The organism is Acinetobacter sp. ANC_7513, from assembly GCF_056779915.1.
On record NZ_JBWYIW010000014.1, the window covers coordinates 1 to 57,671 of the forward strand.

58 protein-coding genes (1 of these 58 running past the window's edge) are annotated in these 57,671 nt (G+C 38.2%); 25 read left to right on the forward strand and 33 right to left on the reverse strand.

The window, feature by feature from the left end:
• The first annotated feature begins 594 nt into the window (after positions 1–594).
• Positions 595–1,947, forward strand: coding sequence for an MFS transporter (locus AC1M9B_RS13070; RefSeq protein ID WP_481609256.1), 1,353 nt, complete (start codon positions 595–597; stop codon positions 1,945–1,947).
• Positions 1,948–1,973: 26 nt separating this feature from the next.
• Here the strand turns inward: AC1M9B_RS13070 and AC1M9B_RS13075 are convergent, their stop codons facing one another.
• Entirely contained in the window at positions 1,974–2,459 is a 486-nt protein-coding gene (locus tag AC1M9B_RS13075) for a lytic transglycosylase domain-containing protein (RefSeq protein ID WP_481609257.1), read from the reverse strand.
• A 270-nt stretch (positions 2,460–2,729) separates the two neighbouring features.
• On the opposite strand from AC1M9B_RS13075, the gene ybaK reads away from it, so the two are divergent.
• Positions 2,730–3,200 carry a Cys-tRNA(Pro) deacylase gene (gene ybaK, locus AC1M9B_RS13080; protein WP_481609283.1) on the forward strand — a complete coding sequence of 157 codons (471 nt, stop codon included), beginning with the start codon at positions 2,730–2,732 and terminating at the stop codon, positions 3,198–3,200.
• 10 nt (positions 3,201–3,210) lie between these two features.
• Here ybaK and ppk1 read toward each other — a convergent pair whose 3' ends face one another.
• From ppk1 to AC1M9B_RS13110, 6 genes are all read right to left on the reverse strand, one after another.
• On the reverse strand, positions 3,211–5,277 hold the full coding sequence (gene ppk1 / locus AC1M9B_RS13085) for a polyphosphate kinase 1 (RefSeq protein WP_481609258.1): 2,067 nt from the start codon (positions 5,275–5,277) through the stop codon (positions 3,211–3,213).
• 181 nt (positions 5,278–5,458) lie between these two features.
• Entirely contained in the window at positions 5,459–6,571 is a 1,113-nt protein-coding gene (locus AC1M9B_RS13090; RefSeq protein ID WP_481609259.1) for a porin, read from the reverse strand.
• A 220-nt stretch (positions 6,572–6,791) separates the two neighbouring features.
• Positions 6,792–7,205 carry an HIT family protein gene (locus AC1M9B_RS13095; RefSeq protein ID WP_092768455.1) on the reverse strand — a complete coding sequence of 138 codons (414 nt, stop codon included), beginning with the start codon at positions 7,203–7,205 and terminating at the stop codon, positions 6,792–6,794.
• Between the two features lie 29 nt (positions 7,206–7,234).
• Positions 7,235–7,501 (reverse strand): YARHG domain-containing protein, encoded by a 267-nt coding sequence (locus AC1M9B_RS13100; RefSeq protein WP_481592277.1) that lies wholly within the window; start codon positions 7,499–7,501, stop codon positions 7,235–7,237.
• 83 nt (positions 7,502–7,584) lie between these two features.
• The gene (locus AC1M9B_RS13105; RefSeq protein ID WP_481592278.1) at positions 7,585–8,454 is read right to left on the reverse strand and encodes an NAD(P)-dependent oxidoreductase; all 870 of its coding nucleotides are present in this window, start codon (positions 8,452–8,454) and stop codon (positions 7,585–7,587) included.
• Between the two features lie 5 nt (positions 8,455–8,459).
• Positions 8,460–9,554, reverse strand: a complete 1,095-nt coding sequence (locus AC1M9B_RS13110) for an alpha/beta fold hydrolase (protein ID WP_481609260.1) — start codon at positions 9,552–9,554, stop codon at positions 8,460–8,462.
• Between the two features lie 141 nt (positions 9,555–9,695).
• Between AC1M9B_RS13110 and AC1M9B_RS13115 the strand changes: the two genes are divergently transcribed.
• The 9 genes from AC1M9B_RS13115 to trpB all read left to right on the forward strand — a co-directional run bounded on the left by AC1M9B_RS13115 (position 9,696) and on the right by trpB (position 17,360).
• Positions 9,696–10,883 (forward strand): O-succinylhomoserine sulfhydrylase, encoded by a 1,188-nt coding sequence (locus AC1M9B_RS13115; RefSeq protein ID WP_481587966.1) that lies wholly within the window; start codon positions 9,696–9,698, stop codon positions 10,881–10,883.
• 24 nt (positions 10,884–10,907) lie between these two features.
• On the forward strand, positions 10,908–11,237 hold the full coding sequence (locus AC1M9B_RS13120) for a YbaB/EbfC family nucleoid-associated protein (protein ID WP_035266548.1): 330 nt from the start codon (positions 10,908–10,910) through the stop codon (positions 11,235–11,237).
• Between the two features lie 12 nt (positions 11,238–11,249).
• The gene (gene recR / locus AC1M9B_RS13125) at positions 11,250–11,846 is read left to right on the forward strand and encodes a recombination mediator RecR (RefSeq protein ID WP_092768447.1); all 597 of its coding nucleotides are present in this window, start codon (positions 11,250–11,252) and stop codon (positions 11,844–11,846) included.
• Positions 11,847–12,055: 209 nt separating this feature from the next.
• On the forward strand, positions 12,056–13,198 hold the full coding sequence (locus AC1M9B_RS13130) for a ribonuclease D (RefSeq protein WP_035266550.1): 1,143 nt from the start codon (positions 12,056–12,058) through the stop codon (positions 13,196–13,198).
• Between the two features lie 129 nt (positions 13,199–13,327).
• Entirely contained in the window at positions 13,328–13,633 is a 306-nt protein-coding gene (locus tag AC1M9B_RS13135; RefSeq protein WP_035266558.1) for a YcgL domain-containing protein, read from the forward strand.
• Positions 13,634–13,667: 34 nt separating this feature from the next.
• Complete coding sequence (locus AC1M9B_RS13140) at positions 13,668–14,039, forward strand: hypothetical protein (RefSeq protein WP_481609284.1); 372 nt, start codon at positions 13,668–13,670, stop codon at positions 14,037–14,039.
• A gap of 29 nt (positions 14,040–14,068) precedes the next feature.
• Positions 14,069–14,920, forward strand: coding sequence for an AAA family ATPase (locus tag AC1M9B_RS13145; protein ID WP_092768445.1), 852 nt, complete (start codon positions 14,069–14,071; stop codon positions 14,918–14,920).
• Between the two features lie 8 nt (positions 14,921–14,928).
• A complete protein-coding gene (locus AC1M9B_RS13150; protein WP_481609261.1) occupies positions 14,929–16,116 on the forward strand; it encodes a vWA domain-containing protein in 1,188 nt (395 codons plus the stop codon).
• A 35-nt stretch (positions 16,117–16,151) separates the two neighbouring features.
• The gene (gene trpB / locus AC1M9B_RS13155) at positions 16,152–17,360 is read left to right on the forward strand and encodes a tryptophan synthase subunit beta (RefSeq protein ID WP_481595205.1); all 1,209 of its coding nucleotides are present in this window, start codon (positions 16,152–16,154) and stop codon (positions 17,358–17,360) included.
• Positions 17,361–17,394: 34 nt separating this feature from the next.
• On the opposite strand, the gene AC1M9B_RS13160 is transcribed toward trpB, so the two are convergent.
• From AC1M9B_RS13160 to AC1M9B_RS13175, 4 genes are all read right to left on the reverse strand, one after another.
• The gene (locus tag AC1M9B_RS13160; RefSeq protein WP_481609262.1) at positions 17,395–18,330 is read right to left on the reverse strand and encodes a hypothetical protein; all 936 of its coding nucleotides are present in this window, start codon (positions 18,328–18,330) and stop codon (positions 17,395–17,397) included.
• Positions 18,331–18,506: 176 nt separating this feature from the next.
• A complete protein-coding gene (locus tag AC1M9B_RS13165) occupies positions 18,507–18,938 on the reverse strand; it encodes a CBS domain-containing protein (RefSeq protein ID WP_035266567.1) in 432 nt (143 codons plus the stop codon).
• An 87-nt stretch (positions 18,939–19,025) separates the two neighbouring features.
• Positions 19,026–19,409, reverse strand: a complete 384-nt coding sequence (locus tag AC1M9B_RS13170; RefSeq protein WP_481609263.1) for a DUF2750 domain-containing protein — start codon at positions 19,407–19,409, stop codon at positions 19,026–19,028.
• Positions 19,410–19,548: 139 nt separating this feature from the next.
• Positions 19,549–19,782 (reverse strand): SEL1-like repeat protein, encoded by a 234-nt coding sequence (locus AC1M9B_RS13175; protein WP_035266572.1) that lies wholly within the window; start codon positions 19,780–19,782, stop codon positions 19,549–19,551.
• A gap of 225 nt (positions 19,783–20,007) precedes the next feature.
• Here AC1M9B_RS13175 and AC1M9B_RS13180 point away from each other — a divergent pair, with 225 nt between their 5' ends.
• Positions 20,008–20,367 carry a hypothetical protein gene (locus AC1M9B_RS13180; protein WP_481609264.1) on the forward strand — a complete coding sequence of 120 codons (360 nt, stop codon included), beginning with the start codon at positions 20,008–20,010 and terminating at the stop codon, positions 20,365–20,367.
• A 106-nt stretch (positions 20,368–20,473) separates the two neighbouring features.
• Positions 20,474–20,794 (forward strand): hypothetical protein, encoded by a 321-nt coding sequence (locus AC1M9B_RS13185; protein WP_180028944.1) that lies wholly within the window; start codon positions 20,474–20,476, stop codon positions 20,792–20,794.
• Here the strand turns inward: AC1M9B_RS13185 and AC1M9B_RS13190 are convergent.
• Both AC1M9B_RS13190 and AC1M9B_RS13195 read right to left on the reverse strand, forming a co-directional pair.
• Positions 20,791–22,302: a M16 family metallopeptidase gene (locus AC1M9B_RS13190; RefSeq protein ID WP_481609265.1), complete on the reverse strand. Its 1,512-nt coding sequence runs from the start codon at positions 22,300–22,302 to the stop codon at positions 20,791–20,793. The two genes, AC1M9B_RS13185 and AC1M9B_RS13190, sit on opposite strands and share 4 nt — an antisense overlap.
• 7 nt (positions 22,303–22,309) lie before the next feature.
• Positions 22,310–23,617 (reverse strand): M16 family metallopeptidase, encoded by a 1,308-nt coding sequence (locus tag AC1M9B_RS13195; protein ID WP_481609285.1) that lies wholly within the window; start codon positions 23,615–23,617, stop codon positions 22,310–22,312.
• 252 nt (positions 23,618–23,869) lie between these two features.
• On the opposite strand from AC1M9B_RS13195, the gene ftsY reads away from it, so the two are divergent.
• From ftsY to AC1M9B_RS13210, 3 genes are all read left to right on the forward strand, one after another.
• Entirely contained in the window at positions 23,870–24,949 is a 1,080-nt protein-coding gene (gene ftsY, locus AC1M9B_RS13200) for a signal recognition particle-docking protein FtsY (protein WP_035266635.1), read from the forward strand.
• A gap of 237 nt (positions 24,950–25,186) precedes the next feature.
• Positions 25,187–25,780: a nitroreductase family protein gene (locus AC1M9B_RS13205; RefSeq protein WP_035266583.1), complete on the forward strand. Its 594-nt coding sequence runs from the start codon at positions 25,187–25,189 to the stop codon at positions 25,778–25,780.
• A gap of 113 nt (positions 25,781–25,893) precedes the next feature.
• The gene (locus tag AC1M9B_RS13210; RefSeq protein WP_481609266.1) at positions 25,894–26,535 is read left to right on the forward strand and encodes a DUF2057 family protein; all 642 of its coding nucleotides are present in this window, start codon (positions 25,894–25,896) and stop codon (positions 26,533–26,535) included.
• Between the two features lie 59 nt (positions 26,536–26,594).
• On the opposite strand, the gene AC1M9B_RS13215 is transcribed toward AC1M9B_RS13210, so the two are convergent.
• From AC1M9B_RS13215 to AC1M9B_RS13250, 8 genes are all read right to left on the reverse strand, one after another.
• Positions 26,595–26,891, reverse strand: coding sequence for a cyd operon YbgE family protein (locus AC1M9B_RS13215; RefSeq protein WP_092768427.1), 297 nt, complete (start codon positions 26,889–26,891; stop codon positions 26,595–26,597).
• 1 nt (position 26,892) lies between these two features.
• A complete protein-coding gene (gene cydX / locus AC1M9B_RS13220) occupies positions 26,893–26,994 on the reverse strand; it encodes a cytochrome bd-I oxidase subunit CydX (RefSeq protein WP_035266590.1) in 102 nt (33 codons plus the stop codon).
• 26 nt (positions 26,995–27,020) lie between these two features.
• Positions 27,021–28,166, reverse strand: coding sequence for a cytochrome d ubiquinol oxidase subunit II (gene cydB, locus AC1M9B_RS13225; protein ID WP_092768425.1), 1,146 nt, complete (start codon positions 28,164–28,166; stop codon positions 27,021–27,023).
• A gap of 1 nt (position 28,167) precedes the next feature.
• Positions 28,168–29,748 carry a cytochrome ubiquinol oxidase subunit I gene (locus AC1M9B_RS13230; RefSeq protein WP_035266593.1) on the reverse strand — a complete coding sequence of 527 codons (1,581 nt, stop codon included), beginning with the start codon at positions 29,746–29,748 and terminating at the stop codon, positions 28,168–28,170.
• Positions 29,748–29,939: a cytochrome oxidase putative small subunit CydP gene (cydP, locus tag AC1M9B_RS13235; protein WP_481609267.1), complete on the reverse strand. Its 192-nt coding sequence runs from the start codon at positions 29,937–29,939 to the stop codon at positions 29,748–29,750. The genes AC1M9B_RS13230 and cydP overlap by 1 nt, the downstream gene beginning before the upstream one ends.
• Positions 29,940–30,350: 411 nt before the next feature.
• Positions 30,351–30,965: an OB-fold-containig protein gene (locus AC1M9B_RS13240; RefSeq protein ID WP_035266601.1), complete on the reverse strand. Its 615-nt coding sequence runs from the start codon at positions 30,963–30,965 to the stop codon at positions 30,351–30,353.
• A 17-nt stretch (positions 30,966–30,982) separates the two neighbouring features.
• Positions 30,983–31,291: a Rieske (2Fe-2S) protein gene (locus AC1M9B_RS13245; protein WP_171076765.1), complete on the reverse strand. Its 309-nt coding sequence runs from the start codon at positions 31,289–31,291 to the stop codon at positions 30,983–30,985.
• Positions 31,292–31,307: 16 nt separating this feature from the next.
• Entirely contained in the window at positions 31,308–32,312 is a 1,005-nt protein-coding gene (locus AC1M9B_RS13250) for an adenosine kinase (RefSeq protein ID WP_481609268.1), read from the reverse strand.
• Between the two features lie 258 nt (positions 32,313–32,570).
• Here AC1M9B_RS13250 and AC1M9B_RS13255 point away from each other — a divergent pair, with 258 nt between their 5' ends.
• Together AC1M9B_RS13255 and AC1M9B_RS13260 are read left to right on the forward strand one after the other, a co-directional pair.
• A complete protein-coding gene (locus AC1M9B_RS13255; protein WP_481609269.1) occupies positions 32,571–35,510 on the forward strand; it encodes an insulinase family protein in 2,940 nt (979 codons plus the stop codon).
• Between the two features lie 73 nt (positions 35,511–35,583).
• On the forward strand, positions 35,584–36,675 hold the full coding sequence (locus AC1M9B_RS13260; RefSeq protein ID WP_228143132.1) for a phospholipase A: 1,092 nt from the start codon (positions 35,584–35,586) through the stop codon (positions 36,673–36,675).
• Between the two features lie 39 nt (positions 36,676–36,714).
• On the opposite strand, the gene AC1M9B_RS13265 is transcribed toward AC1M9B_RS13260, so the two are convergent.
• From AC1M9B_RS13265 to AC1M9B_RS13295, 7 genes are all read right to left on the reverse strand, one after another.
• Positions 36,715–37,350: a CoA transferase subunit B gene (locus tag AC1M9B_RS13265; protein WP_092768415.1), complete on the reverse strand. Its 636-nt coding sequence runs from the start codon at positions 37,348–37,350 to the stop codon at positions 36,715–36,717.
• 3 nt (positions 37,351–37,353) lie between these two features.
• Positions 37,354–38,058 (reverse strand): CoA transferase subunit A, encoded by a 705-nt coding sequence (locus AC1M9B_RS13270; protein WP_092768413.1) that lies wholly within the window; start codon positions 38,056–38,058, stop codon positions 37,354–37,356.
• Between the two features lie 78 nt (positions 38,059–38,136).
• Positions 38,137–39,069: a hydroxymethylglutaryl-CoA lyase gene (locus AC1M9B_RS13275; RefSeq protein ID WP_481609286.1), complete on the reverse strand. Its 933-nt coding sequence runs from the start codon at positions 39,067–39,069 to the stop codon at positions 38,137–38,139.
• The gene (locus AC1M9B_RS13280; RefSeq protein ID WP_481609270.1) at positions 39,069–41,063 is read right to left on the reverse strand and encodes an acetyl/propionyl/methylcrotonyl-CoA carboxylase subunit alpha; all 1,995 of its coding nucleotides are present in this window, start codon (positions 41,061–41,063) and stop codon (positions 39,069–39,071) included. The genes AC1M9B_RS13275 and AC1M9B_RS13280 overlap by 1 nt, the downstream gene beginning before the upstream one ends.
• A gap of 13 nt (positions 41,064–41,076) precedes the next feature.
• Positions 41,077–41,877: an enoyl-CoA hydratase/isomerase family protein gene (locus AC1M9B_RS13285; protein ID WP_481609271.1), complete on the reverse strand. Its 801-nt coding sequence runs from the start codon at positions 41,875–41,877 to the stop codon at positions 41,077–41,079.
• Between the two features lie 12 nt (positions 41,878–41,889).
• Entirely contained in the window at positions 41,890–43,491 is a 1,602-nt protein-coding gene (locus AC1M9B_RS13290) for a carboxyl transferase domain-containing protein (protein WP_092768407.1), read from the reverse strand.
• A gap of 26 nt (positions 43,492–43,517) precedes the next feature.
• Positions 43,518–44,690: an isovaleryl-CoA dehydrogenase gene (locus tag AC1M9B_RS13295; RefSeq protein WP_481609272.1), complete on the reverse strand. Its 1,173-nt coding sequence runs from the start codon at positions 44,688–44,690 to the stop codon at positions 43,518–43,520.
• A 145-nt stretch (positions 44,691–44,835) separates the two neighbouring features.
• Between AC1M9B_RS13295 and AC1M9B_RS13300 the strand changes: the two genes are divergently transcribed.
• The 5 genes from AC1M9B_RS13300 (at position 44,836) to AC1M9B_RS13320 (ending at position 50,649) form a co-directional block, all read left to right on the forward strand.
• On the forward strand, positions 44,836–45,462 hold the full coding sequence (locus tag AC1M9B_RS13300; RefSeq protein ID WP_092768402.1) for a TetR/AcrR family transcriptional regulator: 627 nt from the start codon (positions 44,836–44,838) through the stop codon (positions 45,460–45,462).
• Between the two features lie 102 nt (positions 45,463–45,564).
• Positions 45,565–47,256: an AMP-binding protein gene (locus AC1M9B_RS13305; RefSeq protein ID WP_481609273.1), complete on the forward strand. Its 1,692-nt coding sequence runs from the start codon at positions 45,565–45,567 to the stop codon at positions 47,254–47,256.
• Between the two features lie 98 nt (positions 47,257–47,354).
• The gene (locus tag AC1M9B_RS13310; RefSeq protein ID WP_481609274.1) at positions 47,355–48,029 is read left to right on the forward strand and encodes a class I SAM-dependent methyltransferase; all 675 of its coding nucleotides are present in this window, start codon (positions 47,355–47,357) and stop codon (positions 48,027–48,029) included.
• A 122-nt stretch (positions 48,030–48,151) separates the two neighbouring features.
• A complete protein-coding gene (cysK, locus tag AC1M9B_RS13315) occupies positions 48,152–49,150 on the forward strand; it encodes a cysteine synthase A (protein WP_481609275.1) in 999 nt (332 codons plus the stop codon).
• A gap of 182 nt (positions 49,151–49,332) precedes the next feature.
• Complete coding sequence (locus AC1M9B_RS13320; RefSeq protein WP_481609276.1) at positions 49,333–50,649, forward strand: flavin monoamine oxidase family protein; 1,317 nt, start codon at positions 49,333–49,335, stop codon at positions 50,647–50,649.
• Positions 50,650–50,709: 60 nt separating this feature from the next.
• Here AC1M9B_RS13320 and AC1M9B_RS13325 read toward each other — a convergent pair whose 3' ends face one another.
• Together AC1M9B_RS13325 and AC1M9B_RS13330 are read right to left on the reverse strand one after the other, a co-directional pair.
• The gene (locus AC1M9B_RS13325; protein WP_481609277.1) at positions 50,710–52,332 is read right to left on the reverse strand and encodes a long-chain-fatty-acid--CoA ligase; all 1,623 of its coding nucleotides are present in this window, start codon (positions 52,330–52,332) and stop codon (positions 50,710–50,712) included.
• Between the two features lie 113 nt (positions 52,333–52,445).
• Complete coding sequence (locus tag AC1M9B_RS13330) at positions 52,446–53,801, reverse strand: flavin-containing monooxygenase (protein WP_218947418.1); 1,356 nt, start codon at positions 53,799–53,801, stop codon at positions 52,446–52,448.
• 104 nt (positions 53,802–53,905) lie between these two features.
• On the opposite strand from AC1M9B_RS13330, the gene AC1M9B_RS13335 reads away from it, so the two are divergent.
• Positions 53,906–54,523: a TetR/AcrR family transcriptional regulator gene (locus AC1M9B_RS13335; protein WP_035270045.1), complete on the forward strand. Its 618-nt coding sequence runs from the start codon at positions 53,906–53,908 to the stop codon at positions 54,521–54,523.
• Between the two features lie 4 nt (positions 54,524–54,527).
• On the opposite strand, the gene AC1M9B_RS13340 is transcribed toward AC1M9B_RS13335, so the two are convergent.
• The gene (locus tag AC1M9B_RS13340) at positions 54,528–55,400 is read right to left on the reverse strand and encodes an alpha/beta hydrolase (RefSeq protein ID WP_481609278.1); all 873 of its coding nucleotides are present in this window, start codon (positions 55,398–55,400) and stop codon (positions 54,528–54,530) included.
• Positions 55,401–55,552: 152 nt separating this feature from the next.
• On the opposite strand from AC1M9B_RS13340, the gene AC1M9B_RS13345 reads away from it, so the two are divergent.
• On the forward strand, positions 55,553–56,221 hold the full coding sequence (locus tag AC1M9B_RS13345; RefSeq protein WP_481609279.1) for a phosphatase PAP2 family protein: 669 nt from the start codon (positions 55,553–55,555) through the stop codon (positions 56,219–56,221).
• A 4-nt stretch (positions 56,222–56,225) separates the two neighbouring features.
• On the opposite strand, the gene AC1M9B_RS13350 is transcribed toward AC1M9B_RS13345, so the two are convergent.
• Together AC1M9B_RS13350 and AC1M9B_RS13355 are read right to left on the reverse strand one after the other, a co-directional pair.
• A complete protein-coding gene (locus tag AC1M9B_RS13350; protein ID WP_481609280.1) occupies positions 56,226–57,539 on the reverse strand; it encodes an ATP-binding protein in 1,314 nt (437 codons plus the stop codon).
• A gap of 15 nt (positions 57,540–57,554) precedes the next feature.
• Positions 57,555–57,671 carry the end of a response regulator transcription factor gene (locus AC1M9B_RS13355; protein WP_481596597.1) on the reverse strand. It continues 564 nt past the right edge of the window, so only the last 117 of its 681 coding nucleotides appear in the window; its start codon lies off the right edge, out of view; it ends in the stop codon at positions 57,555–57,557.

Sequence of the window (57,671 nt, forward strand, 5' to 3'; positions counted from 1 at the left end):
ATGGTAGTGTGGGGTTACCCATGTGAGAGTAAGTCATCGCCAGCTCATTATTCTAAACACCCCCTTCAATACAAGGGGGTGTTTTTTTATGTGAAAAAATTGAAATAAATAATTAAATCCTTTTAACTTAAATAAGAAGCTCCATTCAGTTAATTTATGCTAAACAATAAATGCCTTAGTGATAAGGCTAATATCATCAAAACAACCCAACTAATTAGTTGAAAAGCTAAATAATAAACAATAGTGAATGGTTCAAAAAATGAATGCTTTACAATGAAATTTTTATTTACAAAGAGCATCAAAGTTGACTATTAAATAAAATGCCAATCCTAATTTGCAGATTGAGTATTAAAAATTAAGATTTCAGTCGAAAGGTTATATAAGAATTCATTCTTAGTAACTAAGAATAAATATAAAACTCTTAAAACTTGAATTTTCATGATTTTTTATGCCAATTGAATTATTAATCAATCTATTAAATGAATAGTCCACTAGAAAGTTGTATAGACAAGAATCCTAATTTATTGCATTTATATAAAATATGAATCTAGGTTCATTATTTTAAAAATACTCACAATTGGAGGTGAGATTAAAATGACAGCGCAGACAATGAATGTGAATGCTGTAATTGATAATGCAAAATTTAAACCCTTTCATTTATCAATCGTATTATGGTGTTTATTTATCGTAATTTTTGACGGTTATGATTTAGCAATTAATGGCGTGACGTTGCCACTTCTTATGCAAGAATGGGGTATGACTTCTGTCCAAGCTGGGTTATTAGCAAGCACAGCGCTAGCGGGAATGATGTTTGGTGCGATGCTTTTTGGTATGTTGGCAGATAAAATTGGTCGAAAAAAAGTTATTTTAATTTGTGTAACCTTGTTCAGTGGTTTTACTTTTTTAGGAGGATTCGCAAGTAATCCAACAGAATTTGGAATTTTAAGATTTATTGCTGGACTTGGTATCGGCGGTGTTTTGCCAAATTTAGTAACTTTAACTTCTGAATATGCACCACAAAAATTGAGAAGTACCTTAGTTACGATTATGTTTAGTGGCTATGCAGTTGGCGGAATTATGGCGGCTTTATTGGGTGTAAAATTTACACCTGAATTTGGTTGGCAGATTATGTTCTTTATTGCAGGAATTCCATTATTAATATTACCGTTTATATGGAAGTATATGCCTGAATCACTAACATTTTTAGTGAAACAAAAAAATTATGAACCTGCCTCAGAAATTATTAATAAGATCAATGCAGATTTAAATGTTAATTCGTCAACTCATTTGGTTCTAAACGAAATTAAACTACCTGATGCATCGGTTAAATCTCTATTTACTGATAGTAGAGCGAAAACGACGTTATTATTTTGGTGCTGCTTTTTTATGTGTCTTTTAATGACATACGCATTAGGAAGTTGGTTACCAAAGTTAATGATGGCTGCAGGTTATTCTTTAGGAAGTAGTTTAACATTTTTACTTTCATTAAATATTGGCGCTGTCATAGGTACTATTGGTGGTGGAATTCTAGCAGACAAATTTCATCTCAAACCTGTTGTGATTTCGATGTTTGTAATCGGAGCTTTTGCTTTATTTGGATTAAGTTTTAACTCACCACCAATTGTTATTTATCTACTGGTGGCATTGGCTGGTGCAGCATCAATTGGTACTAGTATTTTAATATATAGCTATGTAGCGCAATCTTATCCAATTGCGGTACGTTCAACTGGAATTGGTTGGGCTTCAGCTGTAGGGCGTATAGGTGCAATTGTCGGCCCCATTGTCATTGGTATTCTTTTGGGAATGGAATTGCCGCACAAATGGAATTTCATTGCCGTTGCAATACCAGCAGTGATTGGTGCAATAGCCGTATTCTGTATTAAAAGGACAAAAGTGATTGAAACAGTTCCTGAAAAAATAAAAAGCGCATCTTCAATCACACAGTAGAATAAAAGCCTCATAAGAGGCTTTTTTTATAAATGCGATTTTAAAATTTTTTGATGCTCTTTAACCTGTTTGGCATAACGTTTACCTTGTTTTTTCATTTTTCGATTTGTGTTGTATCCAGTAGGTCCAACGTTGTAATAGGCCAGTGCTTTTTTCCAGCTACCAGCAGATTGATTATATTTTGATAGGATAAAAGTCCCACATTGTATATTAATATTTTCTTGAAAAAGGTCACCTGGACAAGATTGTTGCCAATATCTAGGGATAATTTGGGTAAGACCTACAGCACCTGCTGGTGATACTGCATAATTTCGATAACTCGATTCTTGTCGAATAAGTGCGGCCATTAACAGGGGGTCGACATCAAATTGTTGCGCACTTTGCACAATTAGTGGTGAAACCCTATTCGCGGTGTCTGGGTGTACAGAGTATGCCTTTTGAATACCTGTTGAAAGTTTTGCGGCGCGTTTTTGTACTGAACCACCACCTAAAGATGAGCAACCAACAAACACGATACACGATGATAGAACTAAACTATATTTAAGGAAAGTAAAGGATGGGGGAGGTGATTGTAAACGTTGTAAAAAAAGCAAAATAGTAACCGTGCAAATTCAATTTGCAAAAATCATAAGTAAGCTGGTGATTGGGGTCAAGCCCTAGATAAATTGGAGTGTTGTAGTTTTGCAATATATTGATGAGTAAGATAAATAGATCAGAAAAAATTTAAAATTGATTCAAAAATTTTCTTATAATAATGCCATTATTAAATGCCTGAAATCATCATGACGCCAGCTTGTAAATTTTTGAAAAACAAAAAGATAGATTATTCTGTTCATGAATATGAGCATGATCCTAATGCTGAAAGTTTTGGTTTAGAAGCAGCTCAAAAATTGGGTTTATCTGTAAATGAAGTTTTTAAGACACTTCTAGTGACAGATGATGTCAATTATTTTGTGACAATTTTACCAGTGGACCATCAACTTAATTTAAAAAAGGCGGCGAATGCTTTCAGTTGTAAAAAACTTAAAATGGCTGATCCGAAAGTGGCTGAGCGTCTGACCGGTTACTTAGTGGGTGGGATTAGTCCAATTGCTCAAAAAAAGCGACTTAAGACAGTCATTCACCAATCGGCAAGTTCTCTTAAAAAGGTGTACGTGAGTGGTGGCAAACGAGGGCTAGATATCGGATTAGATCCTCAATCATTGGCCCAAGTATTAGATGCTCAATTTAAGGACATTGTGGATCACACTTAATGTTTGATCACTACATTTGACGTAGATTGGTTAGATATTCTTGAGCGATAAAAATTTCTTGATCATCAGTTGGGCATACCTTGTTCCATTGATGTCCTTGATCTAATTCCCAAGCACGTTGATTATCGTTCAGATAATTTAGTAGACCATCTTTAATAATCGTTTTCTTTAGTTTTTTATCTTCAATCGGAAAACAGGTTTCTACTCTTGAAAATAAATTACGTCCCATCCAGTCTGCACTTGAACAATATAATTTCTCATTGCCTTGATCTAGAAAATAGTAGACCCGTGTGTGTTCTAAAAAACGTCCTACAATGGATCTGACGCGGATATTTTCTGATAACTGTGGTACTTGAGGTCTTAATGAACAGATGGAACGAATGATCAGATCGATTTGAACACCTGCATTTGACGCTTGATAAAGTGCCGCGATTAATTGTGGTTCAGTTAAAGCGTTAACTTTGATAATAATATGCGCTTTATGACCAGACTTAGCATGTTGGATTTCATTGGCAATGAGTTTTAAAAGCTGTTCATGCAAGGTAAAAGGTGCATGGAACAGCTTTTTAGGCTTTGCCATTTTTCCCATACCTGTTAATTCTTGAAAGATTTTATGGACATCTTCACAAATGTCATCATCAGTGGTCAGAAGACCGTAATCGGTATACATTTTTGCATTACCAGCATGATAATTGCCAGTTCCCAAATGAACATACCGTTTCAGATGATCTGCTTCTCTACGAACAACCAGAATCATTTTAGCGTGAGTTTTATAGCCCACGATGCCATACACAACAACAGCTCCAGCTTCTTGTAGGAGGTTGGCGACCATGATATTGGATTCTTCATCGAATCTAGCACGTAATTCAATAATCGCAGTTACTTCTTTACCATTTCGTGCTGCTTCTGCTAAGACCTGAACGATCTCTGAATCTGGTCCGCTGCGATAAAGAGTTTGCTTAATTGCCAAGACATTAGGGTCTTTTGCAGCCTCTTTTAACAGGTTGATGACGGGTGAAAATGAGTCAAAAGGATGATGTAAAAGGACATCACGTTGTTTTAATACATCAAATATACTTTTTGATTGTCTCAATATCTTCGGTATCACGGGTTGATAGGGTTTAAACTTCAAATCTGGACAATCAAAATCTGAAAATAATCGAGCTAAATTTACAGGACCTTGAACACGATAGAGTTGTGAAGGTTCTAAAGAAAATTGTTCAAGTAGATATTGGTTAATCGTTTCTGGGCAATTGTGATCAATTTCAAGTCGAACTTCACGTCCAAATCTTCGCGAAGAAAGTTCATCTTTAAGAGCAACTGCCAGATCGTCTACATCGTCAGCTAAATTTAAGTCAGCATTGCGTGTAACACGGAATTGGTAGCATCCTGTCGCCTTCATTCCTGGAAATAAGTCATTGATATGTTGTTGCAGAATAGCCGACAACAGGATGTAATGTTGCTTACCTTCGCATAAGTCATCAGGAATTTTAACCGCCCTTGGCAAAGTTCTCGGTGCAGGTACGATCGCGAGCTCAATCTGACGACCAAAAGCATCTTTACCTTCAAGCGTGACAATAAAATTAAGGCTCTTATTGACTAAACGGGGAAAAGGATGGGCAGGGTCTAAACTGATGGGCGTGATTACTGGTTGAATAAATTTACTGAAGTAATTTTGAATCCATTCAGTATATTTATCTAAAATTCCATGATATTGGATAAATTCGATACCATAAGATTTAAGTTGAGGAATGAGCTCGTTATTAAGTATCTGATATTGTTCTTGAACCGCATGATGCGTTGTTTTAGATATTTGTTCTAAAATAATTTCATTGGGAATAGCATCAGGCGCAGTTGTTATTTGATTTAATTCGATCTGTTTTAAAAGTCCAGCAACGCGTATTTCAAAAAACTCATCTAAATTCCGAGAAAAGATGATTAAAAAATTTAGTCGCTCTAATAAGGGGTGGTGAGGGTCTTTAGCTTGAGCTAAAACTCGTTTATGGAATTCTAATAATGAAAGTTCGCGATTTATGTAAGTGTCTGAATTGTGTTGAAAGTTTTCAAAAGATTGCATAGTACCAATTATTGCTTTGTAAGCCGTCAGGAAAGACCTTGCAGCGATGGTACGTTTGATGTGTGACAGTAATATTACATATTGTTGATGGGAATAAATAAACTTAAATAGATAGATTTGTTTAAGTTTTTAAAGAATAAAGCACACTGATGAGTGTGCTTTAAACATTGGATAAAAGATTTTAGAAGTCGTAACGCATGCCTACTGAGAGACCTAAAGCATCTTCACCTTGAAAAGCAGGTGCTTTGTTAGAGCGTCCTTCTGCCCAAGGATTAATGTTTGTATTTTTATCATTAAGTGCTGTTGCGATATTGCCATAAACACGTACAGCTTTATCTAGACGATGTTCAAGACCAAGTGCAATGAGCGTTGCATTTGCATCTGTCGTGTCTACATCACGATGCATAATTTGCCCACGGATATATGTTTTAGGAGCAAATTTATAATCGGCTGCAACACCAAAAACATGAGTATCTTGTTTAGAAATTACTTTATTAAGGTCAGAAATGGGAGCTTCTCCTGCAATAACTTCATCTGCAACTGCTGATACAGATCCTGGGTTATCATAGGTCGTGTATTGGTAAAATGCACCAAGATTTAACTCTGGTGTGACTTTATAAGCACCTGCTAAACGGAAACCATCACGCTCACCACGACCAGCATCTTCTTGATAATGTTCATATGCAGCTGCGAAATCAATAGCACCTTCCTTAAAAGTTAAAGCAAGATCATAAGCTTTATCTTTGTTATCTTTTGCATCAGGTACTGTACCTTCGTGGAGAGAAAGTGCTGCTAATACATTGAAACCATTTCCAAGTTTTGGAGACTTATATTCAATTGTATTTGCATTACGTTCGTCAAAACGTTGATCAGCGACGCGAGTAACATTACGAATATCACCTAATTGATCGCCAAAGAAATTAACTGGGCCACGGGCAACTTTAAATGGACTATCAAAACGACCGACACGAGCTTGACCGAAATCGCCTTTTAAACCTACAAAAGTATCACGAGTAGCAAAATCAACACCGTTGCTATCAGATGAGCCACTTGCAAAGTTGATTTCTTGTTCAATTTGACCAAAAACGGTCATATCATTTTCTAGTTTTTGTTCAACTTTAAAGCCTAGACGAGATGAGTTAGATGATAGACCTACTTCATTATAATCTTTACCATCATCAAGGTAATCTAATGAAACATGCGCACGACCATAAATTTTAACGTCGGCTGCCATTGCGATTGCTGGTGTAATTAGTGTTGCCCCAACTGCTAATGCACAAAGTGTTTTTTTCATTTCTAGCTCCAGTAAAGACTGATTTATTGTCCTAATAATCATGATCAGTAGTTTTTTTGTAACTACTGTTCTCTATTGGTGCTAAGTATTCATTACAAATAAGTCAGTAATATTAAGAATTTATTTCATTATCATGAAAATGGATAGAAACAAGCTGTAGTAATTAAAAAGAATAAAAACAAAAAAAGGAGCCAAAGCTCCTTAATTTTATAAGCATCTGTTATAAAGCAGCTTTAATCTTCTCAGCTAAAGCCTTGATACGTTCTTGATCACCCATTTGTGCTGCGTGTTTACCCAGTTCATGAATTGAACTTGGAATAAGGTGGAAGTGTACATGAGGCACGGTTTGCCCAGCTGCAGCACCAGATAACTGCATCAACACTATACCTTTTGCATCTAGTGCTGTTTCAATCGCTTTTGCAATTTTTTGAACGATTTGAATCGTGTATGCTGCAGTGTTTGGGTCCAAGTCGAGTAAAGTTACGGCAGGTGATTTAGGGATGACTAAAGTATGACCATCTGCTTGAGGCATAATGTCCATAAATGCAAGAACTTGCTCATCCTCATACACTTTAATTGCAGGAAGTTCACCACGTAGAATTCTTGCAAAAATATTTTGATCATCGTAAGCCATAACTATTCCCAGAATGTAATTAGATTGAATTATTTACAGTTCAATTCTTTCTGACGTTGCTTAATGGAGTCAAGCTTTTGTTGCTCTTTTTCTGAGAACTTAGGTTTAGTTGTATTGCAATTTTCATTGCCGAACTTTGCCTTAGTATCTGGATCTTTAAAACAGAAGCCTTTTGATGCATAGATGATGTTGTAATCATCTTTAAGTTTTTCACACTCTTTTGTAGTGTCGGCAAAAGCATTGACCCCAGCTGAAATAGATACAGCAGTAATTAAACCTAATAAAAACTTATTCATGAGTATCCTCATTTAGAAATGGACATTTGAAATTGTCACATTTCAATTATATGGGCTTTATATGTGAATTCAATGGCGAAAATTTATTCTAAGGTAATTTTGCTCCATGATTCGTACATTTTAACTGCTGTCGAAAAATCACTATTAGGTTCAGCTATTGCATTAGCAGCACCAATTAGACTTTGAGTAAGCGTAATGACAGGTGCGGATAATTTTGCTTGATGGATGAGGTCTACTGCGATACCAGTGTCTTTGCTCAGTAACGGTAAGGCAAAAGTATTTGGAAAACTTCGATTTAATACCCGTTGAGGCAATACATTTTCAGTCACACCGCTTTTACCACTTGAAGCATTGATGCACTCTAATGCTTCATTTAAATCCACACCATGTGCTTTGAGTGCAGTAAAACCTTCAGCAGCGGCACATAAGTGAACAGCCAAGAGCATGTTGTTCACTGCTTTCACAGCAAAACCAGATCCTGAGTCTCCTACATGCTTAATCAGTTTACCCATGGCTTGCATTGCTGGTAATGCAGCTTCAAAAGCAGCTTTTTCACCACCTACCATGAAGGTTAAAGTCGCATTTTCAGCACCGATAGTTTGTCCGCTAACAGGTGCGTCTAGAAAAAATACACCTTTTGATTTTAAAAAAGCTTGTTGTGCTTTAGCTGCATCAGGCACGCCACTGGTGCAGTCTACCCAAATTGATCCAGATTTAATGTCGACTTGATGAATGATCTCATTGACTTGCTGACTCGTTGGTAAGCAACTAAAAATGATATCAGCTTGGGCAGCTTCTTGCAGTGATACGGCTTGAGTTTGATATTCAGTTGCATGTTGTTTGGCTTTCTCGAAATTTCGATTCCATACCAAAACTGATTCAAAGTGTTTTGGTAAATGAGCTGCCATACGGTAACCCATTGCGCCTAATCCAATAAATGCAACTGTCGTCATTTTCTTTACTCTATTTGTGTTGAACGCTCTGCTAACCAGTAAGCAAGTTCAGGCCAAAATTGATCGGCACTTTTTTGACTCGACATTAAACCTAAATGCCCACCAGGAATAAGAGTAAACGTGACATCACGACTATTTGTCAATTCAGTCAATGGTCTAACAGCATCAGCTGTGACCATTTGATCGCTTGAACCCGCGCCAATCATAAGAGAGCAGTCTATATTTTTTAATTCGATTTTCTTATCTTGAAGTTCGATATAACCATTTTTTAACGGATTTCTTAACCAGACATTGAATAACATGTCTTGGTTTACCCCAGCAGGATAATCAATCATATGATTGAGGAAATAACCTAAAGTGGCATGTTCATGCAAAAGTTTTTTATCATCAAGATTCAGTAATAATTGTTTATGGCCTTCATACCAACCTTTTGGATCTAAAATTTTAAATCCAATTGCATTTAAAATACCTGGGGAGTGAATGAGGCGCTTAGGAATACGACCGTTATAGACTTTATGTTTGAGTAGTCGAGTTCTTTCAAGATAGCGATTCATCTTAGCATATAGCTTTCCGATACTGCCTGAAGCAAAGCTATCAATTGGACTACCTAAAACGATTAGATTTTTTACATGGTTCGGCTGTCTGAGCGCTGTATACAACAGAACAAATATTCCCGCCATACTCCAGCCATGTAAAGAAATTTGATCAGATTTAGCGTGTGTACGAATTTGATCGATACAATTTGGAATTGCATCATCAATAAAACCTAAAAAGTTGAGATCGCGATCTTTATAGCTAAAGTGTCCCCAATCCAACAAATACACGTCAAAACCTTGCTCTGTATAATATTTGATAAGAGAACGGTATGGATAAAGATCATAAATATCCATCTTGATCGCTAAAGGCGCGACAAAGACCAATGGCTCAACATATTTTTTATTTTCAGATGCGTAATATCGAATTTTACTCGATTTATGAGTACCTATCACTTCATACGGCGTTGCTTGAGATAAAACCAAAGATTTACCGTAAAAAATGCGTGTCCCTAAATTTTTTAACTTGCTTTGTTTAGAACGCCAGTTAGTTTTTAAATGTTCCATGAAGGTTGAAGATCTCATAAGCATGTGATTTGAACGAAGTCTAAGCGATATTTATATATTTTACCTTGACCTTAAATGCTTTGGGCGCTCAAAATGTTGGCAATTATTCACAAAGGCAGTTTTTAGGACTGATTTAGAGCAATGAGCCAGCAAGACGACATTGAATACCAACTTGATACATTAGCACTTCGTACAGGTCATACGCGCAGTTTTGAAGGTGAGCATGCTGAACCGATGTTTCTAACTTCTTCATTTGTATATGCAAATGCAGCAGAGGCAGCAGCTAAATTCTCTGGGAAAGAGCCCGGTAATATTTATTCTCGCTTTACAAACCCAACAGTCGCAATGTTTGAAAAAAGATTGGCTGCAATGGAAGGTGCTGAACGTGCAGTGGCAACAAGTACGGGTATGGCTGCGATCATGGCGGTGGCGATGTCATTCTTAAAGGCTGGTGATCATGTTGTATGTTCTCGCGCAGTATTTGGTTCAACCGTGGCCTTATTTGAAAAATACATTTCTAAGTTTGGTGTGACTGTCAATTTTGTTGATTTAACAGATTTAGATGCTTGGAAAGCTGCGATCAAACCAGAAACTAAACTACTATTTGTAGAATCTCCGTCAAATCCATTATCGGAAATTGCTGATATTCGTGCATTAGCAGATATCGCGCATGAAAATGATGCCTTACTCGCAATTGATAATAGTTTCTGTACGCCAGTGCTACAACAACCATTAAAACTGGGTGCGGATCTTGTCGTGTATTCAGCAACAAAATATTTAGATGGTCAAGGTCGTGCGTTGGGTGGTGCTGTCGTAGGTAGTCATCAATTACTTGAAGAAGTTTTTGGCTACGTTCGTACAACTGGGCCTTCTATGAGTCCGTTCAATGCTTGGGTTTTCCTAAAAGGTTTGGAAACGCTTCGTCTACGTATGAAGGCTCATTCTGAAAGTGCACAAAAGATTGCTGAGTGGCTTCATCAGCACGATAAAATTGAGAAAGTATTCTTTGCTGGCTTAGCGGATCATGTAGGTCATGATTTGGCTAAAAAGCAACAAAAAGGTTTTGGTGGTATAGTTTCATTCGTGGTAAAAGGTGGGCGAGAAGCTGCTTGGAAAGTAATTGATCACACTCAATTTATTTCTATTACTGGAAATCTTGGGGATGCAAAATCAACGATTACTCATCCTGCAACGACTACTCATGGTAAATTGTCTGATGAAGCGAAGGCTGCAGCTGGCATTGCAGAAGGTTTAATTCGTCTTTCAGTAGGTTTGGAAGACGTTGATGATATTATTGCAGACATTCAACGTGGTCTTGATTTAGTCTAATTTAAATTTGTTCGGAGTATACAAATGAACATTAACATGCTTATGCAACAAGCACAGCGCATGCAAAAGGAAGTAGAGTCCAACATCAAGAAAGCGAAAGAAGAGCTTGCACAGAAAGAAGTGCATGCTGAAGCTGGTGGTGGTTTGGTAAAAGTGACAATGACTTGCCGTAATGTGGTAAAACGCATTGAAATCAATCCAGAATTACTTCAAGACGATCCAGATATGATTGAGGATTTGATTGCAGCTGCTATGAATGATGCTGCACGCCAAGCCGAAGCGATTTCAGAAGAAACAATGAAGTCTGCAAATAGTGGTATGGGATTACCTCCTGGCTTATCAGGTTTATTTTAAGGATATTGCCGAGTGTTCAGCGAACGGTTTGACCAACTCGTCCAAGCACTGCGAATTTTACCAAGCGTTGGGCCTAAATCGGCTCAGCGCATGGCGTTGCATTTGATCATGAAGAATAAGCAAGGTGCTTTGGCATTATCTGAAGCACTTAGCGATGCCGCTGATCATATCCATGAATGTTCTATTTGCCACTCATTGACTGAGAATGAGGTGTGTGACATTTGTCTGTCGCAAGACCGAGATGATACCTTGCTCTGTGTGGTTGAATCTCCTGCAGACGTGATGGCAATTGAGCAAAGTGGAAGTTTCAGAGGCAAATATCATGTATTGGGGGGGCATTTATCTCCTTTAGATGGTATAGGGCCTGAAGAGGTTGGCATACCTGCATTAGTTCAACGCTTAGCTGAAGGTCAGGTAGCAGAGGTTATTCTCGCTACCAATGCAACGGTTGAAGGACAGGCTACGGCACATTATTTGGTAGAAGCTACACGTCATTTGAATATCAAAATGACACGTATTGCTCAAGGTGTACCACAAGGGGGGGAGCTTGAGTATGTCGATAGTCACACCTTAAGCCAAGCAGTTCATAATCGTATGCAAATGAAATAAGCACAAATTGTGCTTATTTTTTTGATTAGAGAAATATCACTTTTCTGAATAGTTTTTTAGTCAAAAAAAATATTAAATTTTTCATGTTTTATAACTATTTACAGTGTATACATAGATTTGCTTGACGCTTTAATTGAAAATTTATATTTAAAATTGATAATTTAAGCTAAAATACATCTCGATACCAATCTAGCACATTGTTTTTTATGATGTTTCAATTTATCCAAGAGCAAAAAGAACTCGAGCATGTTTTGACACTAATGAGTCAACAAGATGTTTATGGTTTAGATACTGAATTTATCAAAGTTGATACACTATGGCCAAAATTGGGTGTCTTGCAAATCAATGTCGCAGATCAGGTGTTTTTATTAGACGGTACACGTCTAGATTTTTCGAGTTTCTGGCCTAAAGTTTTTGCTGCAAAGCAAAATATTTTCCATGCTTGTGGTGAAGATATTGATCTGATTTACCATTATTCAAAAGGCAATCATCTTAATAATGTATTTGATACTCAGGTGGCTTTGTCTTTTCTCGGACACGGATTACAGGTCAGTTATCAAAATGCTCTCAAAGAAATTTTAAATATAGAAATTGATAAAGATCAAACACGTTCAGATTGGCTTGCACGTCCTTTAACTGAAGAGCAAAAAGCATACGCAGCGAATGATGTCTTATATATTATGAATTTAGCCGATGCGCTAAAAAATGAATTAGAGAAAAAAGGGCATTATCAGTATGTACTAGAGGATTGTAAGAGCCTCACGCTTGAGATTGCGACAGAAACGCCGAAAGAGAAACTATACGAAGATGTCGGAAATTATAGACACTCTCGAAAGCAGTTAATGCAGCTACAATTGCTCAGTGTTTGGCGTGAAGAAATGGTGAAGGCTTTAAATCAGCCTCGAAGTTTTATTCTGAAAAATGCCACTATGATTGATTTGGTGGAAAAAAATCCAAAAAATACATTTCAATTATCCCAAGTTAAAAATATTCGTCCGAATGTGGTTCGTGAGCACGGTAAAACGATTTTGGATATTATTGCGTTGCTGCCCCCAATGGAAGAATGGCCATTACGAATTGCTCGACCAATTAAACATTCATCTAAAGATATTACACATGATGTTGATAACATGATTGGTAATCTTGCAGAAGAGTTGGTGATCCCCAAAGAAGTGTTAATGCGAAAAAAATGGCTCGGGGCTTTATATCAGCATGTGGTTTTTCATGGCGATGAACAAGACTTACCTCAATATTTACTCGGTTGGCGTTATGATTTACTGACGAAGCCATTAATTGAGTTGCTTCATAAAGATGCACAATATTTGAGTATGCAAATGAAAGTCAATGAATGACTTCTCTCAAAATTTGATTAAAGAATTACCAGTCATCCTAAACTAGACTGATGCGTTAACAAACGCTAATGTTTCGCCGTTTTTTTTGATGTATGCTTTGCTTTGAGTTTAAAAGGTGTTGTTTGAATCATGTGGTGTGAAATCTACAAATCTAGTAAGAAAGACGAAATGTATATTTACGTTGCGCGTCCTGAACAAGCGGAAAACCAAGAAGCTGTTGATCCGTTATCAGTATTATCTGATGCAATGAAAAATGCATTTGGCCGAGCGACATTTGTGATGTCACTGGAATTACATGCAGAACGCAAATTAGCGCGTGCAAATGTTTTACATGTGATGGATTCAATTCAGACGAAAGGATTCTTTTTACAATTGCCGCCTGAAGGATTGATCAATCCTAATGCGGTAGAGCCAGAGGGACTACGCGGTGCGTGATAATCAAGTTGGAGGATGGGATCAGTTTGTTTCAATGTTGGATTCAATTCCAGAATATAACATTGCAATTACCGTCTATATTCTCGGAACTTTGATTATTCTGTGGTGTTGGTACGGCATAGCGAAACGCCTACCTTCACCTTTAGGTGGAGTGACTTGGATTTTTGTATTTGCTGTTTTGGCAACACCAACGATTTCTGAAGGGCCCAATTCTGCCTTAGCACCCGCAACTTTTGGTTTGATCTTTGGGGTATTAACAAAAGATTCACCTTTGATCTGGTCTAATTTCTCATTGATTGCCTTTGTTATTGCTTTAGGGTTATTGGCAGGTTATTTCTGGACTAAGTACGCTTCTAAACAAAAGAATCCGAGACACACATCGTCAGTGAAGACACCACCACTTTAATTATCCAAATAAAAAAATAAGGTTTCATTATGTCTGTTGATGCACATCAATTTACGGGTACAGATCAATATATCGCCACAGATAGTCTCAAGCTTGCTGTGAAGGCCGCTCGAGCGTTGCAAAAGCCTCTTTTAGTGAAGGGTGAGCCAGGTACAGGTAAAACATTATTGGCTGAACAAGTTGCTGATAGCCTGGGTTTAAAACTGATTACTTGGCATATCAAATCAACGACGAAGGCTCAACAAGGTCTTTATGAATACGATGCCGTTTCAAGATTACGCGATAGTCAATTGGGTGATGAGCGTGTTTATGATATTAAAAACTATATTAAACCAGGTAAATTGTGGGAAGCATTTACCTCTGAAGAACGTTGCGTTTTATTAATTGATGAGATTGATAAAGCAGATATCGAGTTCCCAAATGATTTGCTTCATGAACTAGACAAAATGTCATTCTTTGTTTATGAAACTGGCGAAACAATTACTGCAACACAGCGTCCAATTGTGATCATCACTTCAAATAATGAAAAAGAACTTCCTGATGCTTTTTTACGCCGTTGTTTCTTTCATTATATTGAATTCCCAGATGAACAGACCATGCGTGAAATTATTGCAGTTCATTTTCCAAGAATTTCAACGACATTGGTCAGTGAGGCACTTCAGGTCTTCTTTAAGCTTCGCCAAATACCTGGTCTTAAGAAGCCACCTTCAACTTCTGAATTAATTGATTGGTTAAGCTTATTGATGGCTGATGATATGCCTGAAGATATTTTAAGAAACCATGATAAGTCAAAAGCAATTCCACCGCTGTATGGTGCGCTCATCAAAAATGAGCAAGATGTGCAGCTACTTGAGCGCCTCGCATTTATGACTCGTCGATAGGTGATACTATGTTCGTAAGACTGTTTTACACCTTGCGAAAATACGGAATTCCTGTAACGACGCGCGAGCTGATTGATCTGAATCAAGCAATTAGTCTAGGTTTGGTTTTTGCAGATCAAGATGATTTTTATCAGCTTGTGAAGACAGTCATGGTCAAGGATGAGCGTTACTTCGATAAGTATGATCGTGCTATGAAGGATTATTTTCAGGGCATTCAAACCTTTGATGTAGATGATTTACTCACTAAAGTTAATCAACTTCCTAAAGAATGGTTTGATTTAGAACTCCTTGAAAAACACTTAACGCCAGAGCAACGTGAAGCACTACAAAGAGCAGGTTCTTTAGAAGAGCTCATGAAAATGCTGGAAGAGCGTTTGCGTGAGCAACATAAAAAACACCAAGGTGGTAATCGTATGATTGGCACTGGTGGCACTTCACCGTTTGGAGCTTTTGGTGATCACCCAGAGGGGGTGAGAATTGGAGGGCCGGGACGTAAAAAATCTGCGGTGAAAGTGTGGGAACAACGTAAATACCAAAATCTTGATGATGATCAAATTTTGGGAACACGTCATATGCAAATGGCGTTGCGTCGTCTGAGAAAATTTGCGCGTCAAGGTGCTGAAGAAGAGCTTGATATAGATCAAACGATTCGCGAAACGGCTAAGCAGGGAATTCTTGATGTACAGATGGTGCCAGAGCGTCGTAATCGAATTAAAGTTTTGATGTTGTTCGATGTAGGCGGTTCTATGGATGCCTATATTGCACAATGTGAAAAACTGTTTAGTGCAGCCAAAACAGAATTTAAGACTTTAGAATATTTCTATTTCCATAACTGTCTTTATGATTACGTTTGGAAAGACAATCATCGCCGTACTTCGACAAAAATGAATACCTTAGATTTATTTAATACCTATGGTAAAGATTATCGAGTGATTGTTGTTGGTGATGCAAGTATGGCGCCATACGAATTAAAATCTGCTGGTGGTTCTGTCGAATACATGAATGAAGAGTCGGGTGAAATTTGGTTGCGTCGTTTGCGCCAGCATTATGAAAAGACGGCTTGGTTGAATCCTGAAACTGAGAATTACTGGCATTACACTCAAACGATAGGAATGATCAAAGAATTATTTGAAGACCATATGTATCCAATGACTTTAAAAGGCATTGAAGATATGACTAAATTCCTCTCGCGCTAACTTTTTTAAATTATATTCATCTAAAGGATCTTGATATGAGCTATCAAATCAATGGTGTGGCATTGCCAAATGAAGAAGGTTTTTTTGGTGAATATGGTGGTCAATTCATTCCACCTCATTTAAAAGCAGCAATGGATCAAATCAATGTTGCTTATGAAGAAATTCGTAAAACACCTGAATTTCAAAATGAGCTTTCAGAGCTGTTTGCGCATTATGTAGGTCGTCCAAGTCCTTTATTTCATGCCAAACGACTTTCAGAACAATTGGGCGGTGCTCAAATTTATCTGAAGCGTGAAGATTTGAACCATACAGGTGCGCATAAAATTAACCATTGTTTGGGTGAAGCTTTACTTGCTAAATACATGGGCAAGAAAAAAGTCATTGCTGAAACTGGGGCAGGTCAACATGGTGTCGCATTAGCCACCGCTTGTGCCTTGGTTGGTATCCCGTGTGAAATTCATATGGGTCAAGTTGATATTGAAAAAGAACATCCAAATGTCGTGAAAATGAAAATTTTGGGTGCGAATCTAATTTCAGTCACTCGTGGAACAGCAACATTAAAAGATGCTGTTGATAGTGCTTTCGAAGAGTATTTGAAAGACCCTGATAGCTTTATTTATGCCATCGGATCAGTCGTTGGTCCACATCCATTTCCTAAAATGGTGCGTGATTTCCAAGCAATTATCGGTGATGAAATTAAAGTTCAATCACAAGACAGATTTAACAAATATCCTGATTATATTGTTGCTTGTGTTGGCGGTGGCTCAAATGCAATGGGAGCATTCAGTGCATTCCTTAATGATGGTAGTGTGAAATTGATTGGTGTTGAACCAGCAGGACATGGTTTAGATACTGATCAACATTCGGCAACATTAACTTTAGGTAAACCAAGTCAACTTCATGGTATGGCGTGTTATGTGCTGGAAGATGAAAATGGCGAGCCATTACCTGTGCATTCAATTGCTTCTGGATTAGATTATCCTGGTGTGGGACCTCAACACAGTTTCTTAAAAGATATTGGTCGTGTTGAGTATTCAACAGCAACTGATGAAGAATGTCTGAATGCATTCATGACTCTATCTCGAGTTGAAGGGATTGTGCCTGCATTAGAAAGTTCACATGCTGTTGCTTGGGCGATACGCGAAGCTCCACAATTGTCCAAAGATACCATTGTGGTGGTGAATTTATCAGGTCGAGGTGATAAAGACTCGGACTATGTGGCAGAAAAATTAGGTTTAAATTAACACATAAAAAACCAGCTTTGGCTGGTTTTTTTAATTACATTTCTGGTGGTTCTTCATTCAAAGGCGTAAGAATATTTTCAAAGGAGGAAATTTCAATAGGAATGAGCGGCGTTTCGATTGAAAGATCTTGAACAAGTGTTTCAGTCGCTTGTTGAGCTTGTTGAGCTTGTTGAGCTTGTTGAGCTTGTTGAGCTTGTTGAGCTTGTTGAGCTTGTTGAGCTTGTTGAGCTTGTTGAGCTTGAACCATGGTTTTCATAATTTCATCAGCTGGTGCACTTAGTTCGTGTGCTTTTTTGCTGTCATATTTGGTGGCAAGTTCTTTTAAAATTGCGTAAGACAAATAACTCGTAAATGCTGGATTCTCAGATTTAGCCTTGGATGGAAGTAGAGAAACGCAAGCGGCATGAAATAAACCATGTTGTACGTATGTTGCATTGAATGAAGGATCTTTAGCTTTATCAGGATCACCTAAATAACCAATCTTAAAGCCAATTTCAGATGCAGCACAGGCATTGGTCACTTCAGAAGAGGGATTGCGATAGTCAGCATTTTTTTTGAAATATAGCACTTCTGCGATCGACATCATTTCATCTTGAATTTCTTTGAGTCGGCCATCTAAGTTTGGGACTGCAAAATAATTTTTTAACTTAAATAGCGTTATAGTACCTTCGAGCCATTTTTGGGGTTGTTCTGTATAATTCAAATTTGTATAACAGGCAGAAGTTTGCAGGGCGGCTTCAACAAATTCTTTGTTTTTTCTTGGATTTTTCATATCTTGATCAGCCCCTAAATATCCCATTTTGTAGGCTTTTTCATAGGTATTACATGCCGGGGTGATGAGCGTCTTTTTTTGATATGTTTTTGCTTTTTTTAGCAGCTCTATTTGATTCTTTATCGTTGGTTCAAGTTCAGATGCATAAGTGGAAGCAGTTACAAATAAAGCGGTGTAACACAATAACTTTTTATACATCATTAGTCCTTAGGCAAAAAAATTCCATAATGTGATGACTTTACTAATGCTATTTAAATAGTTCAATGACTCAATAAAAGAAAATCTTTGTAAAAGATGACTAATTTCAATCAATTGTCCAAAATTGAGATCATGATGGAGTTATCAAAAAAAGCCCCCGAGATGGGAGCTTAGCTTTATCCTGAAATATACTGTTGAAGTTGTTCAATCAACACTTTTTGGTCTTCCATCGCGGCTTTAACTAAGTCACCAATAGATACAATTCCGACGAGTCTATCGTCTTCTAATACTGGCAGATGGCGAATATGACGTTCTGTCATTAAATCTAAACACTCATCTACGGTGTTGCTTTTACTTACAGATAAAACCGTACCAGTCATAATTTCTGAGACTGTAGTTAAGTCAGATGTACGTTGCATAAGTGCAATTTTACGCGTGTAATCCCGTTCAGATAAAATTCCAACAAGTCTTTCATCCTGTACGACAACAACGGCACCAATACCTTTTGTTGCCATTAGTGTGATTGCTTCTAAAACCGTAGCATCAGGTGTGATGGTAGAGATTTCTGAATTGTTTTTATTTTGTAGGACTTGAGCTACTGTTGTCATAAAGGTTCCTCTTGTTGGTTATTCGTCCATGTATAAGTTAATAACTGAAATCTTAAATCTTTACAATCGTTTTAGTGGAATTTTCTGCTAAATAGATGGGCTCAAATGATTTTGAAAAAATAGCATCTGCATGTGTGGAATAGTGAGCTTAAAGTGGCGATCTCGATGATTGCACAGGGCAGGTGTGACTTTTAGTCGCGTTAGGGTTGGGAGTAGTGAATTTTTAAAATCATCAGGCGTTATTTTTCGAGGCTGATAGTGCGGCCAGTGAATTTTTGCATAATGTAAAGCCTGCACTGAATTGAGCCAGAAGGGGAATATGTATTCTTGATTGATTGATCGAATGGCCCAACCTTGATGTTCTGGATTGTACAGTCCCCAAAGTACTCCACAATACATCATGGTTTTAAGGATATTAATTTTGAGTAAAAAATGCTTTGAATTGGGTTGCAACTGTACAAAGGTGTTCATGATCGTTCAATGATTCATTATCAATGATGATAAGTTCAGTCTAATGTTTTTTTCTTAAAGTTTAGTTGCATTAATTTAAAGTTTGGTAAGCAAATATGTAATAAAAGACTAAAAAAAACGCCACGAATGTGACGTTTTTTTATGCTTGCATTGTGGCCATGTTTTGCCAATACTGTGCTTTCAAAGAATCACGTTCTACACGGAAACCTTGAAGATAGAGTTCAGCTAGAAACATCGCTGCTTTACCGTGACCCGCACGTGCTGCATTCTCAAGTTCTGAAACTGCGTCTGTAAAATTCATTTCAAATTGAATGGTATTCACAGCATTCGAATACATATGTTCGAGGTCTTGTTGAGAGAATTGTTTAATCATATAAAACTCCTTATTCTAATTATGATTAGTACTACAGTTATAAAGACCTAAATTAGGTCAAAATGGAATATAACAAAGTAATATTAAACTAATATTACAATTTGCGTTAATTGTCAAATAAATTTTCAAGATAAATCTTTTAAAAAATACTTACATGATTAAACTTTAATCATTTTATATTGGGTTTATGATAAAACTGTAAATAACTATAAAGGAGAATGACTTATGACTAATACCATTGATGGTTTCACATTTGGCAATCCACCAGAGCCATCCGATATTATTGCGCTTGCACATCATCATAAAAAACAACTTGATGAAGCAATTTTACATCAAGAAATCCATTTAGGTCACTACTGTTTAGAGCAGCGTAAACGTGTGCATGATTACACGCAGACGCTTGATCCTGCAGCGAAAGCTGAATTTTATCGCTACTATGATGGCGAATTAAAACGTATCGCCGTCATTGACGAAGAACACCCTGATGATGCTGAAGGTGGTTTAAGTGTTTTCACTATTTTTATCGTACTCGCGGTGATCGCTGCTATCTTATATTTTGGTGTTGTGCAGAATGTTGTCTCTTAAAGGTGAATAAGCGCCATTGTTAGCATAATGGTTCTTGTTAAATTCAACGTTAACACTATATTTTTAAAGCATCTCGGATTACACTTAAGCTAATCCGAGGTTGTACATGCTCCATTTAAAAAAAATTTCGTCTGATCTTTTCTCACAATTAAATATTGAGCAGATTCAAAATGCTTTCATCATAGGCATTGTACTTTTTATTCTTATTGTCTCTAGTATTGCACTGAATCGTCCAATTAATTCAGCCCACTTTGAACAAGTTCAAGCGCTCGCGGCTCAAAATCGTTTAGAGCGAACGCATGAAATGGCAACTTTGTTACTTGCAAAACCTAAGATTAAAAATATTGAATTTTATCGTTTGCTGAATGCTTATCATATCGAGAATGCTCATATAAAAATTTATCCAGCGATTGAAAAGTTGGATTAGTTTTCAATCTTATTCAGATTGAGCCCAAGATTTTGATTCAGTATTTCTTCGATCTCCTTGGCAGTGACACGGTCAGAGACAGCAATAACAGTCATTTGATCGGGGTGTAAATGTTTTTGTATTGCATTTTGAATATCTTGGCGAGTTAATTTTCGAATCTGCTCCTGATACTCATTTAGATAATTGGAATTAAGTCCATAAAAACCAATTGATGCGATTTGGGCATTAATATTTGCATTGCTATTTAAGGTCATTGGAAAAGACCGAAGAATACTTTCTTTATTTTCTTTAAGCAAAGAGTCAGTAATTGGCTGTTTTTTGAAGTCAATGAATACTCGATGTGCGAGCTTTAAGCTTTCGAGCAATTGGTCTTGTTGTGTCGCATATCCAAAACTAAAAACGCCAGGTACCTGTGGTGTAGTCAGCGTACTCGATGCGCTATAGGTGAGTCCTCGTTTAACTCGTAACTCTTTTGATAAGATTGAATTAAAACTCCCACCACCAAACATTCTGTTGGCAACTTCCAAAGCGGCACGGTCTGGATGTGCTCGTTCTAAAGATAAATGACCCAATAATGCATGTGCTTGTAGGCTTTCGCGTTTTAGTACTGAAATTTTAAAACCTGATTCACTGACGGGAGTTGGAAGGTCGGGCTGCTTTTGCCCTTGCGGTAAATTGATACTGATCAGTTCCGAGATCTGTTGAGCTTGATCTTGAGTGAGTTGTCCTGTGATTGCTATATTGGAATTTTGAGCGACAAGCAATCGATCTCTAAATTCTTTGAGTAATTCAGGCGTAATGTTTTTTAAACTACCGACTGTCCCAGCTGTTGGTTGAGCATATGGATGATCTCCATACAGCATACGGTACAGTTGTATTGACATTAGTCTAGATGGATTTTCTTGAAGTTGTTTTTGCCCAATTTGAGTATTACTGAGCGCGAGATTAATGCCTGATTGTTTGAAGGTGGCATGTTTGATTAAATGCAGTAGTAAGTTCAATGCAGGGTCAAATTTTTCAGGATCATTTAACACTCTTAGTCGAACAACAAACATATCGCGATAGGCATTGAAAGAATATTTGGCGCCTAATCCCTCAAATGTGGTGGTAATCTGTTTGGCACTGAGCTGATCTGTTCCTTCAAGCATAAGGCGAGCTGCCATATTGGATATACCGTAAAGTCCTTTACCTATGACTTCATCTCGTGCAGAACCAGCATTGAATGTAATTTGAATGTCGACCATTGGAAGATCATTCGTTTCGACAAATAAGGTTCGTACATTTAAAGAGTTTTTAAGTTCTTGAACAAAAGGTGCTTTATAATTTTGAGAAGATTTTGTGATCTCTTTTAAGCTTAGCAAGTTTTTACTCGAGCTTAGACCACTTGGATCTTCTTCGATGATTTGTTCAATTGGTTCAGCTTCTATAAGTTCCTCCGCATGCGACAGTGAACTCAACATGGCACTACATAAGACACTCGTTAAAAATAGAGAAGACAAATAATTCATAAAACACCTAGTTATTGTTTTTCTGTTCAGGATAAAGATGTAAAACGCTCAAATTGTCACGATTAAAATAAATATTGGCAATGCGTTGTAAATCATAAGGTGTGACTTTATCGAAGTAATCAGGGAGTTGATCAATCATGCGATAGTCTAGATCATTGATGCTGAGCAAACCAATGAGTCGAGCTTGCCCAATAATATCATCTTGGTTAAACACTAAATTGGAAATGAAATTCGCCTTGACCCGATTGAGTTCTTTTTCATTGACCAATTCTGATTTGAATAAATCTAGTTCCTGCTGTATGCGTTTTTGCGCTTGCTCAAGACTAATACCTTCAGCTGGTATGGCAGAGATTAAAAATAGGCTATCCCCACGATTATATGGATCATAACTCACATTAATTGAAGTCAGAATTCGCTTATCTCGGATCAGTCTCTCTTGTAGACGTGCTGAAATTCCGCCGTCCAATAGATTTTGAATAATGGTTAAAGCGTAGGCGTCTTGAGGGTTTTTTGCCGTTTTAATGGAATTGACATTCCAAGACATAAACAAGTTGGGTACATGTACAGCCTGATATTGCTCCATGAAGCGATATCCAATTCTTGAAAATTCAAGCACATCATTTCGTTCAGGAACGGATTTTTTTGGAATCTTATTAAAATATTTTTTGACTTCTCGAATGGTTTGTTCAGGATCTACATCCCCAATAATGACTAATGTTGCATTATTCGGCGCGTACCAAGTTTCGTACCATTGTTTTAAATCATTCAATTGAATGTTATTCAGATTTTTCATTAAGCCAATCACTGGTTGGCGATAGTGACTGGTCGGGTATGCAATCCATTTAAATCTTTCAAAAGCAAGGTTGCGAGGATTGTCCTCTGTTCGTTGCCGTCGTTCAGCCATTACAACTTTAATTTCGGGTTCGAAATCTTCTTGGTGCAGAACTAAATTTTGCATTCGATCTGCTTCTAACTCTAATGCCAGTGGAAGATATTTTTTAGGATAGAATTGATAGTAATTGGTGTAATTTGTGGATGTGAATGCATTGACACTACCACCATAAATTCGACTAAGGCGTGTAAATTCATCATTCGGTACTTTTTTAGTGCCTTTGAACATCATATGTTCTAGTACGTGTGAAATGCCGAGTAAATTCCCTGACTCGTCACTACTGCCGACGGCATACCAAATTTGGCTAATTACTACAGGTGCGCGGTGATCTTCTCTAATAATGACTCTTAAACCATTATCCAGTGTTGTTTCGACGGTGTTTCGAGAGAGTTGAGTAGTTTGCTGATTTGCAAATGCCATCATCGGTGCTGATGTAATCGCAGCAATGATGATTGTCTGTTTGAAAATGAGTTGCAGAGAGAATTTGAGCCGGCTGAGAGACACAATTAATCCGAATAATGACTTTAAAATTATTCTTGATGATGTCGTATATTTATTCAAGATTGAACTGTTGCAATTTGGTTGATCGTTTTAAAAGTAATTGCAGATCGTGAATTTAAAGCAATCTATGCTAAACTCCATTCTTTTAATCGCAATGCTTTTCAAGGAATCGGCATGCAAGAACAGCAAAATAAATTCTTGATTGATGCGGATATTGGTGATGACGATGTCACCTTACCGAGCCTACCGGCCGTTAATGTGCCTATTATCGAAAACAATGAAGTAGAAAAGCTGGAAACGGTGCCGGCCGTTGAAGAAACAAAACCGAAAGGTGGTTTCTTCAGTCGTATGAAAGAAGGCTTATCAAAATCTCGAAAAAATTTAGCTGATGGAATGATGAATATTCTAGTCGGTGGTAAAGAGATTGATGATGAGCTGCTCGAAGAAGTTGAAGAGCAATTATTGGTCGCAGATATTGGGGTAGAGGCGACGAAAACAATTATTGCCAATTTGACTGAAAGAACTGCGCGTGGCGATTTGATCTACTCTCATTCTCTCTATAAAGCTCTTCAAGAAGAATTAGTTGCTTTATTAGCACCACGTGTCAAACCGTTACATATCGATCCGAATAAAAATCCCTATGTGATTTTGGTTGTGGGTGTAAATGGTGTAGGTAAGACAACCACGATTGGTAAACTCGCAAAACGATTGCAAGGTGAAGGTAAAAAAGTCATGCTCGCGGCAGGCGATACTTTCCGTGCTGCGGCGACTGAACAGCTACAAATTTGGGGTGAACGTAACGATATTCATGTCGTTGCACAAGGTCATGGTGCAGACAGTGCTTCTGTAATTTTTGATGCTTTTGAAAGTGCACGAGCGAAAGGGATCGATGTATTGATTGCAGATACCGCAGGGCGTTTGCATAACAAAGGTCACTTGATGGAAGAGCTCAAAAAAGTAAAACGTGTTATGCAGAAAATTGATGCGACTGCACCGCACGAAGTGATGCTTGTTGTGGATGCTGGCACAGGGCAGAACGCGATTAACCAAGTTGAAATGTTTGATGAAGCTGTAGGTTTAACGGGTCTTACTATTACCAAATTGGATGGTACTGCAAAGGGCGGTGTGCTATTTAACATTGCGAGCCGTACACATGTGCCAATCCGATTTATTGGTGTAGGTGAAAAGATTGATGATTTGAGACCGTTCTCAGCAAAATCATTTGTCGCTGCATTATTCGATAACGAAAAATAATTATTCTTGGGTTAATTTAAAAAGCTCCTTATACGGAGCTTTTTTTATAAATACTTAAAATTCATAAAGTTATTCAAATTTGAGAAAGCCGAATTTTTTGACTCAATACATTAAATACGCAATTTGTTCCAAAAATAGAACACTTTGTTATAAAGATAAGGCTGAAAAGGTTTCGTAATATGAATAAGATAGCATCATCGTTAGCACACAATGAATGTTAAAAATAAGGAATAAGTTATGTCTTTTCTAAATCAAATTAAAAATCGCCGTACCATCTATGCAATTGGTAAGAATGTTTCTTTAGACAATACTCAGATTGAAGAAACCATTAAAGAAGCGGTACGTCAAAGTCCATCGTCATTTAACTCACAGACATCACGTGTTGTAACACTTTTTGGTGAGTCACATGACAAATTTTGGAATATCGTTTTAGAAACTTTACGTAAAATTGTTCCTGCAGAAGCATTTGAGGGAACTCAAAATAAGATCAATAGCTTTAAAGCGGGTCATGCAACTGTATTGTTTTATGAAGATCAAGATACGGTGAAAGGTTTACAAGAGCAATTCCCACTTTATGCTGAGAATTTCCCAATCTGGTCTGAACATTCAACAGCTATTGCTCAATTTGCGGTTTGGACTGCATTGTCAGAAAAAAATATTGGAGCATCATTACAACATTACAATCCAATTGTGGATGAAGAAGTGGCTTCAACATTTGAAATTCCAGCTTCTTGGAAACTTCGTGCTCAGCTTGTGCTCGGTTCAATCGAAGCGCCTGCTGGAGATAAAACGTTTATTGATGACGAGATTCGTTTTAAAACTTTTAATTAATCCAAATCATATAAAGGCACTTTGGTGCCTTTTTTTATGACGAGTTCTGTCATTAAATTGTCATCGCTTGGTAGCATAGTAGTCATATCTAACAATCTAATATTGAGTTATTTATGAAATTAAAAATTGCGTCTGCATTGATATTTACGGGTTTGAGCAGTCAAATTTTTGCAGCGGCGACCTTGGTGGTTCCAGAGGAACTGGTCGTAATTTCATTGAATAATCAAGAGGTTAAATCAGGACTATTTAAATCAAAAAAACAATACCAAATTGATGTGAATCAACCTTGGGTGAATGTTCGATATAATCAATACTTTGAACTACCTTTAAATAATCATGAGATCGTAAAGTCGGATATTCTTACTTTGAAATTGCCAGCCCTAGAGGATAATAAGTCATACAAATTGGATTTAATTCATCCACCACGAGATTTGGACCAAGCAAAAACATTCGCCAAAAATCCTCAATTGGCAATTTATAATCAAAATAATCAACTCATTTCAAATAATCTGATTGTTCAAATGACCTCGCAAAGTTTGCTAGGCGGTACGATCAATCAGATATTGCATAATGATCCACAAGTTAGCCCAATGACTAAGTCAAGTTCATCATCAATAAATACTCAAACAGTGGAACAAGCTGACATTAAAAATACAAATTCAAATACTCATGTTGGTCAGACGTTGATTGAAGTATGGAAAAATTCTTCAAAGCAGGAACGTCAAAAATTTATGACTTGGCTTGCAACGCAATAAAACATTTAATATTTCATAAACAGATATAAAAAAGCCCTCATAGAGGGCTTTTTTATAAATTAAGTGAACAGCCAAGTATAGTAACCATAAATCATCAATGGCCATGCTACAAATGGACTAAATAAATACTTCCATATCCAATAACGTGGTATAAACCCTACGCCATGGATAAATCCACCAGATATTCCAATCATAATCAGCATCATGGCACGATGACTGTAATTACCACTTGCATCCAACATCAGACTTGGGTGGATGAGTAATATGGTAGCGAGAGGCAATGCCATCAGAAATGAAATGATCATTGCGAATGAGTATTTACGTTTTTCAGAATTTGACATTGCAAGCTCACTCATTTCATTCACCATCTAAGTCTTGATGTTGTTCCATGTAAATGGCTGCAAGTACACTCGCGAAACATGCCATTAACACACCTAGTATCCATGCGAAGTACCACATAATTATCTCCTAACAGTGATTCGGTTTTAATACAGACTATGCGTGTGGTCTTGAATATGTTTCTTGGTGATCACACCCCACATTTTGTAGTAACACCAAGTGGTGTATGCCAAGATCAGTGGAACAAAAATACATGCAGCAACAGTCATTACTGAAAGCGTCATTTGGCTAGATACTGCATCCCACATCGTCAAGCTAATGTTTGGATGAATACTAGATGGCATCAGGAATGGGAATAGGGCAAAACCAGCAGTGAGAATTGTGCCAATCACAGCGAACGATGTACCCAGAAAACTAAGTCCCGCTTTATTTTTAGACGATGCTAAAACCACAATTATTCCTCCGATAATCGCCATTACCGGTGCCAATATTGTGATTGGATAAATAGAATAATTGTTCATCCAGCCATGATTGGCATTAGTGAGTACTTCTTTAGCAAGTGGATTAGCTACACCATTCGTATCATAAGGTGTTACAAGCGTGTAGCCTTCGATATTGCCGAAATACAACCATGCACCAGCACCGAGAAAACAGATGAGAAAAAGAATACCCATATATCGTGTAGCTTGAGCAGAGCGTGTTCTTAATGCACCTTCAGTGCGTAGCATTAACCATGCACCACCATGCGCAGCAAGCATCGTCAAACTGACCAATCCACAGACCAAGGCAAATGGATTTAAAAGTGCAAAGAAGCTTCCTGTGTAAGTTGAACGAACAGTTTCATCAAGTGTAAAGGGGATGCCAAGGAACATATTGCCAAATGCAACACCAAAAACGAGTGCTGGTACTGCGCCGCCAATACATAAGCCCCAATCCCAAGCATTACGCCATTTAGTATTTTCGAGCTTAGAGCGATAGTCAAAACCAACAGGTCTAAGGAATAAAGCAAATAATACGAGTAACAGCGCCCAGTACATACCCGAGAAAGCTGTTGCATATACCATTGGCCAAGCTGCGAAAAGTGCACCACCCGCCGTAATAAACCAAACTTGGTTTCCATCCCAATGTGGTGCAATGGTGTTGATAGCAGCACGACGCTCTTCATCGTCTTTACCGACGAACGGCATCAGTGCCATAGAGCCCATATCAAATCCATCAGTCAAAGCAAACCCAATAAGGAGGACGCCGACCAATACCCACCAAATGATTTTGAGAAGTTCATATTCAATCATGTTAAATCTCCTCAGTTGACTTATTGGCTGCTGCTAGTTTTTCGAAATGATACTTTCCAGTATGTAAAGAGCTTGGTCCTAGTCTTGAGAACTTGATCATTAAATACATTTCTATGATGAGCAGCACTGTATAGAAAGCAGCGAGTGCTAAAATTGAACCCCATACATCCGCTGAACTAATACTTGATGCAGATAGGTGTGTTGGTAAAACTTCACCAATAGTCCATGGTTGACGACCAACTTCAGCAACGTACCAACCTGTTTGAGCTGCAATCCATGGAAGTGGAAGGGCGATCAGTGCAAACTTGAGCAACCAAGTTTTATTTTCAGCATTACGTTTCATGACGGCATACGTTGCAAGAATGAACAACAAGAGCATTAAGAAACCTGACGCCACCATCGCTCTAAATGCCCAAAATAAACTTGGAACATGAGGGATAGTATCTAAAGCTGCAGATTTAATTTGTTGTTCAGTAGCATCAACCACAGTTGGTGTGTATTTCTTCAACAATAGACCATAACCCAAATCTTTTTGAGTCTCGTCAAATGCAGCTTTGAGTTCTGGTGATTGATCTCCAGCACGAAGTTGTTCAAGCTGTGCATAAGCGACCATACCATTACGGATACGTTGCTCATGTTGTGCGATTAAATCTTTGATCCCTGTGACTTGTTCAGTTGTAGAGCGAGTCGCAATTAAACCCATGACATATGGAATTTTCACAGCATAGTCTGTTGTTTGCGTCTCGGGATTGGGGATACCAAATAATGTGAATGCAGCTGGTGCTGGATGTGTATCCCATTCTGCTTCAATTGCAGCGAGTTTGGTTTTCTGAACATCACCTAATTCATATCCTGATTCATCACCCAGTAAAATTACGGATAATGTCGAAGCAAGACCGAAAATAGCAGCAATGGCAAATGAACGACGGGCAAAGGCCAAATCACGTTTTTTAAGTAGGTAATAACTTGAAATTGCCAATACAAAAATTGCACCAGTCACGTAACCCGCAGAAACAGTATGGACAAATTTAACTTGTGCCACTGGGTTAAAGATTAGTGCGGCAAAATCTACCAGTTCCATACGCATGGTTTCATAGTTAAATGCGGCACCGACAGGGTTTTGCATCCAACCATTTGCAACCAAGATCCAAAGTGCTGACATATTAGAGCCTAAAGCCACTAACCATGTCACACATAAATGTTGGACTTTAGAAAGACGTTCCCAGCCGAAAAAGAATAAACCAATAAAAGTAGATTCTAAAAAGAAGGCCATTAATCCTTCGATTGCTAATGGTGCACCAAAAATGTCACCTACATAATGTGAGTAGTAAGCCCAGTTTGTACCAAACTGGAATTCCATCGTTAGTCCAGTGGTTACCCCTAAAGCAAAGTTGATCCCGAATAACTTACCCCAAAACTTGGTCATGTCTCGGTAAATCTCTTTGCCTGTAATGACATAGGTGGTTTCCATGATGGCAAGGATAAATGCCAAACCTAGAGTGAGGGGTACAAATATAAAGTGATACATTGCGGTCATTGCAAATTGAAACCGCGATAGATCGACCACGCTTTCAGAAATCATCAACGTGTCTCCTTCATTTTAAGTTCGCTGCCCGTAATTCGTTCAGCGACTTGATGGTCAAAGTTTTTGGGAATGGTAGGTGCATCAAACCAGATATTTTTAATCACGATAAGAATGATTACTTTGATAATAAGAATCATAGTAATCTCTTTGATTAAATTTTTATTTAAACTTGAAGGTTTAATCATCATATTTAAATGCATTATTTGAATCTATTTTAATTATTATTATCTTTTTTTTATTTAAAATAAATACTTTATAGTCATAAATATTTTTAATATAAAAAATATAATAAAAACAGTTATTTATAATTTTTATTTTTAATAAAATTAAATCCTACTAAAATGGTTATATTAAAAAATAAAATAGACTAAAATACTTGGTATTAATGTTTTAATTCCAACTAAAATAATAGGATTATTGTTTTAAAGTTTATTAAATTAGTTGGTTTTAAATCTGATTAAAATAGTTGGTTATAAATATTGTATTAATTTTATATAATCGTTGAGTTGATTGGATTTAAATTTAATAGGCGTCAAAAATACCTTGAATGAACTATTTTCAAATCAAATGCATATAATTGAAGTGGGGGTAATACCTAATTAATGCTGATCAACATTGAAAAGTTGATTTGTTTTTGCAATTTTTTTAGCAATAAAATGAGATCTTTTTGCACGGATCAGGAGGATTTGAGATTGAAATTCAAGTTCCCCAAACTCTGGTTCAACTTGTACATAATGTAATTGACCGAATTCATCGCGAACGCGTGCTTGAGCAGAGAAACCAGGTCGTGCATTACCACTAGAAACAGTTGCTAGTCGACCAAGCAAATTTGAGTGCTCTGATTTGTATTTGGGTTTGATTACTTGATCCAAACAATGAATCATAAATACCGTAAAGAAGATTGCGATAATTAAAGCGGGTAATAAAACATAGTACCAAGCTAGAAAGGTTTTCTGGCTTGCAAATACAATGAGCTGAAGAAAATATCCAGCAAAACTAAAATTGATCAGAAAAAAAACAAGAATGAGAACTTTGGAAAATTTAACTTGAAGCAAAGGAAGGCGAATAAGCCAATAAGGTGTTAATTTTTTTATAAATTGACTAGGTCTTAAGCCAACAAAATAGCCTAAGGTTTCAGCCATGCTGAGCATTAGCAATGCAAACACGCACATATGAAATGGCATTAAATCAATTTCCATTAAAAATGCCAGCATGTCCTTCACCTCATGACTTAAGATTCTAAGTAAATTCCACCATCAGAATGAACTTTAATCTCGACTTTTTCTAAAGATTCACCTTGGCATGGGCCTGAAATGCACACACCAGTTTCTACATCAAATAAAGCACCATGAGTAGAGCATTCAATGAACTCTTGATCACGATCTAAGAATTGATTTTCAAGAAACTCGAGCTCAACTTGCAAATGTGGGCATACATTTTGATACGCATAGAAGCAACCATCTCGTTGCGTAATGAAAATGTTGTCACCATTTTCAGTTTCAAAAGATCGAGATTCTCTTTCAGGAATGTCTTCAGTCATGCAAATTTTATTCATTTTATGCGACTTCTATTTGAAATTCTTTAAGAAGTTTAGCGTAATCAGCTACGTCTAAACGTGGACCAAATTGAGCAACCACTTGGCTTGAGATTAAAATAGCCAATTCAGTCGCTGTTTGTAAATCTTTACCAGCATTTAATGCATATAAAAATGCACCAGAGAAAGCATCACCAGCACCGTTCGTGTCTAAAGCAACAACTTTACGTCCTTTCACTTGAAGTTCAGTTGATTCCGTTGCTACAAGAGCGCCATCTGCTCCAAGCGTAATAATGACGGTAGAGCTTAATTTTTTAAGTGCAGCAAGAGCATTTTTTAAGTCATCAGTTTGTGTATACATCAATGCTTCTTGTTCATTACAGAATAGAACATCTACACCATCATCTAATAATTCGTCCAAGCCTGTACGCGCGTACTGCACCATAGCAGGATCAGAGAGCGTTAACGCAATTTTAACATTATTTGCTTTCGCAATTGCACGCGCTTGCTTCACGGCAGCTCGTGCCGTATCACTCGTAGAAAGGTAACCCTCTATATATAACCATTTAGCGGTTTTTAGCGCTTCAAAATCAATTTGTTCATTACTGAGTTCAGCTGTAATACCTAAGAAAGTATGCATGGTACGTTCTGAATCAGGACTGACCAAAACCATGCAAGTCCCAGTTACGCCTTCACTGATCGAACGTTCAGAGGTTTGTATTCCTGCATCATTTAGACCTTTTAAGTACAACGCTCCAAGATCATCATTGCCGACACGGCATCCATAAAACGCTTGACCACCTAAGGCACTAAAAGCCACTGTTGAGTTAGCTGCAGATCCCCCAGAGGCTTGACCTTTATATTCTTGAGAATTTTTTAAGTTTTGAAATAGACGGGCTTGAGTTTCCCCATCTGTAAGCTGCATAGTACCTTTTTGCAAATTTTGCTCTAAAAGAAATTCATCAGATACTTTGAATTCTTGGTCAATGAGGGCATTGCCAATCGCAAAAAGGTCAACTTTAGCCATGTCTAAATTCACATCACGAAAAAAGAAAACGATTTTACACCAATGCGATTGAATTCAGTAGCGTATAGCTTGATTTTCAAGCTTTAACCCACATTTAATCGAAATGAATCATTTAATTCAGATATAGTTTTATTGATTTAGTTTTAATCTGACTATTTTACTCGGAAAATAGTTGGAGTTTGTTGTATAAATGATGAATTGTATTGAACTATCAGTATAATGATCTTTGTTAAAATTTATGTAAATTAAGGAGCACACATGACCGTAGATGTTACTGAAACCATTCAAAACACCGTTCATCCCGCGTTTCAGTTGGTACGTCAACATCATGTAGCCGCACTCGATATATTAGTTTCAGAATACCGTCATAAAGAAACTGACGCTGTGCATTTTCATCTAGCAACTGAACATGATGAAAATGTTTTTTTAGTTGCTTTCCGTACACAACCGATGGATTCAAAAGGCGAAGCACACATTCTTGAGCATACTGCATTATGTGGTTCTGAAAAATTTCCTGTACGTGATCCATTCTTTTTAATGATTCGTCGTTCTCTAAATACGTTTATGAACGCATTTACAGCTGCCGATTGGACAGCTTATCCATTTGCGACACAGAATAAAAAAGATTTCCAAAACTTACTTTCCGTCTATTTGGATGCAGCATTTGCAGCCAATTTAAACCCTTTGGATTTCGCTCAAGAAGGTATCCGAATTGAGTTGGAGAATGGTGAGCCTGTTTACAAGGGTGTGGTTTTTAATGAAATGAAAGGTGCAATGAGTTCACCTTCAGATCAGTTATATCACCAACTTGCTCATCATTTATTCCCTAAAACGACTTACCACTATAATTCAGGTGGTGATCCGAAGGATATTCCTGATTTAACTTACGAAGAGTTAGTCAGTTTCTATAAGTCACATTACCATCCAAGTAATGCTATTTTCATGACTTTTGGTAATCAATCTGCCTATGAGTTACAAGAGCAGTTTGAAACTTTAGCGTTATCTAAGTTTAAGAAAGGTCAAACCTTATATTCGACACCAGAACAGCGTCTAGAAGCACCTATTGAGGTGACAGAGACTTACGCGGTAGATGCTGAAGATTTGAAAGATAAAACCTACCATGTACTGGCATGGTTACTTCCTGAATCTAGTGATATTCAACTTCGTTTAGGCTTACGTTTGGCTGAAGGGATCTTATTGGAAGATTCTGCTTCACCATTACGTCACTATTTAGAAACGTGTGGTTATGCTCAATCTACAGGACCAATTTTAGGTCTTGATGATTCTAACTATGAAATGACTTTCTACTGCGGTATTCAAGGTTCAAATCCTGAACATGCAGAAACATTCAAAAACGGTGTGTTGAATGTGCTGAACGAGGTTGCCTCGAAGCCTGTAGATCAGTCATTGGTTGATGCGATTTTGCATCAAATTGAATTACACCAACGAGAAATTGGTGGAGATGGCACGCCTTATGGTCTAAGCCTCATCCTCAATGGTTTAAGCAGTGCAATTCATCATAATGATCCAATACATGTTTGGGACGTAGATTCGACCATTGAGCAAGTGAAAGAGCAGTTGAAAGACCCGATGTGGTTGCCTAATCTGATTAAGACCCATTTGATTGATAATCCGCATCGTGTACAGATGACGCTTGTACCAGATGCGAATAAGTCGAAATTAGAGGCTGAAGCAGAAAAACAGCGTTTAGCTGATATAGGCGCACGCTTAACAGATGCCGAAAAAGCGGAAATTGTACGCCAAACTGAGGCATTAAATGAAAGACAGGCGACTCCTGACAACTTAGATTTATTGCCGAAAGTTGGTCTAGAAGATATACCCGCTGAGCTTCCAGTCGTTCAAGGTCAATTGCGAGAAATCATTTCTAATAACTTAGATACACCTTTGAACTTATACCATGCTGGTACTAATGGAATTTATTACCAACAAGTGATTATTCAAATTCCTGATCAAGTCGTGAAATCACCATATTTTAACTTACTCTCCGTGCTCATGGGCGAGGTCGGTGCAGGTCAATATAATTATTTAGAATTACAGCAATTACAAACAGCGGTAAGTGGTGGCCTTGGTATGGGGGCATCTCTACGTAGTAAAGTTGATGATAAAGGTAAAATTAGCGCATTTTTAACGCTGACAACCAAATCGCTTGCCCACAAACTAGATACGATTCAATTGTTAAAATTGGCATTTGAAAAACTACGTTTTGATGAAAAGGATCGTATTATTGAACTCTTACAACAACGTAAGACGCGTTGGGCATCCCGTTTGTCTGGTTCTGGACATAGCTATGCCATGCAGATCGCTTCTCGTAATATGAGTGCATTGGCATTACGTGATTATAATAATACTGGCTTAGGTGCGCTTAATTGGTTGAGCGAGCTTGTTCAAAGCATCGAAACAGATGAGCAAGCTTATGCGCACCTCATTCAAGAGTTGCAAAATATTCACCGTTTGTTGTTACTCGCGCCTAAACAGTTTCTACTGGTCTGTGAAGAGCAGCAGTCTGAACGTTTAATTGAAGAAATTCAAAATGTTTGGGATAAACTTGAAGTGAATCGTGAACCAGTGCGTCTTGCTGAAGTTAATTTTGAACAAACACAAAATGATGAAGCATGGCTGATTCAATCCAATGTCCAATTCTGTGCTTCTGCTTATCCAGCAGTTGAAGTTTCTCATCCGGATGCAGCACCGTTAATGGTGCTTGCGGCTTATCTACGAAATGGTTTCCTACACAGTGCAATCCGTGAAAAAGGAGGCGCTTATGGTGGTGGTGCAAGCTATGATGGCAATGCTTGTGCATTTAGATTCTATAGTTATCGTGATCCACGTTTAGCAGAAACTTTCCAAGATTTTGAAGCAAGTATTGATTGGTTATTGAATACTGAACAAAAACCACACCAACTTGAAGAGGCGATTCTGGGTCTTGTATCGAGCATGGATAAGCCAGGTTCTCCAGCAGGTGAAGCAATTACTGCATGTTATGCATTATTGCATGGACGCACGCCTCAATTCAGAAAAACTTTACGAGAGCGTTTGCTCAATGTAACGTTAGATGATCTAAAGCGTGTAGCAGAAACGTATTTAGTGAATCAAAAACCAACGAAGGCTGTTGTAGCACCAATGGCTAAAAAAGAGCAACTTGCAGAACTTGGGTTTTCAATAAAACAAGTGAATTAAAATTAAAAATGGGGCTTAGCCAATGCGAAATAGAATAAAACGTTCACCAATATGGTTGGGTGTGTCGTCGTTTATGTGTTTGCCTATACAGACAGTTTGGGCAACAGATGTGGTACCAGCGAATCCAGCGTCACCACAAGCGTGTGTTGCACTTGATTCAAATGCAGAGCGTTTAGCCTGTTATGATGCATTGTTCAAAGCCCCTGAACTTGAGCAACCTGCTTATGTTTCTGAGCGTCAGGCTGCGCGTGAAATACCAGCACCGCAGGTTGAACCACAGGATTTAAAGTCTAAAATCGAACAAAAAGTTGAAAACTTGTTTTCGGTGGAAGGTCCTGTAATTACACCGAATTCATCGTTGCTTGATAAACGATGGGAATTGGCTGAAGACAGTAAATTAGGTACATGGAATATACGCGCACATCAACCTGTATATTTACTTCCTGCATTTTGGACGTCTGATAAGAACGAATTTCCATCGAGCCCAAATCCTCAAAATACCGTAGAAGATGATCAAAATTTAAAGTCTTTAGAGTCCAAGTTTCAAATTTCACTCAAAACTAAAGCTGTTGAAAACTTAATCGGGAATAATGGCGATATTTGGTTGGGTTATACCCAGTCCTCTCGTTGGCAGGTTTACAACTCTGAAGAATCACGACCATTTCGTGAAACGAATTATGAACCTGAAGCAAGTATTGTGTTTAGAACCAACTATGAATTTTTAGGTTTAAATGGTCGCTTACTCGGTTTAACGCTGAATCATCAATCAAATGGACGTTCGGATCCTTTATCACGTAGTTGGAACCGTGTGATGCTGAACTTAGGATTTGAGCGTGATAATTTCGCTATGATGATTCGACCTTGGTATCGAATCGAAGAAGATTTCAATGATGATAACAATCCTGACATTAAAAACTATATTGGTCGTGGTGATTTAACGACTTTTTACCGTTGGAATGATCATGATTTTAGTTTGATGTTAAGACATTCACTTAAGGGTGGGGATGATTCTCGAGGAGCTGTTCAATTTGATTGGGCATTTCCAATCAGTGGCAAACTTAGAGGTCATTTTCAATTATTCGATGGGTATGGTGAGAGTTTGATTGATTATAATCATCGTGCTACCTATGCGGGTATTGGCGTTTCTTTAATGAATGCTTTCTAAATAAAAAAACCACGCTTAGGCGTGGTTTTTTTAGCGATCTTATTGCGATTGAATTAGGGGAACTCCAGTCACTTTCTGTATCTCATCAAAGTTGACGTCATGAGCCAGTTCTATCAGTTTTACCCCTTGAGGCGTGATATCCAAAACCCCTAGATCTGTAATCACGCGATGAACGACTGCTTTACCTGTAAGGGGCAGTGAACATTGCGGAACAATTTTTGGGGTGCCATCTTTGGCACAATGTTCCATTAGCACGACGACTTTTTGTACGCCAGCCACCAAATCCATTGCTCCACCCATACCTTTGACTTTTTTCCCTGGAATCATCCAATTCGCAAGATCACCTTGCTCAGAGACTTCCATAGCGCCAAGTATAGCTATATTCACGTGCCCACCACGGATCATGGCAAATGAATCAGCACTGGAAAAAAATGCAGCGCCTGCTCGCGCCGTAACAGTTTGCTTACCCGCATTAATCAGGTCAGCATCTACGGTTTCTTTTGTTGGAAATTCGCCAATTCCCAGCAAACCATTTTCAGATTGGAGCCAAACATTGATATTTTCAGGAATATAGTTCGCAACCAATGTAGGCAATCCAATCCCTAAATTGACATAAAATCCATCTTCGAGTTCCAAGGCAGCTCGTTGTGCCATTTCATTACGCGTCCATGCCATAACTTATGCCTCCGCCTTTAAGGTCATTTGTTCGATTCTTTTTTCTGGTGTAGTGTTAAGAACGATACGATTTACATAAATGCCGGGCAAATGTATCGAATCGGGATCGAGCTCACCGATCTCTACAATTTCCTCAACTTCAGCGACTGTGATTTTCCCAGCCATCGCACAAACGGGATTAAAATTTTGAGCTGTTTTCCTAAAGATTAGGTTACCTGCCTTATCTGCTTTATACGCTTTGACCAAAGCGACATCTGCAGTTAAAGAGGGTTCTAAAATATATTCTTTACCATTGAACTCACGTACTTCTTTACCTTCTGCAATCAACGTACCTACGCCTGTTTGGGTAAAAAATGCAGGAATCCCAGCTCCACCAGCACGGAGTTTTTCAGCCAAAGTGCCTTGAGGGGTTAGCTCGACTTCAAGTTCACCATTTAAGTATTGTCGCTCAAATTCTTTATTTTCTCCGACATAGGACGAGATCATTTTTTTAATTTGTTTTGTTTCGAGTAGTAATCCCAAACCAAAACCATCTACACCTGCATTGTTTGAAATACAAGTCAGCTCTTTAGCTCCTGTTTGTTTCAGGGCAGCAATCAAAGCCTCAGGAATACCACATAAGCCAAAACCACCAACAGCTAAGGTTTGACCATCTTGAATGATATCGTTCAGTGCACTTTCAGCACTTTCATACACTTTGTTCGTCATTGAACACCTCATTGTATTTTTATTTTGTTCATCCTGAATCAGCTTCCGATCTTCATCATTTCATAATGCTGATACGTACTAAGCACATTTTTTTTGCCAATACGCATTGGCATAGTTAGATGGATTGTTTCGTTGCAAAACTTGACTAATGTTACGACTCGCAAGCATCAGGGCATCTAGGTTAATGCCAGTTTCATAGCCCATATTGGACAAAAGATAAAATAAGTCTTCAGTGGATACATTACCCGAAGCACCTTTGGCATAAGGACAACCGCCAAGTCCTGCAATCGATGAGTCAAATATGCGGATGCCTTGTGTCAGTGATTGATAGATATTGGCAATTGCCATGCCGTAGGTATTGTGAAAATGACCAGCTAAAAGTTGTGGTTCAATTCGTTCCAAACATGCATTCCAAACTTTGGAAACACGATCAGGTGTAGCTGTGCCGATGGTTTCACCCAAGGATACTTCGTAGCAACCTAGATCAATTAACTTTGCACTGACTTCAGCAACCTTAGATGGATCAATTGGACCTTCATAGGGGCAGTCGACGATACATGAAACGTATCCGCGTACTTTAATATCATGTTGTTGAGCAAACTGTAATACATCAGCAAACTTCTCAAAACTTTCCTCAATTGAACAATTTATATTCTTTTGAGTGAAGCTTTCAGAAGCAGCGGTGAAAACCGCAACTTCTTTACAGCCTACAGCTAAAGCTGACTCGAATCCCTTAAGGTTTGGTGTCAGTAAGCTGAACTGGATATCTTCATCATGTGGTAGGCTAGCATAGAGTTGATCACTTTCTGCCATTTGAGGTACCCACTTTGCAGATACACAAGAACCGACTTCGATATTCTTCAAACCAGTTTTCATCAAATCAAGAATAAGATTGCGTCTGTCTTCGAATGTTAAGGGTGTTTTTTCATTCTGAAGACCGTCACGAGGTCCAACTTCAACGATTTTCACAAAATTATCGTGATTTGGTGTGGTTTGATTGGTTGTTTTCATCATGCCGCATTCTCCTCAGCAGCTTGAAACTCAACCAGCTCATCACCAGCTTTCACTTGATCACCTTGTTGGAAATAAGCTGCGACAACGACACCATCAAATGGTGCACGTATAGCGTATTCCATTTTCATTGCCTCTAACGTTAATAACACTTCATCTTTTTTTACACGTTGATTTGCTGAAACAAATACTTGTGTCACTGCACCCGGCATTGGTGCTTTTAGATTTGAGTCAGATGAAGATTGATCATTTGTATTAAAATTAGGTTTGATGAGTTCAAATTTAAAAGTCTGCCCATTTTTAAATAGGGTGACCGCATCATTGGTTTTTTTAAAACTGATTTTCTCTTGACCGAAAGAGGTATAGATCGCCATGAGATTTTCATTGAGCAACTGACCTGAGATAGCGTAGCTTTCGCCATCAAGCTGTGCTTCGAACCCTTGTGAAGTTGAGATAAATTCAACTTGATACGTTTGTCCGAGATGTTCAAGTTTTATCGGTGTACGCGCATCAACATTACTTCTCCACAGGGGTTTTGCTTTCCAAACTGGATGGCTTGTACGCTTGGATTCATTTAACTGAGAATGCAGTTCAATAAATGCTGCTGTGACAATTGTTTCAGACGAAGAAGGAGTAGTGGTTTTAAATAGGAACTCATCTTCGCGCTGAATTAAATTAGTATCTAGGTTGGCATTTTTGAAAGAGTCACATGCCACTAAGCGATCTAAAAATGCAATATTGTTGCCTAAGCCTTCGACATGAAAGTGGCTCAAAGCATGATGCATTTGGACGAGTGCTGCTTCACGATTTTCTCCCCATACGATGAGTTTAGCAATCATTGGATCATAGAACGTTGTGATCTCATCACCTTGCACAATGCCACTATCAACACGGACACATTCATTTTGAGGCGGATAATGAAGATAATTAATTTTTCCAATTGCTGGGAGAAATCCTTTCTCTGGCTCTTCTGCATAAACACGAGCTTCAAGTGCATGGCCATGAATTTTTAATTCAGACTGTTGTTTTGGCAAAGGTTCACCATAAGCAACACGTAATTGCCATTCAACCAAATCTTGTCCTGTGATCATTTCCGTCACAGGGTGTTCAACTTGAAGGCGAGTGTTCATTTCCATGAAGTAAGCTGTACCATCTTGCTCAACAATGAACTCAACCGTTCCAGCACCGACATAGTCTACTGCTCGGGCAGCATTAATCGCAGCTTCACGCATCGCTTCGAGTTTAACTTCGGCCATTTTAGGGGCTGGGGCTTCCTCTAGGACTTTTTGGTGACGGCGCTGCACAGAGCAATCACGTTCAAAGAGGTGAACATAATTGCCATGTTTGTCACCAAAAACTTGCACTTCAATATGACGAGGATTGACAACATAACGTTCAATTAGAACGTCATCATTGCCAAAGCTTGATTTCGCTTCACTTTTGCATGAGTTCAGTGCAGGAAGAAAGTCTTCAGCACGCTCAACTAAGCGCATGCCTTTACCACCACCACCTGCACTGGCTTTAATCAGTACAGGATAGCCAATCTGATCAGCTTGTTGTTTTAAGAAATATGCATCTTGATTGCTACCATGGTACCCGGGGGTGAGAGGTACACCTGCTTTTTCCATTAATGCTTTAGACGTTGCCTTTAAACCCATGGCTAAGATGGCAGCCACTGGAGGCCCTATAAAAGTAATGTTGTTTTTTTCACAGGCTTCAGCAAATTGATCATTTTCAGATAGGAAACCATAACCTGGATGGATGGCTTCCGCTCCAGTTTTTAGTGCAGCTTGAATAATACGATCTGCTTGTAAATAACTTTGTGCAGCAGGGGATTCACCAATATAGATAGCTTCATCTGCTAATTTGACATGCTGCGCTTGGGCATCTGCATCTGAGTAGACTGCAACGGTTGCGATACCTAATTTTTGTGCACTACGAATCACACGACATGCAATTTCGCCACGGTTTGCAATGAGAATTTTTTTAAACATATTGAATTCCTTTTTATTGTTCTGCCGTTGCTTGAATCCATGCTGGGCTTTGTTTATTTAAAAAAGCAGTTAAGCCATTTTTGGCTTCATCACCTTGACGTACGTGCGCAATGTGTTGAGCGGTTTGAATCAGTAAATCTTCTGTGACTTCTTGATGATCAACTAAACGAATCAAAGACTTTGATGCAGCTTGAGCTTCAGGGCCACCAAGCAAAATTGCATCAATGATTTCCAATACGGTGGCATCCAACTGTTCTGGCTGACAAACTTCATGGACGAGACCAATATGCTTTGCTTGTTCTGCAGAAATACGTTCAGCAGTGAGAAAATATCGAGATGCTTGACGAGCACCGATGGCACGGATCACGTATGGACTAATCGTTGAAGGTGCTAAACCTAATCTCACTTCTGAAGTGGCAAACTTAGCATCAGTGGAAGCCACACAAATATCGCATGCTGAAGCAAGCCCCATGCCGCCGCCAAATGCAATACCATGGACACGTGCAATAGTCGGTTGTTTCAGCGAGGCTAAACTTTGTAACATTTTGGCAAGTTTCAAAGCATCCTCTTCATTTTCCACTTTTGATGCTTGACCTGCTTGCTTCATCCAATTAAGGTCCGCACCTGCAGAAAAGCTTTTACCACGACCTGCCAAAACGACAACACGAACGTCATCATTAGCATTTAAAGTTGTGAAACAGTGATTCAGCTCTTCTATCACTTGTGTATTGAATGCATTGTGTAATTCAGCACGATTAATCCAAACGGTCGCAACTTGGCGTTCAATTTCAAGCTGTAAAAATTCATAACTCATGTCATTATCTCCTTACATGCGGAACACGCCGAACTGAGTTGGTTCAATTGGTGCATTCAATGCAGCAGCCAAACTCAGACCTAAGACATGACGTGATTCTGCTGGATCAATCACACCGTCATCCCACAACCGTGCAGATGCATAATAAGGGTGTCCTTGCTTTTCAAATTGATCACGATAAGGTTGTTTGAATTGATCTTCTTCTTCAGCTGACCAAGTTTCACCACGTTGCTCAATTTGATCACGCTTAATCGTGGAGAGAACACTAGCAGCTTGTTCACCGCCCATCACGGAAATACGTGAATTCGGCCAAGTCCATAAGAAGCGAGGAGAATATGCTCGACCGCACATTCCATAGTTGCCTGCACCAAAAGAACCTCCGACCACCAAGGTGATTTTAGGAACATTTGCGGTCGCTACTGCCATGACCAATTTGGCTCCATTTTTGGCAATACCTTCATTTTCATATTGGCGACCGACCATGAAACCGGTGATATTTTGGATAAAGAGCAATGGAATATTGCGTTGCGTACACAGTTCAATGAAATGCGCACCTTTCTGAGCAGACTCTGAAAATAAAATTCCGTTATTGGCAATGATTCCGACCTTCATGCCGTAGATAGATGCAAAACCTGTAATTAAGGTTGTACCAAAACGAGCCTTAAATTCATCAAGTCTTGAACCATCTACGATACGTGCAATCACTTCACGGATGTCAAAGGGTTTGCGTGAGTCACTCGGAATGACACCATAGAGTTCTTCAGCACTATAAAGTGGTTCTTCAATTTCGGTCTTAAATGCTTTCGGTTCGATATTTAGGTTTTGAACAATATTGCGTGCAATTTGAATCGCATGTTCATCACTTTCTGCAAGATGATCTGCGACACCAGATAAACGGGTATGAACATCGCCACCACCAAGGTCTTCAGCAGTCACCACTTCACCTGTTGCAGCTTTTACCAAAGGTGGACCACCGAGGAAAATCGTGCCTTGATTGCGGACAATAATCGTTTCATCGGACATGGCAGGGACATATGCGCCACCCGCAGTACAACTCCCCATAACCACGGCTATTTGTGCAATACCTTTACTCGACATGCGTGCTTGGTTGTAAAAAATTCGTCCAAAATGATCGCGATCAGGGAATACTTCATCCTGCATTGGCAGAAATGCACCGCCTGAGTCGACCATATAAATACAAGGAAGATGATTTTGTTCAGCAATTTCTTGCGCACGTAAATGTTTTTTTACAGTTAAAGGATAATATGTACCTCCTTTAACTGTTGCATCATTGGCAACGATCATGCATGTCACACCATGCACTTGACCAATACCTGCAACCACACCTGCGGCTGGTACATCGTCAGCATAAACTTGATAAGCAGCGAGTTGACCAATTTCAAGAAAGGCAGTTCCTGCATCAATGAGTTGATCAATGCGCTCACGCGGTAATAGTTTTCCACGTGCTAAATGCTTCTGACGTGCTTTTTCTCCACCACCTAAGGCAATGGTTTGAGCTTGTTTTTTTAAGTCTGCGACCAATTCAAGCATTGCAGCTTGATTGATTTTAAACTCTTCACTACGTGGATTGATTTTACTTTTAATTTCGTTCATCAATGACTTCCTTGTATTAACTTGAATTATTTGGTTTCGTTGAATAACTCACGACCAATTAACATGCGTCGAATTTCAGAAGTTCCTGCACCGATTTCATAGAGTTTGGCATCACGCCACAATCGACCTGTGCTGTAATCATTGATATAACCATTGCCCCCAAGGGTTTGAATTGCTTCACCAGCCATCCAGGTTGCTTTTTCAGCTGAGTAGAGAATGGCACTTGCTGCATCTTTACGTAAACCACGATCATGATCAGCTTTATCACATGCTGCACCCACGGCATAAACCAAAGCCTTGCTTGCCAACCATGTAGAATACATATCCGCAATTTTGCCTTGCATGAGTTGGAATTCACCTAAACATTGACCGAATTGCTTACGTTCATGAATGTATGGGATGACCACATCTAAACATGCATCCATAATGCCTAGTGGTCCACCACTGAGAACTGCACGTTCGTAATCCAATCCACTCATGAGCACTTTTGTACCGTTACCCACACCACCCATCACGTTTTCTTTAGGCACTTTGACATTGTCAAAGAACAGGGGATAAGTATTTGAACCACGCATTCCGAGTTTGTCTAAGTGACTCCCATGACTAAAGCCTTCCATGCCTTTTTCAATAATGAAAGCAGTCATGCCTTTGGCACCAGCATTGATGTCAGTTTTGGCGTAAACCACCAGCACGTCAGCATCTCCACCATTGGTAATCCACATTTTTGAGCCATTAAGTACAAAGTGATCACCATGATCTTCAGCTCGTAATTTCATACTAACGACATCTGAACCCGCATTCGGTTCAGACATTGCCAAAGCACCGACATATTCGCCAGAAATTAATTTAGGAAGATATTTTTGTTTTTGTTCTTCGCTACCATTACGGTTAATTTGATTCACACAAAGATTTGAATGTGCCCCGTATGAAAGTCCAATGGAAGCAGATGCTCGTGAAATTTCCTGCATGACAATGATATGAGCCAAATAACCCAGATTGACACCACCGTATTCTTCACTCACGGTAAGTCCAAGTAACCCCATATCACCAAATTTTTTCCATAAGTGAGCTGGAAATAAGTTGTCTCGATCAACTTGTTGAGCAATAGGTGCGATTTCCTTTGCACAGAATGCAGCTACAGAATCACGTAAAGCGATTAGTGTTTCGTCTAGTCCAAAGTCGATACTCTGTAAATTCATTTTCATTCATCCTAAAATTTAATTTTTATTTCCAGTGAAGCATTTTGTCCTTGCTTGAGAAATACAATACAGTTATTTTTTAAAAAAGTGAATATAGATTCAGAAAATGATTTATGATTCATTTTAGTTGATTGGGTGAACAATTATGAGTTATAAAAGATCCACTTTGATGCAAGAGCGTATGGAGCAAAATCGTCAATCGATACTGCAATCCGCGCGCGAACTTATTGCGGGTGGTGGTTTTAAAGATGCACAAGTGCAAGCGATTGCAGATAAATCTGGTGTCTCGAGTGGTTTGGTCTATCGCTATTTTGAGAACAAAAATCAGATTTTGATTGAAGTGCTTTCACAGGCCATCAAAGGTGAGGTCGATATTCTGAATCAGATTGCAAAAAATGATTGGACTTCGACTGAGAAGTTGACAAAGGCCGTCACTGCTTTCGTAAAACGTGCTCTGAATAGCCCTCAACTTGCATATTCACTCATGTTTGAGCCCGTAGACCCAACGATTGAGCATGAACGTTTTAGAAGTAAGCAACTGATAAAACAATCCATTAAGGAGATTCTTGCCGAAGGAAAGGTCAATGGTGAGTTCGAATTTGAAGATTTAAATACAGCTGCATTATGCGTGGTTGGTGCGATGACATTCGTTGTGATTGAACCTTTAAATCCATCGCGTAATGTGATGTTTGATGACGGTTATAAAGGTTATTTCGTTAAGCAAATTGCAGACTTTTGTGTCAATGCAGTTAAGGCAAAGGAGGAAAATTAATTTAATTCACACAAAAGGATGTCATGTTTAAACGAGTAATCGCGTAATTAATAACGAAATATTGGATTGATATAAGAAAATAGAATCAAGGAGTATGATTCAATGACGCAATTACGACTCAGTTATGCCTATGGCACCAGTGAGCAACCCTTATTGGGTATGACCATAGGCCATAAATTTGATCAAGCATGCCTACAATATGCCGATCAGGATGCTGTGGTCAGTGTGCATCAAAATGTACGTTTGACCTATCAGCAGTTACAAGAGAAAGTAAATGCTTTTGCATGTAGTTTATTAAAAATCGGTTTAGAAAAGGGAGATCGTCTAGCAATTTGGTCCCCTAATTGTGTGGAATGGACGATCGCACAATTTGCAGCCTTTAAGGCTGGAATTATTTTGGTCAACTTAAATCCTGCGTATAAAAGTTATGAGCTAGAATACGTACTCAATCGAGTGTCATGCAAAGGATTGATCATTGCATCGACCTTTAAGACGACCAATTATCAAGAAATTTTGACGCAAATCGCACCAGAAATCTTGCATACGACCAATGGCGTTTTAAATGCTGAAAAATTGCCGCATTTAAAGTATTTGATCAAAATAGATGATCAACAACATACTGGGTTTTATCGCTTTAGTGATTTATTGGTTGAACCGACTTCCGAGCAGTTAGATCAACTTAATGAGATAGCATCTGGTCTTCAATTCGATGAAACCATCAATATCCAGTTTACCTCTGGAACTACAGGTAGCCCCAAAGGGACCATGCTGACACACAATAATATTCTGAATAACGGGTATTTTGTGGGAGAGGCAATCAAACTGACTTCTCAAGATCGAGTTTGTATTTCTGTACCGTTATTTCATTGCTTTGGTATGGTGATGGGTAATCTCGCCTGTATTACACATGGATCAACCATGATCTATCCATCAGCTGTATTTAATCCTCTTGATAGTCTTAATGCGATTGAACAAGAGAAATGTACCGCGGCATATGGTGTGCCTACCATGTTTATTGCCATGCTTGATCATGAGCAATTTGACGAATTTGATTTGACTACATTGCGTACTGGCATTATGGCTGGCAGTCCATGTCCAAAAGAAATCATGAAGCGCGTCATTGAGCGTATGCATATGCGAGATATCACGATTTGTTATGGCATGACTGAAACAGCGCCAGTAAGTGCACAAAGTTCGATCAAAGATTCGCTAGAACAACGAGTGAGCACTGTTGGTCGAGTTCATCCACATATCGAAATTAAAATAGTCGATGAACACGGTAAAGTAGTGCCTCGTGGCAAACTCGGAGAGTTGTGTGTACGAGGATACTCAGTCATGCTGGGCTATTGGGATGAAGAAGAAAAAACACGAGAAGTCGTAGATGTCGCAAAATGGATGCATACCGGTGATATCGCTGAAATGGATGATGAAGGCTTTATCAAAATCAAAGGTCGCATTAAAGATGTTGTGATTCGGGGAGGTGAGAATTTATTCCCTAAAGAGATTGAAGACTTCTTATATAAACATCCTGCTGTTAGCGATGTCCAAGTGATTGGACTTCCTGACCCGAAATATGGCGAAGAGTTATGTGCTTGTATTATTTTGCATGAAGGACATGAATGTTCTGAACAAGTGATCAAAGATTACTGCAAAGCCAATATCTCACATAATAAAGTGCCACGATATGTACATTTTCTTAAAGAGTTCCCAATGACTGCTTCTGGTAAGGCTCAGAAGTTTAAACTCCAAGAATATATGCGTGAGCAACTCAATATTTTTGATGAGAGTGCTTAATCGTCATTGAGTGATATTTTTAACTTTAAGCAGAAAATAACAAAGCCGAACTTAGTTCGCTAAGTTCGGCTTAATTTTAAAAATAGTCGAAGAGTGAGATGGCAAAGAATTTTGATCACCCAAAAATCGTAGAAAACTACGATGTGCATATCAGACAGCTGATACCAGGATATGAACTCATGCATCTACATATACTGGCGCTACTTGAAACTCATCTCAAAGAAGAAGCTAAAATTGCCATTGTCGGGTGCGGAACAGGGTTTGAACTGAATTATTTATTAGATCATTTTCCAAAGGCGGAGTTTGTTGTGTTTGATCCATCGTCAGCGATGCTTGAAAAAACAAAACAGATCGTTCAGTTTAAGCAGCAAATGCACCGAGTCATAATTCTGCAAGGTGACACGACGGTGCTCCAGAAATATCCTGAAAATTTTGATGCAGTATTGAGTATTTTGGTTTTTCATTTTGTTTCACATGCATGCAAAAAGAGTTTTTTAGGTGATATTTACCATGCTTTGAAACAAGATGGCGTGGTTCTGAGTTTTGATCTGATGCAATTCGAAGAACCAAATGATCAGTTAGTATTAAAAAATTTGGTGACAAAAATAGGATTAAGTGAAAAACAAAGTCAGGTCATGTTGGAAAGAATACATGATGACTTTAATTTAATGACAGTGAAAGAGATGAAGAATCTATACCTTCAGGCTGGTTATCAAAATTTAAGAACTTTCTGTCAAATGTCTAATTTTTATGGATTAAAAGCAGTAAAGTGATAATTTCATATTTAGAATAACCTATTCATTTTATCTTATATGAAAATCCTACAAATGGTTATATATCTAAAATGAAAAAGGATTATGATAAAAGTATTGTTTTATGAATATAAGGATTGTTCATGACCACAGAGACTCAATTTCCACAAACTTCTAATCGTGGAATCGCGGTATACAGTAATAACGCTGAAGCGATTGGTAATACACCGCTTATTCGCATTAATCGTGTGATACAGGGCGGGGCTACAGTTCTTGCTAAAGTGGAAGCACGTAACCCAGCATTTTCAGTAAAATGCCGTGTTGGTGCAGCTTTGATTGCGGATGCAGAACAACGTGGTGTGCTTAAAGCAGGAATGCATATTGTTGAACCTACGAGTGGTAATACTGGAATTGCGCTAGCTTTTGTTGCTGCTGCTAAAGGTTATGACATCACACTGACTATGCCTGCAAGTATGAGTATCGAGCGCCGTAAAGTACTCAAAGCATTGGGTGCTCATTTAGTATTAACCGATCCAGCTAAAGGGATGAATGGTGCTGTTCAAGAAGCAGAACGTTTTGTTGCTGAGAACCCAGAGCTTTATTATTTACCTCAGCAATTTGAAAACCCAGCAAATCCTGCCATTCATGAAACTACAACTGGACCTGAAATTTTTGAAGCAACGGGTGGTAAGGTTGATATTTTAGTGGCTGGTGTAGGTACGGGAGGTACGATCTCTGGTATTTCGCGTTATTTTGAGAAAGTTAAAAATCAAGCCCTTTACTCAGTTGCAGTTGAACCAGCAGACTCACCAATTATTGGACAAGCGAAGCGTGGCGAAACACTCACTCCGGGACCACATAAAATCCAAGGCATTGGTGCAAACTTTATTCCTAAAAACCTAGATTTAGATTTGGTGGATGAAGTTATCGCGGTTGAAAATCAAACAGCAATTGATTTTGCTCGTCAATCTGCAATCAAAGAAGGGATTTTTGTGGGTATTTCAAGTGGTGCAGCATTAGCGGCCGCTCATGAACTTGCTCAACGTCCTGAAAATGCAGGTAAAACCATAGTGGTGATTTTACCTGATGCTGGAGAGCGCTATTTATCTTCAGTTTTATTCGAAGATATATCAGCAGATTAATGAGAAAGTCAAAGCATTCTAAAAAAACGGTCTTCATGGCCGTTTTTTTGTGATTTATTCGATTCAAACAATTTTAAACTCTTCTTAAGTTACCAATCATTTTAAATTTATTACATCACACGACTATTTTCACAGTTTTGAACGCGATATCTTTAAGCGAATTTTTTTTAATAAAAAAATGAATGAACGACTTTAATCATCCTATTTATATTATCGGCGCTGGTGTTGCAGGATTAAGTTGTGCTCAGCATTTAAAATCAGCAGGATTTAATGTTGTTGTTTTAGAAGCACGTGATCGTATAGGTGGGAGAATACATACACAAAACATTGATGGTCATTGTTTTGACCTTGGTGCATCATGGATACATGGTATTGATAATAATCCGATATGGAAAATTGCAGAGTCCAATCGGATAAGTACTCAAGTTTTTAATTATGATCAAGTGGATTATTTTCATGCCAATGGTCAGCCATTTACCGAACAAGAGAGCTTAGAATTTGAAAAATGCCTTCGTGATGTTCAGAAGGTTTTTCAAAATAAATCAAAAGAGCAGGATATCTCCGCTTTTGAGCAACTTGAGAATGTTTTAGGAAAGATACGTTTTCAACTTCATTATTTTGATCGAGACGTCATCACACAAAAAATTAAGCAGTATTACTCAAGGCTTGCCAATGATCCTTTTGCGACTGATTTAGAGCAATTAGCCCATAATTTTATGGATTTTGAAGGCTACTTCTCAGGCGATGAAGTGATATTTCCAAAAGGTTATGAACAGATTGTTAAAGTTCTGGCTACTGATTTAGAGATTCATACGAATGCAGATATTGTTGAAATCGATCATGACTCTCATCAAGTGCAGATAAAAACAGCATGTGGACAGCTTTACATAGGTTCTCAAGTTGTGGTGACAGTTCCACTCGGTATTTTAAAGCAAGATAAAATTAAGTTTGAGCCGCCTTTGCCTAGTGGATTAGTCCGATCGATTCAAAAGCTGGGTTTTGGATCTTTCAATAAAATATTTATACAATTTTCAAAAGCTCTAGAATTTAATGGGAATGCACTTAAACACAATACGGCATTTTTTTGGGATGAGCGTGAGCTGTATAGTATTTTAGATTTTAGTCGTTTATATAATAAACCGACTTATCTACTTCTCGTTGGAGGTACAAAGTCAGAATGGGTTGATCAAGCAACGGATCAACAGGTGCATGAATATATCAAGAAAATATTGAAGATTTGCATGCACTCCAATGAAATTCAGAACATCATAATTACCCGCTGGGGAAGTGATCCGTTTAGTTTAGGTTCATTTAGTTTTCCAAAAGTTGAACATACTAAAGATGATGTAGAGATCTTTAAAAAAGAGCATCCAGCGCAAGTATATTTTGCAGGTGAACATTGTCATACTGATTATGCAGGCACTGTGCATGGTGCATATCTGTCAGGTCGTGATACTGCTAATTTAATTATTCGTAGTGGCTTAAATATAAAGCTGTAACTGATGTACAGTTACAGCTTTATTTAGTTAGTATGAGTGAGTTGAGAAATTAACCTGAACTCACATTAATACATGTCCATATTCTTCGCGAAGTTTTCTTTTTAGCATTTTTCCAGTGCCGCTAAGCGGTATGGCATCGACAAAAATCACTTTATCTGGAGTTTGCCATTTAGCAATTTTATCAGCATAGTAATCAATGAGTTGTTGTTCAGTGATTTGGCTATTAGGATGTTTAACGGCGATTAAGACAGGTCTTTCATCCCACTTTGGATGTTGTGCTGCGATGACCGCAGCCATCGCAATTTCTGGGTGACCCATTGCGATATTTTCAAGCTCTACAGAAGAGATCCATTCTCCACCAGATTTAATCAAGTCTTTGGCACGATCACTAATATGCAGATAGCCATCAGCATCTATAGACGCAATATCTCCAGTATCAAACCATCCATCACTGGTCAATGGTGAGTCGGACTGACCAAAGTATTTGTCAACAATCCAATGTCCTTTGATTTGTAAATTACCAATAGTCTCACCATCATGTGGAACAAGATCGGTTCCTCTTTCTTCAGACACTAAACGAATCCTGACTCCAAACGGCGGGCGACCTTGGGAAAGACGTAGTTTTGCTTGTTGATCCTGAGAAAGTTGTTTATGTTTAGCTTTGAATTGATTGGCAGTGCCAAGTGGACTAGCTTCAGTCATCCCCCATGCATGAATGGTTTCACAATCATATACATCACGGAATGTGGCTAACATGCTAGGTGGGCAAGCCGAGCCACCAATCACATTACGTTTTAAAGAGGTCAGTGAATTGTTCATTGCTTTTGCAGCGACCAACAAGCTTTGCCAAATGGTAGGAACACCAAGTGCAACAGTCACTTCATATTGATCAATGAGTTTAACTAGACTCTCACCATCAAGACCCGGCCCTGGTAATATAATTGAAGCACCTACCATCGCTGCGGCATAAGGTGTTCCCCATGCATGAACGTGAAACATCGGAACTACAGGTAAAATAATGTCTTTGGCTGACAGATTGAGTGAGTCAGGTAAGCTGGCCGCTAAACTGTGAAGAACAGTTGAGCGATGAGAATAGAGAGCACCTTTAGGATTGCCTGTTGTTCCAGAGGTATAACATAGTGAACTAGCAGTGGTTTCATCAAATTCAGGCCATGTATATTCTGCAGTTTGACCCGCAATTAAATCATCGTAGAACAAGACTTCGGGTAAGGCTTGACGAATCTTTTCATCAGGTGCATCTAAGCAGATGAAATGTTGCACCAGTGGAATATGTGCTTTTATTCCTGTAATCAAAGGTAGGAATGTTTTATCAAAAATAATCGCTTTATCTTGTGCATCATTAATAATGAAAATCAGTTGTTCTGGAAATAATCTTGGGTTAATGGTGTGACAGATTAAGCCACTACCAGAAATAGCATACCAAGCCTCTAAATGACGATGATTGTTCCAAGCTAATGTTGCAATACAATCGCCGTGAATGAGTTTAAGTTCATTTAATGCCTTTGCACCACGTTTAGCATTATCCGATACATCGCCCCAATTGGTTTCGTAAAGTGAGCCATCGGTGTTTTTTGAAACGATCAAGGTGTCTTTATGAAATTCAGCAGCATGTTCTAGTAAACTGCTGATTAATAAAGGTTGAAACATCATACGTCCGTGCATGCAAAGCTCCTGCTATTGATCATTTGAGTTTTTATTTTGAGTTGATTATATTTATGTAAGGTGAGTGCTCACGATTAACGTAACACTCACTGATGACCTAGAAATACACTAAATTATGCAGTCAGTAAAGAACCAACTAATTTACGGATTGAAACCAAAGGTTTACGCTCTGGAATGATGACACCAGCAGTTTTAAGGTCTGACACGAGTTCAGCGCGGAAGTCATTATAGTCAACCTCTGCTGCATGACGTTGACCGCCTTCAAAGTTGTAATGTGGATGATCTAACTCATGCTGAATCGCTTTTTTCATATCAGCAGGACGTTTATATTTTCCTAAGATTTCCTGACATGCCAAATTGGCTTGATGATCTGAAATTGGCCAAATACAACCTAGTGGCTGGAATAAACCAATGAAATAAAGATTGTCATGTTCTGCATGCATCATTTTACGGTAAAGCGGTAATTTTTCAGCATGTTGGAAATCTATAAAATCTTTATCGAAGAAAGGGAAGACGGTCCAGAAACCAGTACAACAACAAATAATATCAAACTCTTGTTGAGTACCATCGACGAATTCTACAATTTTACCATTGAGACGCTTGATCGCTGGTTTTGGTTTGATTTTACCGTGACGCACATAGTCAATGAAGTCAGAGTTCGCCGTTGGATGTTGTGTCAGCATCGGTTTGTCATTTACAGGCAAGCCAAAATCTGCGTAATTTCCACTGAATGCTTTTACCAATTTGGTCAGAATTTTTTGGCGCATTTTGGGCGGAAGTTTTTCCATTGACTTGACGAGTATGTCTGCGGGATGTCCAAACATAAATTTTGGAACAAACCATTGTGGACTGCGCATCGATATATACACATCTTTTGAGACACGTGCTGATTCTACGGCAACATCACAGCCTGAATTACCTGCACCAATGACTAAAATTTTCTTTCCACGCCAGTCGTCATTTACACCTTTAAAATCATGTGAATGCATCCACTTGCCAGTAAATTCACCTTCATACTCAGGGTATTTCGGTTTCCAGTGATGACCATTTGCAACCATTAAATAGTCATATATTTTCTGTTGTTCTTTACCTTGATCATCGGTGTAATCCACCACCCATTTTTTATTTTCATTTTTATGAATATGGTTAATAGTGTGATGAAATTTAATCTTGTCATATACACCAAAATGTTTGGCATAATTTTCAAAATACTGCTGTAGATGATCATGTCGTGGATAATCAGGGTAACTGTCTGGCATTGGATAATCTTCATATTCAGACATTGTACGCGAGCTAATAATGTGTGTATTCTCATAGACTGAAGAATGACCAGTTTTAGAATTAAACACCCAATTCCCACCGACTTTGTCATTTTTCTCGAAGATATCGTATGCAATACCATTTTGTTGACAATTTTTAGCAGCCGTAATTCCTGACGGACCTGCACCAATGATACAGACTGTGTTCATATTCATATCCTTGAATGATGTTCTTTTTATTCATAACCAACTATAGTTGGTTTTATGACTATAATCGATTTATTTTTAAACAGCAAGACAGGGGATTTGTTTAAATGCTTTTTGATGAAATTAAGCTTCCTGTACAAAAAAGAAGTAAAGCAAGGTTAGAACTTGTACTAGAAACAACAAAGAAAATATTAGAAGAACAAGGCATCAATCACTGTACTATTCCCGAAATTGCAGCACAGTCCGATCTTCCTAAGATTACGATTTATCAATACTTTCCAACAGTTAATCATTTGTTCAGCATATTGGTGAAACGTTATTTAGATGAACTGCAGGCCTATGTTTTGTTTAAAAATGAGTGCTATCAAACTTGGTCAACACGTGATATTTGTTTTGATCTAATTTCTAAGGTGGCTGAGTTCTACAATTCAAATCCTGCTGCAAGTATTTTGATTTTGGGTGGGCCAGTACATGTTGATGGTTTTAATTTACAGGAAATCGTCATTGAGAAGATTGCTCATGATTTACAAGCGGTATTTGAGCAGAAAGTACATCCGCTGAAATTGAATAGAAAAGAGGAAGCGGTGTATTTGGTTGAAATGGTTTTTGCATTAATGAAACACAGCTACTATCAGCATCAACAAGTCACTGATGACATTCTAAAAGAATGCCATTTCATCAGTGAATTTTACTTAAGCAGTAAGGGATATAACTACCAACTTTAAAAGTTTATTTTAGTTTTTCCAAAAAATGTTGATGCGCTGCGATGAGTTGATCAAAAACGGGCGAATGGAATAGATCGAAGTGACCGCAGACGAACTCACGATATTCACCTTGTTTTAGTTTTTGTGCGAGTTTACGTGTTGCTTTGATAGGAATAAGTGAATCTAGTTCCGCACCTGACACAAAAACAGGGCATTGAATTTTATGAACGATCATTGTTGGTCGGTATAAACCAATAGTTGCAACGATACGAGCTGGTACAGCATTTTTCCAATGCATCCCATCTGGGATCAGTCGATAATAGGCATCATAGCAATCTTCACCCGCCAAAATAGCAAACCGATCTTTTGCAATTACAGGCATGGTTTTGACTCTACCTATTTTTGCTAGGGCTAAATCTTGTAATGCAATCATGGTTGCATGCAATAAATATTTTTTCGGATACAGCGTCAAGCTCGCTAAACCATCAACGTGTGGAAAATTAGAGATCACTGCTTTAAAGGTGTGTTCACTTGCTAATGTTAGAACATGCGCACCACTGAACGAATACCCCCATAAAATGATATTTTTTTTCGAGATGTAGAATCGGGTTTGAATATAGTCGATAACGACTTTCCAATCCTGAAGTTGACTATTTTTATCAACAAGATGCTGAACAGGACCACTGCTTAATCCAAAACCAGAATGATCAAATACGCATACGTTATATCCCAATTCTGCATAAGCTTCAGCGAAAGAGTTTAAGCCACAGCTTTTTTCTCCACCCAAGCCATGAGCCATAATGATGATACTAGAATCTTTTGTGATCGGCACTGGCATATAAAAATCCGCTTGGATTTGATAGTTGCCATTCGGAATAAGTAATTCTTGAGTTTGCATCGTGGTTATCCTTAACACTTTTTTATTTTTAAAACCCAACTCAGGTTGGTTTAAGCATATCGTTATGCAGTATAAAAGTCTATTTGATGTCAAATCGTTCAGAAAATTTTAAGCCTGATTGATTTAAATACATTTTTATTCGATGTATTCGTATGAGTTTTTTCTATCGCAAGCAATGTATCGCCTTAATCTTGAGCTATTTCATTTTGGTCAATCTATTTCCAGTACATGGTGCAGTCGACATGAAATTGATTCAATTAGGCTTAAATTCAAAAGGAGTGTTCTATTTAAAAGATGCATTTTGGCCAAGTGTAGTCGGGCATAAATGGGTTAAATATGTGCTAATCGCGATGTACTGCAGTATGCTGATATATGCAGTCATGGTTGCTCATCCCAAATCGAGAAATCAAAGTTTGGAAACCTCTAAAAATTACATCACAATTTTTGCAATTGCTTTAATTTCAATTATTTTAATAGCGTTGTTCAAATCACGGTCGAACTTGATGTGCCCATGGGATGCAGCTCAACCTCAGGGAATGACAATTGTCTGGAGTCTCAGTAGTAAAGTTGGGCATTGTTTTCCTGGAGGTCATGCTTCTGCAGGTTTTGCATTATTGAGTGGGTATTTTGTGTTCAGGAACAAAAAAAGCAAATTAGCTCAATTTTACTTATTGAGTGCAATTCTCTTGGGAATGCTTATGGGATGGACGCAAATGCTTAGAGGTGCACATTTTTTTAGTCATAATCTTTGGACAGGTTGGTTGATTTGGATGTTCAATGTCGTAATATTTAGTCTAAAAGATAAGGTTAAATTAGCCTAAGCAATTAATGTAGTTTAATTTCCACTCTCACCAATAAACCACCTAATTGAGGGCTGCGATCAAAGATAAGATTACCCCCCATACGTTCTACAGCTTTTTCAACAATTGATAAACCTAAGCCACTACCAATTTCTTGATGTTGCTCAACTCGATAAAATCTTTTTTTAATACGTTCATAGAGATCTGCTGAAATTCCTGGGCCACTATCTTCCACTTGAATGATCGCTATATCATTCTCTTGAAATGTCAAAACATTAATGATGCCATTGGGAGGCGTGTATTTAATCGCATTCTCTATTAAGTTGGTTAATATTGAATCTATAGCAGATGAATAATTTATAATTTGAACGTGTTCATAACGTTCCATACCTAAATCGATTTCTTTGGCTAAAGCTAAATGAATCAATTGTTCAATAGATTGATAAGCACGTTCATCTAACCGAATACTCATTTTTTTCTCGTTACTGGCATTCAATGAATCTTGTTGAGCGAGATTTAAAAGCTGTCCGACCAAATGCTGAGTTCGGTGTAAACCATTATTCATTTTGATTAACGATTCGTGATGGGGGAGCTCTTTGAGTAAAATTTTAGTTTGAAGATTTAATGCTGTAATTGGTGTTCTTAATTCGTGAGCGGCGTCTGCAATAAATTGTTTTTGTTCTTGTTGGGCATCAGAGATCCTTTGAAATAATTGATTGATCGCTTGAATGCTGGGTACTAGCTCAATAGGGTACTGTTGAGGGTCGATTACGGTCAGCTCATTTGGTTTACGTGTACTTAATTCGGATTTAAATTGCTCAAATGGAGCAAAATTTCTTCTAATCATAAAACCTAAGCCATAAATCGCGAAGGGCATAATGATTAAATAAGGTAAAAACATGTTGATTGCGAGCTCTATGGCTAAAGCTTGTCGAACAGAGTCTTGTTGGCTCACTTGAACTTGAACAGTTTTCAATGGAATCACATAGGTATGCCATTTACCATAATGATTAGTGTGATGATAAAAAGCTGACTTTGCGACTGGCTCAACCAACTGTTTAAACTTTTCATGTAAATGTGATTGTTGGTCATAGGCCCAAACATCTACAAATAAATCTTCTTCATGGTACTGTTTTAAATGTGAAAATTTACTCTTTACAGGATCTGGATTAAATTTTGCAACGCGCTCTGCCAGATTTTTCAGCTGAGCATCAAGTATTTCATTTGTTTCCTCTAAAGCTGTTCTATAGGCTGAAAAAACCAATATACATCCCATCACCACACTAAAAATTGAGGTAAATACAACAAGTTGCTTTTGTAAAGAGTAGGGTTGCGTCATGTATCAATTCTTGTTTTATGGTGTAGGCTGACCTAGCCGATAACCTAATCCTCGCACATTACGTATAAAATTTTTACCTAATTTTGAGCGTATGCGATGAATATAGACTTCAATGGTATTACTGCTGATTTC

What these genes read in the sequence shown, in the direction of transcription:
- AC1M9B_RS13245 (WP_171076765.1), bottom strand. Translation starts at nt 31,291, where the DNA reads ATGACTGAAGACATTCCTGAAAGAGAATCTCGATCTTTTGAAACTGAA.
- AC1M9B_RS13295 (WP_481609272.1), bottom strand. Translation starts at nt 44,690, where the DNA reads ATGAATTTACAGAGTATCGACTTTGGACTAGACGAAACACTAATCGCT.
- AC1M9B_RS13130 (WP_035266550.1), top strand. Translation starts at nt 12,056, where the DNA reads ATGTTTCAATTTATCCAAGAGCAAAAAGAACTCGAGCATGTTTTGACA.
- AC1M9B_RS13330 (WP_218947418.1), bottom strand. Translation starts at nt 53,801, where the DNA reads ATGAACACAGTCTGTATCATTGGTGCAGGTCCGTCAGGAATTACGGCT.
- AC1M9B_RS13280 (WP_481609270.1), bottom strand. Translation starts at nt 41,063, where the DNA reads ATGTTTAAAAAAATTCTCATTGCAAACCGTGGCGAAATTGCATGTCGT.
- AC1M9B_RS13175 (WP_035266572.1), bottom strand. Translation starts at nt 19,782, where the DNA reads ATGATTAAACAATTCTCTCAACAAGACCTCGAACATATGTATTCGAAT.
- AC1M9B_RS13210 (WP_481609266.1), top strand. Translation starts at nt 25,894, where the DNA reads ATGAAATTAAAAATTGCGTCTGCATTGATATTTACGGGTTTGAGCAGT.
- AC1M9B_RS13215 (WP_092768427.1), bottom strand. Translation starts at nt 26,891, where the DNA reads ATGAGTGAGCTTGCAATGTCAAATTCTGAAAAACGTAAATACTCATTC.
- AC1M9B_RS13340 (WP_481609278.1), bottom strand. Translation starts at nt 55,400, where the DNA reads ATGCAAACTCAAGAATTACTTATTCCGAATGGCAACTATCAAATCCAA.
- AC1M9B_RS13335 (WP_035270045.1), top strand. Translation starts at nt 53,906, where the DNA reads ATGCTTTTTGATGAAATTAAGCTTCCTGTACAAAAAAGAAGTAAAGCA.
- AC1M9B_RS13250 (WP_481609268.1), bottom strand. Translation starts at nt 32,312, where the DNA reads ATGGCTAAAGTTGACCTTTTTGCGATTGGCAATGCCCTCATTGACCAA.
- AC1M9B_RS13100 (WP_481592277.1), bottom strand. Translation starts at nt 7,501, where the DNA reads ATGAATAAGTTTTTATTAGGTTTAATTACTGCTGTATCTATTTCAGCT.
- ppk1 (WP_481609258.1), bottom strand. Translation starts at nt 5,277, where the DNA reads ATGCAATCTTTTGAAAACTTTCAACACAATTCAGACACTTACATAAAT.
- AC1M9B_RS13275 (WP_481609286.1), bottom strand. Translation starts at nt 39,069, where the DNA reads ATGAAAACAACCAATCAAACCACACCAAATCACGATAATTTTGTGAAA.
- AC1M9B_RS13180 (WP_481609264.1), top strand. Translation starts at nt 20,008, where the DNA reads ATGACTAATACCATTGATGGTTTCACATTTGGCAATCCACCAGAGCCA.
- AC1M9B_RS13185 (WP_180028944.1), top strand. Translation starts at nt 20,474, where the DNA reads ATGCTCCATTTAAAAAAAATTTCGTCTGATCTTTTCTCACAATTAAAT.
- AC1M9B_RS13145 (WP_092768445.1), top strand. Translation starts at nt 14,069, where the DNA reads ATGTCTGTTGATGCACATCAATTTACGGGTACAGATCAATATATCGCC.
- AC1M9B_RS13300 (WP_092768402.1), top strand. Translation starts at nt 44,836, where the DNA reads ATGAGTTATAAAAGATCCACTTTGATGCAAGAGCGTATGGAGCAAAAT.
- AC1M9B_RS13290 (WP_092768407.1), bottom strand. Translation starts at nt 43,491, where the DNA reads ATGAACGAAATTAAAAGTAAAATCAATCCACGTAGTGAAGAGTTTAAA.
- AC1M9B_RS13190 (WP_481609265.1), bottom strand. Translation starts at nt 22,302, where the DNA reads ATGAATTATTTGTCTTCTCTATTTTTAACGAGTGTCTTATGTAGTGCC.
- AC1M9B_RS13285 (WP_481609271.1), bottom strand. Translation starts at nt 41,877, where the DNA reads ATGAGTTATGAATTTTTACAGCTTGAAATTGAACGCCAAGTTGCGACC.
- AC1M9B_RS13150 (WP_481609261.1), top strand. Translation starts at nt 14,929, where the DNA reads ATGTTCGTAAGACTGTTTTACACCTTGCGAAAATACGGAATTCCTGTA.
- AC1M9B_RS13260 (WP_228143132.1), top strand. Translation starts at nt 35,584, where the DNA reads ATGTGTTTGCCTATACAGACAGTTTGGGCAACAGATGTGGTACCAGCG.
- AC1M9B_RS13345 (WP_481609279.1), top strand. Translation starts at nt 55,553, where the DNA reads ATGAGTTTTTTCTATCGCAAGCAATGTATCGCCTTAATCTTGAGCTAT.
- AC1M9B_RS13320 (WP_481609276.1), top strand. Translation starts at nt 49,333, where the DNA reads ATGAACGACTTTAATCATCCTATTTATATTATCGGCGCTGGTGTTGCA.
- cydX (WP_035266590.1), bottom strand. Translation starts at nt 26,994, where the DNA reads ATGTGGTACTTCGCATGGATACTAGGTGTGTTAATGGCATGTTTCGCG.
- AC1M9B_RS13265 (WP_092768415.1), bottom strand. Translation starts at nt 37,350, where the DNA reads ATGGCATGGACGCGTAATGAAATGGCACAACGAGCTGCCTTGGAACTC.
- AC1M9B_RS13310 (WP_481609274.1), top strand. Translation starts at nt 47,355, where the DNA reads ATGGCAAAGAATTTTGATCACCCAAAAATCGTAGAAAACTACGATGTG.
- ybaK (WP_481609283.1), top strand. Translation starts at nt 2,730, where the DNA reads ATGACGCCAGCTTGTAAATTTTTGAAAAACAAAAAGATAGATTATTCT.
- cydB (WP_092768425.1), bottom strand. Translation starts at nt 28,166, where the DNA reads ATGATTGAATATGAACTTCTCAAAATCATTTGGTGGGTATTGGTCGGC.
- AC1M9B_RS13110 (WP_481609260.1), bottom strand. Translation starts at nt 9,554, where the DNA reads ATGGAACATTTAAAAACTAACTGGCGTTCTAAACAAAGCAAGTTAAAA.
- AC1M9B_RS13135 (WP_035266558.1), top strand. Translation starts at nt 13,328, where the DNA reads ATGTGGTGTGAAATCTACAAATCTAGTAAGAAAGACGAAATGTATATT.
- AC1M9B_RS13095 (WP_092768455.1), bottom strand. Translation starts at nt 7,205, where the DNA reads ATGGCTTACGATGATCAAAATATTTTTGCAAGAATTCTACGTGGTGAA.
- AC1M9B_RS13170 (WP_481609263.1), bottom strand. Translation starts at nt 19,409, where the DNA reads ATGAACACCTTTGTACAGTTGCAACCCAATTCAAAGCATTTTTTACTC.
- AC1M9B_RS13115 (WP_481587966.1), top strand. Translation starts at nt 9,696, where the DNA reads ATGAGCCAGCAAGACGACATTGAATACCAACTTGATACATTAGCACTT.
- AC1M9B_RS13350 (WP_481609280.1), bottom strand. Translation starts at nt 57,539, where the DNA reads ATGACGCAACCCTACTCTTTACAAAAGCAACTTGTTGTATTTACCTCA.
- ftsY (WP_035266635.1), top strand. Translation starts at nt 23,870, where the DNA reads ATGCAAGAACAGCAAAATAAATTCTTGATTGATGCGGATATTGGTGAT.
- AC1M9B_RS13140 (WP_481609284.1), top strand. Translation starts at nt 13,668, where the DNA reads ATGTTGGATTCAATTCCAGAATATAACATTGCAATTACCGTCTATATT.
- AC1M9B_RS13105 (WP_481592278.1), bottom strand. Translation starts at nt 8,454, where the DNA reads ATGACGACAGTTGCATTTATTGGATTAGGCGCAATGGGTTACCGTATG.
- cysK (WP_481609275.1), top strand. Translation starts at nt 48,152, where the DNA reads ATGACCACAGAGACTCAATTTCCACAAACTTCTAATCGTGGAATCGCG.
- AC1M9B_RS13070 (WP_481609256.1), top strand. Translation starts at nt 595, where the DNA reads ATGACAGCGCAGACAATGAATGTGAATGCTGTAATTGATAATGCAAAA.
- AC1M9B_RS13230 (WP_035266593.1), bottom strand. Translation starts at nt 29,748, where the DNA reads ATGATTTCTGAAAGCGTGGTCGATCTATCGCGGTTTCAATTTGCAATG.
- AC1M9B_RS13305 (WP_481609273.1), top strand. Translation starts at nt 45,565, where the DNA reads ATGACGCAATTACGACTCAGTTATGCCTATGGCACCAGTGAGCAACCC.
- AC1M9B_RS13255 (WP_481609269.1), top strand. Translation starts at nt 32,571, where the DNA reads ATGACCGTAGATGTTACTGAAACCATTCAAAACACCGTTCATCCCGCG.
- AC1M9B_RS13240 (WP_035266601.1), bottom strand. Translation starts at nt 30,965, where the DNA reads ATGCTGGCATTTTTAATGGAAATTGATTTAATGCCATTTCATATGTGC.
- AC1M9B_RS13205 (WP_035266583.1), top strand. Translation starts at nt 25,187, where the DNA reads ATGTCTTTTCTAAATCAAATTAAAAATCGCCGTACCATCTATGCAATT.
- AC1M9B_RS13270 (WP_092768413.1), bottom strand. Translation starts at nt 38,058, where the DNA reads ATGACGAACAAAGTGTATGAAAGTGCTGAAAGTGCACTGAACGATATC.
- cydP (WP_481609267.1), bottom strand. Translation starts at nt 29,939, where the DNA reads ATGATGATTAAACCTTCAAGTTTAAATAAAAATTTAATCAAAGAGATT.
- AC1M9B_RS13195 (WP_481609285.1), bottom strand. Translation starts at nt 23,617, where the DNA reads ATGATGGCATTTGCAAATCAGCAAACTACTCAACTCTCTCGAAACACC.
- AC1M9B_RS13160 (WP_481609262.1), bottom strand. Translation starts at nt 18,330, where the DNA reads ATGTATAAAAAGTTATTGTGTTACACCGCTTTATTTGTAACTGCTTCC.
- trpB (WP_481595205.1), top strand. Translation starts at nt 16,152, where the DNA reads ATGAGCTATCAAATCAATGGTGTGGCATTGCCAAATGAAGAAGGTTTT.
- AC1M9B_RS13165 (WP_035266567.1), bottom strand. Translation starts at nt 18,938, where the DNA reads ATGACAACAGTAGCTCAAGTCCTACAAAATAAAAACAATTCAGAAATC.
- AC1M9B_RS13090 (WP_481609259.1), bottom strand. Translation starts at nt 6,571, where the DNA reads ATGAAAAAAACACTTTGTGCATTAGCAGTTGGGGCAACACTAATTACA.
- AC1M9B_RS13325 (WP_481609277.1), bottom strand. Translation starts at nt 52,332, where the DNA reads ATGCACGGACGTATGATGTTTCAACCTTTATTAATCAGCAGTTTACTA.
- AC1M9B_RS13120 (WP_035266548.1), top strand. Translation starts at nt 10,908, where the DNA reads ATGAACATTAACATGCTTATGCAACAAGCACAGCGCATGCAAAAGGAA.